Here is a 55,200-nt window from a genome sequence, read left to right as displayed (position 1 = left end):
GGGTCTGGTGCACGAGGACGCGCACACGCACTCGCGCGCCCTGGATCCGCACCGGCCGCTGCACCGCGTGCAACTGGACGACGAAGCGGGCACGCTGCTGTACATCTCCAGCCGCACCGGCGAAGTGGTGCGCGATGCGCCTCGCACCGAGCGCACCTGGAACTACGCGGGCGCGTGGATCCATTGGCTCTACCCATTCCGCGGCAATCTTTTCGATCGCCACTGGGCCGCCATCGTCGACGGCCTGTCCATCGCCGGCATCGCCGTCGCGCTGACCGGCACCGTCGTAGGGCTGCTGCGCTGGCGCTTCGCGCGCCCCTACCGCAGCGGCTCGCGCTCGCCGTACCGGGCCGGCATGATGCGCTGGCACCACCTGGCGGGACTGGCGTTCGCGCTGACCACGCTCACCTGGATCTTCAGCGGCCTGATGTCCATGAACCCATGGGGCGTATTCGGCAGCGGCCGCGGCGGGCCTGCCGTCGCCGCCGTGTACGGCCACACGGGCGCGATGCCCGCCGGCGCCGCCTCCGTGCAGATGCTGCTGGCCCGAGGCGGCGACATCCGCGAACTGCGCTGGGTCCATCGCCTGGGGCGCGAACTCGTCCTGGCCTATGGCCCGGCCGGCCGCCCCGCGCTGCTCGATGCCCGGACCGCGCGGGCCGTCGGCCTGGACCCCGGCGAGCTGCGCCACGCGGCGGCGGGACTCGTGGCCGCCCCCCTCGCCCGCATCCAGGTGCTCGACCGCTACGACCTGCACTACTACGACCGGGCGCCGCACACCATGACGGGTGGCGGCAACAAGCCGCTGCCGGTCTGGCGCATCGAGTTCGACGATCCCGCAGCGACCTGGGTACACCTGGATCCATATACCGGTTCCGTCCTGAACAGCACCGACCGCTCGCGCCGCGCCTCGCGCTGGCTGTTCGCCATGCTGCACAGCTGGGACTGGCTGCCGCTGCTGGAGCACAGGCCGCTGTGGGACGCGGTACTGATCCTGTTCAGCCTGGGCGGCCTCGCACTGAGCCTCACGGGACTCGTCATCGGCTGGCGCCGGCTGCGCCTGTCCAGGCGCAGCTTCCGGGCTTGACAAGTTAATGACCGCCGGTCATTATCCAATAACGATAACGATTCTCATTAATTTGAATCGTATCCACTCGTCAACGGATAAGAGGCTCGTCATGCAACATCACGATCTCGGGCATTGGCCGCTCGTCGTCAGCGTCTCCGCCGGCGCCCCCACACTGGCGGACACCCAGGATTTCTCCCGGGCGTGGGACGACTGGCTGGCGCGCGGGCAGGCATTCGCCTCCCTGCGCGTGTTCACCGACGCCTCGTCGCTGACCCATCCGCCCGGCGCCGCGCAACACGTCAAACAGTGGTTCGGCCGACAGGGCCAGGCCATACGCGAACAGGTGATGGGCATGGCCAGCGTGGTCCCGCCCGAGGAGTTCGAGCGGGTCTCCCGGATGAACGTCGAGAAGCTGTTCGGCGTCCCGGCCGCGATCTTCGCCGACCTGCCCTCGGCGCTGGCCTGGCTGCGCGACCGGGTATTCACGCCGCGCGGCCTGCCATTCGACGAAGCGGCGGTCGTGGCTGCCGTGCAAGGAAAAACGGATGCCCGCTGAACCCTCCGGCGCCACCTCCGCCGCGCCGCGTCCGCGTGTGCGCGCGCCGCAGAGCCGGCGCGCCGAACTGCTGGATGCGGCCGAACGCCTCTTCCTGCAAAAGGGCGTGGCCCAGACCAGCGTCGACGACATCACCACCGCCGCCCTGGTCTCCAAGGGCACGTTCTACCTGTACTTTTCCTCTCGGGAAGAACTGCTGGGCGCGCTCAGGGAACGCTTCGTCCTGGGCTTCTGCCAGCGCGTGGACGCCGCCGTGGGACGCCGCGCGGCTTCCGGCGAAAAAGGATGGAACGCCCGGCTGCGCGCCTGGTTCACCGCCATGCTGGACGGGCTGATGGACCAGGTCATGCTGCACGACATGCTCTTCCACGACCCGCATCCGGCCAGCCGCGAACTCATGAAGGACAACCCCATCATCGTGCAACTGGAAGCCCTGCTGGAAGCCGGTGCCGCCTCGGGCGCCTGGCGGGTGGCCGACAGCCATGCCATGGCCATCATGATGTTCCATTCCATGCATGGACTGGCCGACGATGCGATCGCACGCGGCGTCACGACCCAACGCGCGCGCATCGTGCGCCGCCTGGCCGATACCTTCGCCGCGGCGCTGCGCCCCTGTTGACACCACGCATCGCCGCCATGACTCCTATCCCCGCCCCCGCCGCGCCGGCCCCGCAAACCGGCCCGGCCTTCGACTTCCGCCCCCTGCTGGCGGCCTACATGACCTGCACCATGGCGATGATGGGCTTCGTCTCGGTCATCGGACCCGTCGCGCGGCTGCTGCACCTGGCGGCATGGCAGGCCGGCGCCGTCATCACCGTGGGCGGCGTGCTGTGGATGCTGCTTGCCCGGACGTGGGGCACCGCCAGCGACCGGCTGGGCCGGCGGCGCGTGCTGCTGGCGGGCGTGGGCGGCTTCGCCCTGAGCTACTGGGCGATGTGCGCCGTCGCCATCGCCTCGCTCTATTTCTTTCCCGCAGCCGGACTGGTCTTCGCGGGCCTGGTCCTGACCCGCGGCGCGGTGGGCGCGTTCTTCGCCGCGATCCCCTCGGTCAGCCAGGCGCTGGTGGCCGATCACCTGCCCGCCGAACACCGGGCCGCCGCCATGGCCTCGCTGGGCGCGGCCAATGCCATCGGCCTCGTGCTGGGGCCGGCCATCGTCGCGGCGCTCACGCCGCTGGGCCTGTCGCTGCCGCTTGCCCTGATCGCGGTGCTGCCCCTGCTCGGCCTTGGCCTGCTCTGGAAAGCGCTGCCCGACTCGCCCCCCGCCCATGTCGCCGCCACGGCGGCACTGCGTCTGGTCGACCCCAGGCTGCGCCGGCCGATGACGGTGGCCTTCGTCTGCATGTTCTGCGTTTCCATGGCGCAGATCACCGTCGGCTTCTTCGCCATCGACCAGTTGGGCCTGGCGCCGGAGGCGGCGGCGCGCACCGCCGGCCTTGCCCTGGCCATGGTGGGCGCAGCGCTCATCGTCGCGCAACTGGCGGTGCGCCGCCTGGGCTGGAGCACGCAGCGCCTGATCCGTGCCGGCGCGCTGGTCAGCGCCGCGGGCTTCGGCGCCGTTCCCCTGGCCAGCAACGGCACCATGCTGGAAGCCGCTTTCTTCGTTGCCGCGGCGGGCATGGGCTGGATGTTTCCCGCGTTCGCCGCGATGGCCTCGAACGCCGTGGCGGCCCACGAACAAGGCGCGGCAGCCGGATCGGTGGGCGCCGCGCAGGGACTGGGCATCGTCCTGGGCCCGCTGGCCGGCACCTTGCTGTACGAAACCGGTCCGGGCGTGCCCTATGCGCTGGCCGGCGTCCTGTTGGTGCTGGTGGCCGCCTGGCCCGCGCAAAACAGGGCCTGACGGCCCTGCCGTTCTTCTACAACCCGAACATCAGCGAACGGTGTGCCGCGGCCCCCGCCATCGCGCCATCGCCCACCGCCGCCGCCACCGAGCCGGCTGGCCGGCCCGTGTCGCCGCACGCGAACACGCCCGGTACGCTCGTGGCCTTGGTCGCATCGGTCTTGATCGTGCTGCCCCACGGCCCCTCTTCCATCACGCAGCCCAGTTGCTCGGCCAGTCCCGAGGAGCGGACCCGGGCCGCGATGAACAGGCCGTCCAGCGCGTGGACTTCGCCGTCGCCCATGACCACCGCCACGCCGTCACCGTCCAGCCGCGCCACCCGCCCCCGCACGATGGCCACGCCGCGCCCGGCCAGCAGTGCGAGCTGCTGGGCATCGGGCTCGAAGGCTTCGTTCAGGAACAGCGTCGTCGCGCCCCAGTCGGGCAGCATCATCGCCTGGTGCATGGACATCTCGGACAAGGCCAGCACGCCGATGCGGCCCTGCTGCAACTCGTAGCCGTGGCAATACGGACAATGGAACACATGGATGCCCCAGCGCTGCGCGAGTCCCGGCAGATCCGGCAACTCGTCCTTCACGCCCGTAGCCAGCACGAGGCGCCGCGCCGTCCGCACCTGCTCGCCCACCGACACCGCGAAGCCCTCGCCCGCCTGCGCCACGGCGTCCACGCGGGCATCCAGCCATTCCACGGTCTCGTATCTGAGCAACTGGTCACGGGCAATGGCGGCAATGTCGGCGCCGGATTCGCCGTCACGCGTCAGGAAGCCATGGGACAACGGCGCATACCGATTGCGGCGCTCGCCGGCATCGATCACGAGCACGCGGCGCCTGGCGCGGGCCAGTTGCATGCCCGCCGAAAGCCCGGCATAGCTTCCGCCGATGATGATCACGTCGTGGTCCATATCGCTCTCCTTGCTCTGTCGAATTCATGTACCTTTAAATGATACATAAAAATCCGCCGCAAGGTCCCGATACCCCTTCGGGGCTCGGGGCCATCGCCTAACGGGGCATGTTCAGGACTGCGGGTGGTCCGCCAGGCCCCACGCAGCCGTGTGGCAGATCTGGTCGAATTCCCTGGCCAGATCGGCCAGCGTCACCGCGCCCAGGCGCCTTACGAGCAAGGCTTGCGCCTCTTCCAGCGCGTCGGCCAGCGCGGCGTTGACCACGCGTTCGACGGCGCAGTCAGGGTGGGCGTGGTCGGCGCCGATCGCGAAGACCCTGGGCCCGCCCACCGCGCGATGGATGTCCAGCAACGTGACGGTGGCCAGGTCGCAGTCCAGCCGCCAGCCGCCGTGGTGGCCTTTCTCGGACTGCACGTAGCCCGCCTTGCGCAGGCCCGCCATGGTCCGGCGGACCACGGCGGCATTGGTGCCCAGCATCCGGGCGATCTGGGCGGACGTCACGGGCTGGTCGTTCCTGGCCATGTGCAGCAGCACGTGCAGCATCCGGGAAAGGCGGCTATCGGTTCTCACGCGGGGGCTTGTCGGGGACATGAATGGGATCCACCCCCGACGATAACGCATCCCGCGCCCGCGCGGCCTAGGCGCGCGCCTTAGCCGCGATGCCGTCCAGTTCAGTCATCGCATCGGCGGGCAGCGCCAGCGCAGCGGCCGCCAGATTCTCCCGCAGATGCGCCGTCGACGACGTCCCCGGTATCAGCAGCAGGTTGGGCGCGCGCGCCAGCAGCCACGCCAGCGCAGCCTGCATGGGCGTCGCCGCCAGCCGCTGCGCCACCCGGGTCAGGATGTCCGATTGCAGCGGCGAGAAACCGCCCAGCGGGAAGAACGGCACGTAGGCAATGCCCTGGCCGCCCAATTGATCGATCAGCGCATCGTCGGCGCGGTGCGCCAGGTTGTAGTGGTTCTGCACGCACACGATGGGGGCGATGCGCCGGGCCTGGGCCACCTGCGCGGCCGTGGCATTGCTCAGGCCCAGGTGGCGGATCAGCCCCTGCCGCTGCAATTGCGCCAATGCGGTGAACGGTTCCTCGATCGATCCTTCGGACGGCGCGTGCACGTCCCCCATGATGCGCAGGTTCACCACGTCCAGCACGTCCAGGCCGAGATTGCGCAGGTTGTCGTGCACGGCCTGCGTGAGCTGCTCGGGGCGCTGCGCCGCATTCCACGAGGCGTCGGACCCGCGCACGGCGCCGACCTTGGTCACGATGGTCAGGTCCCGGTAGGGATGCAGGGCCTCGCGGATCAATTGGTTGGTGACGTGGGGACCGTAGAAGTCGCTGGTGTCGATATGGTCGACGCCGGCGTCGACCGCGGCTCGCAGCACGGCCAGCGCCGCGACGCGGTCCCTGGGCGGACCGAACACCCCCGGCCCCGCCAGTTGCATCGCGCCGTAGCCCATGCGGCGCACGGTGCGGTCTCCCAGGGCAAAACTGCCCGCTGCTTGCAGATCGGTCATGGCATTTCTCCGGAAAGCGTGGATGGACCACACTATAGACACGTCCGCTTCGATCGATAATCTGGTGTAATCGGCACAGGCTGTACGGAATTTCGCACAATGCAAGCACCGCTCCAAGACCTGTTCGCCTTCCTGGCCGTGGTTCGCGCCGGGGGTTTTCGCGAAGGCGCACGCGCCGGCGGCACCTCGGCCTCCAGCCTGAGCGAGGCCGTGCGACGGCTGGAGGCCCGGCTGGGCGTCAGGCTGCTCCATCGCACCACGCGCAGCGTGACGCCGACCGAAGCCGGCACCCGCCTGGTCGAACGGCTGGTGCCGGCGCTGGGCGAAGTGGAAACCGCACTCGACGTGGTCAACGGCTTTCGCGACCGGCCCGCCGGGACCTTGCGCCTGAACGTCCCGCTCAGCGCCGCGCGGCTGGTGCTCGCCCCCCTCGTCACGCCCTTCCTGCAAGCCTATCCCGACATCAAGCTGGAAATCGTGGTCGAGGACGGTTTCGTCGACCTGCTGGCCGCCGGCTGCGACGCGGGCATCCGCTACGACGAACGGCTCGAACAGGACATGATCGCGATCCCCATCGGCCCCCGCTGGCAGCGCTTCGCCACCGCCGCCTCGCCCGCCTACCTGGCGGCGCGCGGCCGGCCCACGCACCCGCGCGATCTGCTCGGCCACCTGTGCCTGCGCGGCCAGTTCGCCAGCGGCGCCATGCCCGCCTGGGAATACGAACGCAAGGGCGAGGTCCTGCGGGTGGAGCCCGCCGGGCCGCTACTGGTCAGCCTGGGCAGCGGCGTCGAACTCGCCGTTCAGGCGGCGCGGGACGGACTGGGCATCATCCACCTGTTCGAGGGCTGGCTGCAGCCCGACCTGGACAGCGGCGCGCTGGAACCCGTGCTCAAGTCCTGGTGGCGCCCGTTCACCGGTCCCTTCCTTTATTATTCCGGCCGCCGGCACCTGCCGTCGCCCCTGCGGGCCTTCATCGACTTCGTCCGCGCGCAGGAAGACGCCGGCAAGCCCTCGCGAAAACCCTCTTCACGTTGACGACCATGCCCACCGATACGCCCCCGGCAAGCCACGACGACTCGCGCGACGGGGCATGGCGGGTATTCCTGGTCTTCCTGCGGATGGGACTGACTTCCTTCGGCGGGCCGATCGCCCACCTGGGGTACTTCCGTGCCGAATTCGTCGAACGCCGCCGCTGGCTGGACGATCGCAGCTACTCGGACCTCGTGGCCCTGTGCCAATTCCTGCCCGGCCCCGCCAGCAGCCAGGTCGGCATGGCATTGGGGCTGCGGCGCGCGGGCTGGCCCGGCCTCGTGGCCGCGTGGCTGGGCTTCACCCTCCCCTCGGCCCTGGTCCTGATCCTGTTCGCCTACGGCATGGCCGACTACCGCGGTCTGGCCGACTCCGGCTGGGTGCATGGCCTGAAGGTCGTGGCGGTGGCGGTGGTGGCGCAGGCGGTCTGGGGCATGGCCCGGTCACTGTGCCCGGATCGGACGCGGGCCGGACTGGCCGTGCTGGCCGCGCTGGCGACACTCGCGGTGCCCTCGGCGGCGGGACAGGTCGCCGCGATCGTCGCCTGCGGGTTGCTCGGCCGATGGCTGCTGGACCTGCCCGCGCCCGTCCCGGCACATCCCCATCCCTACCCCATCTCGCGCCGCGCCGGCGTCGCCGCCCTGGTGCTGTTCGCACTGCCGCTGGCGGCACTGCCGGTCTGGGCCGCCGCCAGCGGCTCCTCGCTCGTCGCGTTCCTCGATGGCGTGTATCGCGCCGGCGCGCTGGTCTTCGGCGGCGGGCACGTGGTGCTGCCGCTCCTGCAGGCCACGGTGGTGCCCACGGGCCTCGTCGACAACGCGGATTTCCTGGCGGGCTACGGCGCGGCGCAGGCCGTGCCCGGGCCGCTGTTCACCTTCGCCGCCTACCTGGGCGCGGTGGCCCGCGGTCCGCTGCACGGCTGGGCCGGCGGTCTGGCCGCGCTGGCCGTGATCTTCCTGCCCGCGCTGCTGGTGCTGGCGGCCGCCCTGCCCTTCTGGGAACAACTGCGCCAGCGCCACGGCATCCAGACCGCGCTGGCCGGCGTCAATGCCGGCGTGGTCGGCATCCTGCTGTCGGCGCTGTACGACCCGGTATGGACCAGCGCCATCCACGGCCGCGCCGACTTCGCGCTGGCGCTGGCCGCATTCGGACTGCTGGTCGTGGGCCGCGTGCCGCCCGTCCTGGTCGTGGCGCTGGCGGCGCTGGGAGGCTGGCTGCTGGCGGGTTGAAGGCCCGGGATCAGCTTGCCGCGGCCTGCCCGCCTTCCATGGCCACGCGCACCGGCGGCGCCTCGCCCTGCTTGTCCTGCCCGAAGTAGACCACCATGTGCGGGTAGGGCAGCTCGATGCCGGCGGCGTTGAAATGCTGCTTCACCAGGCGGTTGTAGGCGCGCTGCACCGCCCACTGCATGCCGGGCCGGGTCTTGATCAGGACCCGTATGGTCGCGCCCTTCTCGTTGACGGCGGTCACGCCCGGAATGCTGATGTCCTCCAGGATCTCCGGCGCCAGCGCCTCGTCGGTCATCAGTTCGGCGAAGGCATTGCGCAGGTGCTGCATGGCGTCGTCGATGCTTTCCCGGTGGGCGATCGTGTACTCGCCCAGATGGTAGGAGAAGTCCCGCATGTGGTTGGACACCACGTCCACCGAAGAGAACGGCACCAGGTGATAGCCACCGTCCAGGGTACGTATGCCCACCGAACGGATGGTCATCTTCTCGACCGTGCCGAACACGCCGGCCACCTGCACGACGTCGTTCTCGTTCATGCCGTTCTCGAGCTGGATGAAGACGCCGGTGATGATGTCCTGCACCAGCTTCTGCGCGCCGAAGCCCACGGCCAGACCGACCACGCCGGCGCCCGCGATCAGGGGCGCCACGTCTATGCCTATCTGCGACAGCACCACCATGACCGTCATGGTCACGATCACGATCAGCGCCGCATTGCGGAACAGCGACAGCAGGGTCTTCTCGCGCGCGGTGGGCATGCGCCCGCCTTCGCGCAGGTTCAGGCGATGTTCGATGATGCTGGCCACCACCGTCCACGCCAGCGCCGCCGCCAGCAGCACGATGGCCACGTTCACCGCCACGCCTATGGCCGCCGCGCCGGCGTCCGAGGCGATCCAGCGCGACAGATTGAAGGCGCGCCACGCATCCAGCACCAGCAACACCACGACGATGCGGACCGCCCATCCCACGAAACGGATGGTCGCGGGCACATAGGAATTGAGCCGGTTCTCCAGCATGGGCAGGCGCGCGCGCAATTCGTCGGAGACGCGTATGGGCTTGGCCAGCAGCGCGTTCAGCAACACGATGGCCAGGCTGCCCACGCCGGTCGCCAGCAGGGTCTGGAGCGTGGCGCCCACCATGAAGGGCAGCGCATTGGCCGGATCGATCTGGCTGACCACCAGCAGCACGGTGAAGTACCCGATGCCCAGCCAGTGCCAGACGCGCGCCAGCAGGCGCGGCGAGGTGCCCAGGAAGGTCGTCCTGCGCGAACCGCTGTGCTCGAGCTTCTCGCGCACCCGCTGGCGGTTGCGCCAGATCACGCCCACCGCGTACACATAGACGCCCAGCATGATCACCAGCGCGGCCAGCCGGCCCAGCGCGGGCGACAGCGCCGCGGCCAGCACCGGATCGACCAGCATGGTGCCGTAGCCCGCCGCCATGACCAGCACGATCAGCCACCGGTTCCAGTACCGTGCCATCTCATTGGACATGGGCAGCAGACGCAGGTGCGGATAGCGCGTCGAGAACACCGTGCGGACCAATACCTTGGTGATCTCGACCGCCAGGAAGGCCTTCAGGAACACGGTCACCAGCGGATCGACGGCGACGCCGTCCGGCCCGCCGCGGACCCCTGCCGCGTACGCCGCCGCGGCGGCCAGCAGGACCACCAGCGCATCGATGACCACCGCGCCGATGATCGCGCCCGCTCGCCGGTACAGAACCGGCATGCCGACCGGCGCACCGGCCCGCGACGGCGCCGTGGCATCCCATCCCAAGCCCGCCACCCAATCGTCTATCCGCCGGTAGATCCACAACGCGACCAGCCTGAGCAGCACGAAAGCGACGATGGCCGTCACGACCGACATGGCCAGCGGCTGCAACGCCCGCGCTTCGGCGCTATCCATGGAGGGGCCGTCGCCCTCGGTCATGGCCCGCAGATCGGCGGCGCCCTGCCCCAGGTCGGACACCAGGCCGGACAGGAAGCGCTGCGTGCCATCCGCCAGCCGCGCGCGCAGCGTCGGGGATGCCTGGGCAGGCTGCGTATCCGCGGCAGCGGTCCCCCCTTTCTTCGTCTCGGATCCGGGTTCGTGCGCCCGCAACTGGTCGATCAGCGCCTTGCGGCTGTCCGGATTCTCGAGCAGGTCGGCCAACGCGGCCGGCGTGGGTGTCGCCGGGGCTTGCCCGGCCAGCGCGACACGGTTCGACGTCAGTGTCGCCAACGACAGCAGGATCAGGAACGCGACCTGGGCCAGCCAGGGCTTGGACAGCCTGCGGCGACTCAGCGAGACGTCGCGGTGGGATTGCAGGGGAAGTGTGCATGCTGTCGTCGCGAGTCGAACCACTAGGGGGTCTCCTGGAGGAAAAGAAAGGTGAAAGGCGGAGCCTGCGCCCGCCTATGACGCAACAGGGTAAAACACACGCGGGCCGCAGACAAATCGTCGCCCCGGCTACACCGCGCAACCTCCAGACACCAACGATCTGCTGCCGTACGATCATCCTGGCGTACGAAGCCGGCGACTACAATTGCGCGGGACCATGCAGACATTCGATCTCTTCTCCGACCCCACGTCCGGCCAGCCCGAACCCATGGGACCGCGCGCCTTCCTGTTGCGCGGCTTCGCGCTGCCCCGCGTGGACGAGTTGCTGCCCGCCATCTCCCGCGTCACGGACGCCGCGCCATTGCGCCACATGGTCACGCCCGGCGGCTTCACCATGTCGGTCGCGCTGACGAACTGCGGCACGCTGGGCTGGACCACCGACCGCCACGGCTACCGGTACTCGCGCACCGACCCCGCCACCGGCCTGCCCTGGCCCGCCATGCCGGAGGTCCTCGCCGCGCTGGCGCGGGAAGCGGCCGACGTGGCGGGCTTTCCGCGCTTCGAACCCGATGCCTGCCTGATCAACCGCTACCTGCCCGGCGCGCGGATGTCGCTGCACCAGGACAAGAACGAACGCGACCTCGACGCCCCCATCGTCTCGGTATCCCTGGGCATGCCGGCGGTCTTCCTGTTCGGCGGCCATCGGCGGTCGGACAAGGCCGCGCGGCTCGAACTCCATCATGGCGACATCGCCGTATGGGGCGGCCCGGACCGCCTGCGCTACCACGGCATATTGCCGCTGGCCGACGTCCCGCATCCGGTCCTGGGCAGCCAGCGCATCAACTTCACGTTCAGGAAGGCGGGATGACGGCCGCCGGACTTCGCGTCCGCGATTCAGGCATACTTTCCCCACCCCCTGCCCATCACAGGACCCGCCCTTGCTTATCTTCAAGTCACTCGGTGGCGCCGGTTCGGTAACCGGCTCGAAGCACCTGCTGTCGCTCCACGGCCAGCACATGCTGGTCGATGCCGGCCTGTTCCAGGGCCTGAAGAACCTGCGGGAACTGAACTGGGCGCCGTTGCCCATCGCCGCTGCCGACATCGGCCATGTGGTCCTGACGCATGCTCACCTGGATCATTGCGGCTACCTGCCCAAGCTGGTGCGCGACGGCTTCCGCGGGCGCATCCACGCCACGCCCGCCACACGCGACGTGGCCGAACTGATCCTGAAGGACAGTGCCCATCTTCAGGAAAAGGATGCCGAGTTCCTGAACCGGCACGAATTGTCCAGGCACAAGCCGGCGCTGCCCCTGTACGGCGTCAAGGACGCGGAGCGTGCCCTGGAACGCTTTTCCAAGGTCGATTTCGACCAGCCCGTCGAACTGCCCAACGGCGCCCGGCTGCGCCTGCGCCACGCCGGCCACATCCTGGGCGCGGCCCATGCGCAGATCGACTGGGGCGGCAGGCGCATCGTCTTCTCCGGCGACGTCGGCCGCTACGGCGACCCCTTGATGCCCGACCCCGCGCCGGTCGAGGAAGCCGACTATGTGGTCATCGAATCGACCTATGGCAACCGCCTCCACGAAGGCGGCGATCCGGGAGACATGCTGGGGGACGTGGTCGAGCGCACGATCCGGCGTGGCGGCACGGTCGTCATCCCCGCGTTCGCAGTCGGGCGCGCCCAGGAAATCCTGTACTGGCTGTGGAAGCTGAAGCAGGCGGGACGCCTGGCTTCCGTACCGGTCTTTCTCGACAGCCCCATGGCCGTGGGCGCGACCGGCCTGATGGCCGCCCTCCTGCGCGACCACCGCCTGGACGCGAACACCTGCCGTGAAGTCTTCGCCATCGCGCGCTACGCCGAGGACGTCGCCGCGTCCAAGATGCTGTCGGCCAGCCCCTACCCCAAGGTCATCATTTCCGCCTCGGGCATGGCCACCGGCGGCCGCGTCCTGCACCACCTGAAGGCATTCGGCCCCGATGCCCGGAACACCATCCTGCTGTCGGGCTTCCAGGCCATGGGCACCCGCGGCCGGGCTTTGCAGGACGGCGCCAGGGAAATCAAGATCCACGGCGCCTGGGTCCGGATCGACGCCGAGGTCTCCCGGCTGGACCGGCTGTCCGCCCACGCCGACGCGGGCGAGTTGATGCGCTGGCTGTCCGGCTTTCGCAAGGCGCCCCGGCGCGTGTTCATCGTCCATGGCGAGCCGGATGCATCGGATGCCCTGCGGGTCAGGATAGACCGGGAACTGGGCTGGGACGCCGTCGTCCCGCGCCAGGACCAGGAATTCGCCTTGTAGCCGGCCGGCACACGGCACGGATTCGAGCGCAAGAAACGGAGCGCTTGCGCCCGGACTATTCTCTATCCTGATGCCATGACCACGAACCCCGGGACATCCGCCATGGATACGCGCCCCTCCTCCGACTATGCCACCGACGACGCCCGCTGGCGGGCCGTCCAGGCGCGCGACGCCAATGCAGACGGCCATTTCGTCTACGCCGTGCGCACGACCGGCGTGTACTGCCGCCCCAGCTCGCCCACACGGTTGCCCCGCCGCGCCAACGTCGAGTTCTTCGATTCGCCCCGGGATGCCGAGGCCGCCGGCTACCGCGCCAGCCAGCGGCAGCACGACGGACCCGAGGCCGCCCGCGAGCGCGCGGCGCTGATCGCCCGCGCCTGCCGCCTGATCGAAAACGCCGAGACACCGCCCGGTCTTGCGGAACTGGCCTCGCAGGCGGGCATGAGCCCCTTCCACTTCCACCGGGTGTTCAAGGCCGAGACCGGCCTGACGCCCAAGGCCTATGCCTCGGCCCGGCGCGCCCGCCGGCTGCGCGAGGAATTGGGGACACCCGACGCCTCGGTCACCGATGCCATCTACGAAGCGGGGTTCAACTCCAACAGCCGGTTCTACGAAGCCTCCGACCAGTTGCTGGGCATGCGCGCGCGCGACTACCGCGCGGGGGGCGCCGGCGCGGTCATCCGCTTCGCGGTGGGCCAATGCTCGCTGGGCGCCATCCTGGTCGCGCAAAGCCAGCGCGGCATCTGCGCCATCCTGCTGGGCGACGATCCCGACGCGCTGGTGCGCGAGCTGCAGGACCAGTTCCCCAAAGCCAGGCTGATCGGCGGCGACGCCGGCTTCGAACGGCTGGTGGCCCAGGTGGTGGGCTTCATCGAGGCGCCCTCCATCGGGCTGAACCTGCCGCTGGATGTGCGCGGCACCGCCTTCCAGGAACGCGTCTGGCAGGCCCTGCGCGAGATCCCGCCGGGCCGGACCGCCAGCTATGCCGAGATCGCGCAGCGCATAGGCGCGCCTCGCGCCGTGCGCGCCGTCGCCCAGGCCTGCGGCGCCAACCACATCGCCGTGGCCATTCCCTGCCACCGGGTCATCCGGCGCGACGGCGACCTGTCGGGCTACCGCTGGGGCGTGGAGCGCAAGCGTGCGCTGCTCGGGCGCGAAGCCGGCGACGACCCTAGCGCACCGGCAGGAAGGAAAACAGCATCAGGTTCTGCGCGTAGTTGATGCCCAGCCGGCGCGAGTTCTCGCCCAGCAGGTTGGCGATCAGGTCCAGGCGCCCGATGATGGCGCCGAATTCGCGTTCGAAACTCAGGTTGACCTGCGAGTCCGTCCATTCATTGGCCAGCAGCAGCGGCTCGCCGCGCGCATCGCGCCGGCTGCCCAGCAGCCAGGCCGCCGCCTCGACGTTGCGGGCGGCGTTGTAGACCCGGCCGCCGTCCAGCAGATCGAAGGCATAAAAACGCGTCTTGCCGTCGTGCGCCGCGACGATGGTGTCGGCCATGCCGTAGATGAAGGCGGCGACCCGGTCGCCGGGGTAGGCGGGATCGAGCGCCACTGCCAGGATCTCGACGTCGCGCAGGCCCTGGAGCCCCGCCGGCGGCGTACGGGCATCGATGGACCGCCGGACCGTCTCGGCGGCGGCCTCCATCGAAGGCTTGCCGGACTTGCGCCACTCGCGCGGGTTGCGCTTGTAGAGCTTGGTCATCAGCGACATCAGGCTGGACAGGTTGTCGCGCATGGCGATGGTCAGGGTCCGATTGAAATCGGTCTGCATCATCTGGTCCGAGGACATGTCCTCGGTCCCCCGCGACTCGTAGCCGGGGCGAGGCAGCGCGGTGTACTGGGCACAGCCGGCCAGCAGGGATAGAGCCACCGCCGCCGCGCCCACCGTCCTGAAGCTGGTCATGCGGGATCCATTCTTCGCGTTGCCGCGAGGATAACCCAATGCGCGGCGATTTCCGCGCCGTTGTGAAACAGGTTTTCACAACAATGGTGAACGGATCTTGCAGCCGGCTAAGTGGTGGCCACCAGGAGCTCCTCGGTATTGGACGGCGGACGCAAGCCGTCCGCGCGGCCGGAGAAGTATCGCCGGGCCAACTCGTCCGCCGAGACGTGCCGCGCCTCTTTGAATCCCTGCTCGCGGGCCAGTTGCAGGATCTGCGCCGGCAGGAAGAAACTCACGAACGGCGTCCCGCTCGCGCGCGCGCCCTTCTCCGCCATCTGCATGCCCGGCCGAACATCCGGATCCGCCATGTCCAGCGGCAACAGGAAGGACATCGCGAACGTGGACCCCGGCGCCAGCCTCGCCATCTGGTGCAGCGTGGCGGCGTTCGCCTCTTTGGTCAGGTACATGCTGACCCCGGTGGACACCACGACCGCCGGCTTGCCGCCATCGAATCCGGCCGCCAGCAGGCGATCCCACCAGGATTCGCCGGCCTCGAAGTCGACCGGCACGAAGCGCAGCCAGTCCGGCACGCCCCAGCCCAGTTCGACCAGGCGCCGCCGCTTCCACGCCTGCGGGCCGGGCCGGTCGATCTCGAACACACGCAGCCGCGACGCCAGCCCGGGCCGGCGCTGCGCGAAGCTGTCCAGCCCGGCGCCCAGGATGACGTATTGCTCCAGGCCACCGCCGGCCTGCTCCAGGACCAGGTCTTCGATGAACCGGGCCCGCCCCACGATGGACGCACGAAACGGCCGGGTGAAGCCCTGGTCCATGTCTCCACGATGTTGCCAGCCCGGTTCCGGGTCCAGCAGGCGCAGGCCGACCTCGTCCTCGAGCACGTGCGGCGGCGCATCGACCTCGACATGCAGGGCCCGCCACAAGGCTACCCGCGCCGCGGTGCTGTCGGGCGCCACGTCCTGTTCGTCATGCATGATCGTCGCTCACTTTCCGGCCCGGGCCGGGGCCTGCAAGCGCCAGACGCGACCATCGGGATCGCGCACGGTCATGTCCCGCGTACCCCAGTGCGTATCCTCGAACGGCGTGACCACCTCGACGATAGGCTCGGGTTGGAACGCATCCGCATCGGGCAGCTTCAGCACGATCTGCGACTCGGGCTTCTCGCCTTCCGGCACCTCGGCAATGAACAGATAAGGGCCGTCGCCATTGCGCAACTGGCCCGAATTGTGATCGGTCTCGAACTCCAGCCTGAACCCCAGGGCCTGGAAGAACTTGGCCGCCTTGCCCCAATTGTGGGTGGTCAGGAACACCGCTTCGATCCGTTCGGACTTCATGTCACTTCTCCTTTCTGGTTGTTCGGCGCCTGGGCTGGCGCGCGTCGAGATAGGCGCGCAGCGCCTCGGCCACCAGGGCCGAGAGCGAGGACTCCGATTCGATGGCGTGATGCTTGACCTGCCGGATCAGGCTGACCGGCAGATAGACGTTGAACTGCTTGACCTCTTCGTCGGCCATGGCGACCCTGATTGCTAGATTGCTAGCATTCTAGGAATTCCGGGTTGTCTCCGTCAAGTCTGCCCTCCACCGTCGCGCAGCCGGAGGGTGATCGCCGCGCCCAGCGCCGCCGCCAGCCCTCCCACCAGGAAGACCTGGGCGTGGCCGAAGTGGTCGGCGATCCACCCGGCCAGCGGCCCGGTCACGCCGTAGGCCAGATCCTGGAACGCCGCGAAGCCTCCTATCGCGGTGCCGCGCAAATGCGCCGGCACGCGCCGGACCGCCTCCAGCCCCATCGCCGGAAACACCATCGAGCATCCCATGCCCGTCAGCAGCGCACCCGCCATGGCCACCTCCGGTCCGGGAGCCAGCCAGAGCAGCGCCTGCCCCGCGGCCTCGACCAGCAGCGACGCCAGCGCCACCGGCACGCCGCCGATGCGATCGGGCAAGTAACCGAACAACACCCGCACCGCGACGAAGCCCAGGCCAAAGCACGTCAACCCATAACCGGCGCCTTCCCACCCCTGGGCCAGGAAATACAGCGGGAAGAACGCGCCCAGCGCGGCGAAGCCTATGCCTTGCAGGCCGACCACGACACCGGGCCGCCAGATGCGCCCGAGCACCTGCGCGAACGGCGGACGCCGGCCCGCCTGCGCCGGCACGGCGGACTCGAGCGGCCACAGCATCAGCGCGCCCAGCAGCGGCAGCGCGACGCAGATCGCCATCAGGCCGGCGAACCCCACGTCCTGCAACAGCCACAGGCCCAGCGGGCCGCCCGCCGCGAACGCGCCATACATGCCCATGCCGAACACGGCCATCACCAGGCCGGAACGCGCCGGTCCCATCATCGCCATGCTCCACGCCAGCATGCCGACCAGGGCCAGGCTCTCGCCCAGGCCCAGCAGCAGCCGGCCCGCCAGCAGGACCGCATAGGACACCATGCCGTGCCCCAGCATCGGCAGCGACGACGCCAGACACAGCAGCGAGGCCAGCGCATACAAGGCCAGGCCCCGGAACATGCCCGACTTGCCACCCCGCTCGTCGGCCAGCCGGCCGGCCCAGCCGCGGCTCAGGATGGTGGAAAGAAACGCGATGCCCACGGCCAGGCCGGAGGCGACATTGCCCATGCCCAGCGTGTGCGAGACGTGCACCGCCACGGCGGGCATCGCCATGGCCACCGCGAGATAGCTCAGGAACAGCGCCACGGTCATCCAGACCAGGCGGCGCAAGGGGGAATACTGCAGGACGTTCGACATCGACCGCCGCTCCTTGGGAGTCAGGGCGGCACGGCGCGGGAGGATGGAGGGGAACGATGGACCACGCGGCGCCAACGCACACCGCCAGCCGGCCACGGGTGCCGCTGGTGATGCGTTGGTTGACGTAAACGCTTACGGCCGCGTCCGAAGGAACACTGCGAAGAAATTCTAGCACCCGACGAAACGCACGCGTTTTATTGACTTCAATTCAAATGTATTTGGCTTATACCGCGCTTCATCCGCAAAGGTAAAGGCGGCAAAATGCCATCCATACCCCGCTATCCAGGAGACCTTCCATGAGCATTCCTTCCTTCGGCGTCGGCACCTTCCGCCTGACCGGCCAGACCGTCATCGACTCGGTGCGCAACGCCCTGGACGTGGGCTATCGCGCCGTCGACACCGCGCAGATCTACGGCAACGAGGCCGAGGTCGGCCAGGCCATCGCCCAGAGCGGCGTCCAGCGCGCCGACCTGTTCCTGACCACCAAGATCTGGACCGACAACTATGCCGGAAACAAGCTCGCACCCAGCCTGCGCGCCAGCCTGGAGAAGCTGCGCACCGACTACGTCGACCTGACTCTGATCCACTGGCCGGCGCCGGGCAACGGCGTCGAACTGGGCGAAACCATGGCGGCGCTGGCCGAGGCCAAGGCGCTGGGGCTGACCCGGCAGATCGGCATCTCCAACTTCAACATCGCGCTGACGAAAGAAGCCATCGCGATGGTCGGCAAGGGCGAGATCGCCACCAACCAGATCGAACTCAGCCCCTACCTGCAGAACCGCAAGCTGACCGCGTTCCTGAAGGAACAAGGCATTACCGTGACGTCTTACATGACGCTGGCCTACGGCAAGGTGCTGAAGGATCCGGTACTGGCCGCGATCGCCGCCAAGCACGATGCCACCGTCGCGCAAGTCGCGCTGGCCTGGGCGCTGCAGCTCGGCTATGCGGTGATTCCCTCTTCCACCAGGCGCGAGAACCTGGCCAGCAATCTTCTCGCCCGCGACCTCGCGCTCGATGCCGACGACATGGCGCGGATCGCCGCGCTGGAACGCAATGGCCGCGAAGTCGATCCCCAGGGGCTCGCGCCCGAATGGGACTGAGGAGAACGCCGCCTGTCCGGGCCGCCCGCTTGCACGATATGACGAAGGTTCACATATACAATTGAGGCCATTTTCTTTCCCAGCCTCATGCAGAACGTCGCCATCCCGTCATCTCGGCAACCGGGCACCCGGGACGTCCGCGTCCTGGCCCGCGGGCTCACGATACTCTCCGCTTTCGAGCCGGAGAACGGCTGGTTGACCAACTCCGAACTGGCCGCGCTCACCGACCTGCCCAAGCCCACCGTCTCGCGGCTGACCTCCAATCTGCTCGAGGCGGGCTATCTGGAGTATTCGGCCCAACGGGCCGCCTACCGCCTGGGCATGCCGGTGCTCGCGCTGGGTTTCGCCGCGGCCTCCCACAGCGATTTCGTCGTGCTGGCCCGGCCGCTCATGCAGCAGTTCGCCGACGAGCACCGTGTCTCGGTGGTCCTGGCCTCCCCCGACGCCAGCAGCATGGTGTGCAACGAGGTCGCCCATAGCCGCGAGATGCTGTTCACGCTGCGCGTGCGCGCGGGCTCGCGCCTGCGCATCGACCGCTCGGCATTGGGCAGGGCGCTGGTCGGCGCCATGGGCGATGCCGAGCGGCTGGCCTATCTCGAGAAGCTCAGCGTGGCCGATCCGTCCGCCTGGAAGGCCCTGAGCCAGGAAGTGCCCCATGCCGTGTCCCAGATGGCCGGCCAGGGCTATTGCGTGGCGGCGGGCACGCTGGAGGAAGGAACCAACGGCGTGGCGCTCGTGATCGACACCCCCGAGGGGCCGCACACCTATGCGCTGGGCTGCGCCGCGCCCTCGAACGCGCTGGCCATGGCGCGGCTGAAGCGGGAAGTCGCTCCCGGGCTGCTGGCGCTCAAGGCCAGGCTGGAGGCCGAGCTCAGCGCCGGCCAGGCGGAGTAGTCATGGTCAGGACCCGCCAACCGGCCCCCGACTCGTCACAGGCCGCCGACATCCAGGTCGATTCGCTGCGCCGGGGCCTGGAGATCCTCCGGCTGTTCGACGTGCGCCACCGCCGCCTGTCGCTGGACGACATCTCGAACAAGCTAGGCCTGACGCGAGCGACCACCGACAAGCTCGTCCGGACCCTGCTGAATCACCATTTCCTGCAATCGCTGGGCAACGACGTCTACCAGCCGCATGTCGCCTGCCTGGCGCTGGGACGCGCGGTCAAGCGCCGCCTGCCCACCGCCCAGGCGGCACGGCCGCTGATGCTCGAATTGTCCCAGCGCTATGGCGTCCACGTGACGCTGACCACGCGCGACCGGCTGCACATGCTGGTGGTCGAGCACTGCGTTCCCTCCGGCAAGGTCCGCCTGGGGCTAACCACCGGCTCGCGCTTCTCCATGGTCGCGTCCGCGTCCGGGCGCGCCTACCTGTGGGGGCAGCCCGAGGAACAGCGCCGCGTCCTGCTGGCCCAGCTCGAGGACGAGGCCGGCGCGGGCATGCAGCGACAGATCGCCGACACCCATGCGGCCTTCCTGGAACTGGACAGGCACGGCTGGTGCTATCTGGCCTCTCCGGTCGCCAACCAGACCGCCTCCATCGCCACGCCGGTGCACGCCGGAGCCGGCGTGGAGTTCGCCCTGGCGGCCATGGCCGTGGGCGCCAGCCTGACGGAAAAGAACCTGCGCCAGCAGGTGGCGCCCGAACTCTTCGCCGTGGCCCAGCGCATCGCCCTCGAGAAGGACGCCGGCCGCTAGGGCCCCGCCTGGCGCCCCTCGTCCAGCGAACCCAGCGCGTCGCGCACCGCCTGGAGGTGTTCCTCCGAGACATGGGCGATGGCCTGGAACGCCGCCACGACATCCAGGTGGGTCGCCAGGGTATGTTGCTCCGCATCGCGCAACAGGCGCTTGTGCATGCGCATGGCCTGCGCGGGATGCCGGGCGATGCGGCGGGCCAGGCCGTCGGCCCGCGCGCGCAATTCGTCGTCGGGCACGACATCCGACACCAGGCCGATGCGCAGGGCCTCGCCGGCATCGATGGGATCGGCCGTGAATGCCAGTTCCATGGCCTTGGACCGGCCGACCAGACGGGGAAGCATCCACGCACCGCCGTCTCCCGCGACGATGCCCAGCCGCGCGAAGCTGACCGAGAAACGCGCGCTGCGCGCCGCGATGCGTATGTCGCAGAAGCAGGCAAGATCGCATCCCGCGCCATAGGCCGGCCCGTTGATCGCGGCGATGACGGGGATCTCGGTCTCGCTCAGGGCCAGCGGCAACTGATGCACTGTGTCACGATAGCGCCCCTGCACCTGGGCCACGGAGCCGGCCGAGAACATTTCGCGCCGCGCCATCTGCCGCAGGTCGCCGCCCGCGCAGAACGCCCTGCCCTGGCCGGTGATGACGAGCACGCGCGCGTTGGGATCGGCATTGGCGCGGCGGATCTGGCCGGCCAGTTCCAGGAATTGCTCCGTGCTGGAAAAACGGTTCAGCGTGTCGGGATGGCAGAGCGTCAGAGTGACGATGCCGTCCCGGTCCTCGCGTTGGACGAACCCCTGGTCCGCGGCCATGGCTAGGCTCCGATCCAGCGCGGCGGGCGCTTTTCGGCGAAGGCACGCGGCCCCTCGATGGCATCCGCGCTGGCGTAGACGCGTTCGTGGAACTTGCAGGCCGCCTCGAAGCCGCGATCGCACCCCAGGTCCATCGCCGCGCCCACGCTCTTCTTGGCCGCCCATACGGTCAACGGCGCATTGTCCGCAATGGTCCGGGCGACCGCCTGTGCCCGCTCGCGCACGGCCGCGGGCGTCGCCTCCACGTAGTTGACGAACCCCAGTTGATGGAAACGCTCGATGGGATGCATGTCTCCCGTCATCATCATCTCCAGCAGGAAGGGCTGCGGCAGCATCCACAGCATGGGCACGCCCCACGGCGAACCCCTCCCCACCTTGGCCTCGGAGATGCCCCCGCGCGTTCCCTGCAGGCCGACCCGGATGTCGCTGTTGGCCGCCAGGACCATGCCGCCCGCGGTGAAGTGGCCGGTCATCGCGGCGATGATGGGCTTGGACACCCGCCGCATCCGCTGGTGGAACGGATCGCGCAGCAGCTCCAGCATGTCCTTGCCCGACTCCGCGCGCACCCTTGCCGCCTCTTTCAGGTCCATGCCGGCCGAGAACGTCCCGCAATCGGCCGAGGTCAGCACGACCGCGCGCACGGCCTCGTCGCGGTCGACCTCGTCCCAGAGATCGAGCAGCCGTTCGCAGACCGCGATCGACAGCGCATTGCGCTGGTCCGGCCGGTTGATCCGGATCGTGGCGATGCCGGATGCCAGCGCGTATTCCACGGGGGCTTCGGTGGGTGTCGTCATGTCAGGCCTCCAGGACACGGAAAATCAGCTCGAAATATTGCGCCACGCTTGCCGCTCACTCGGGCTTGATGTCGGCGGCGTTGGTAAGCCTGGCGTAGTGCCGGCTTTCCTCGGCGATGTACTTGCCGAATTCGGCCGGCGCCATCGGGGGCAGCAATTCGTAGCCCACGCCGTCCACCTGCTTGCGCAGCTCGGGTTGTTCGAGCACGGCGCGGACCTCGCGGTTCAGCCGGTCGATGATCTCGGGCGAGGTTCCCGTGGGCGCGAACAGGCCGTTCCAGTTGCCGATCTCGAAACCCTGCAGCACCTCCTTCATCGCGGGCACGCCGGGCAGCTTGGCCGAGCGGTCCGGCGTGATGGCCAGCGCCTTGAGCTTGCCCGTGGTCATGTAGGCAAGACCGGTCGAGAAATCGATGAACATCATCTGCGTCTGGCCGCCCAGCAGTTCGGCGATGGCCTGGCCGTAGGCCTTGTACGGAATGGCATTGATCTCGGTCTTCGTCATCACGCGGAAGGTACTGCCGGTGATCCGCGTGGTGCTGTTGGCGTAGGGAAAGGACAGCTTGCCGGGATTCGCCTTGGCATATGCGATCAGTTCGGCCACCGAATTGACCGGCACCGAGGGGTTGACCACCAGCGCATGCGGCACGCCGCCCACGATGGCCACCGGCGCGAAGTCCTTCAGGCCGTCGTAGGACACCTTCTTGAAGAAATATTGGTTCGCCACCTGGGTCGTGTTGGTGCCGAACAGCAGGGTGTAGCCGTCCGGTTGCGCGCGCGCGACGTACTCGCTGCCTATCATGCCCGTGGCGCCCGGCCGGTTCTGGACCACCATGGACTGGCCCAGGCGCTTGCCCAGCGCTTCCGCCACGACGCGCGCCACGGCATCGGTCGGGCTGCCCGCGGCGAACGGCACGACGATGGTGACCGGCTTGTCGGGATAGGCGGCGCGGGCCGCCGGCAGCCCCTGTGCGGCAAGCGCCAGGATGCACAGGCTCATCGATAGCAAGGGTTTCATTATTTGTCTCCTGCGGGGGTGGAATCGTTCGGACGGGTCTTGACCATGCGCAGCGGCGAGTAGGTCAGCACGGTCTCGCCGCGCTGGTTGACCACGCGGTTGGCGGTGCGCACCAGGCCCCGGTCGACCTTGCTCGTCGCCCTGGCCTCGACCACCTCGCATTCGACGTGGATGGTGTCGCCGGCATTGGTGGGCCTGTGCACCTTGATGTCCGCTTCCATGAACGCCATGCCCGTGCGCTGCATGGTGCTCTGCATCAGCAGGCCCTCGGCCATGCAGAAGACCAGCGAACCGGGCGCCGGGCGCGAACCGATGATGGACTGCGAGGCGATGTAGTCCAGGTTGGTGAACATTTCCTCCACCATGCCCACCGTCCCGATGAACAGGGTGATGTCCGCCTCGGTGATGGTCCGCCCCAGGGTGCGGAAGCGATAGCCGATCTCGACATCGTCCCAATAGAACCCCATTCCCAGGACCTCCAGCCCGTTGGCGTCGGTCGTGATTGCTCTGCGCATGCCCTTCTCCTCCTGGTTCTCTGACTGTTTTCCTGTTCAAAGCACGCCGGCTTCGCGCAGCGCCGCCAATTGTTCGGGCGTCACGCCCACCGACCGCAGGACCTCGTCGGTGTGCTCGCCCAGCAGCGGCGGCGCGCTTCCCGGCTCCAGCGGCGTGGCCGAAAAACGCATGGGATTGCGCACCGTCGGCACCCGACCGTAGCGCGGATGCCGCAACTCGGCGCGCATGCCTCGCGCGACGACGTGTTCGTCGGCGAAGACCTGATCCATGCGGTTGATGGGGCCGCCCGGCACCTGGGCGCGTTCGAGCAGCGAAGTCCAATCGGCCAGGCTGCGCGAACGCGTAACGGGTACCAGCCAGGCGTCCATCTCGGCCCGATTGCGCACCCGGGCGGCGATGGTCGCGAAACGCGGATCGGTGCCGACCTCGGCCTGGCCCACCGCCTCGCACAGGCGGCGGAACTGGGTGTCGTTTCCGACGGCAAGGACCAGATGGCCGTCCGCCGCCGGATAGACGGCGTACGGCGCGATGTTGGGATGGCCGCTGCCCATGCGCTGCGGCACCTGGCCGCTGACCAGGTAGTTCATCGATTGGTTCACCAGCGAGCCGACCATGCAGTCCAGCAGGCTGATGTCGATGTGCTGGCCGCCGTGGCCCCGGTCCCGATGCCGCAAAGCGGCCAGGATGGCGGTGGTGGCGTACATGCCGGCCAGCAGATCGGCCACCGCCACCCCCGCCCGCTGCGGTCCGCCGCCGGGCAGGTCGTCGCGCTCGCCCGTCACGCTCATCAGGCCGCCCATGCCCTGGATCAGATAGTCGTAGCCCGCGCGATCCTTGTAGGGGCCGGTCTGGCCGAAGCCGGTCACCGAGCAATAGACCAGTTGCGGATTGATCTCGCGCAGCGAGTCGTAATCGAGTCCGTATTTCCTCAGCGCCCCGACCTTGTAGTTCTCCACGAACACATCGGCGCCCCGCGCCAGGTCCCGGACGATGCGCTGACCTCGCGCATCGGAGAAATCGACGGCCACCGATTTCTTGCCGCGGTTGCAACTCATGAAATAAGCGGCATCGCCGTCTTCGCCCGTGCGCTCGTCGGCCAGGAACGGCGGCCCCATCTGCCGGGTGTCGTCGCCGACGCCGGGTTTTTCTATCTTGATGACCTCCGCCCCCAGATCGGCCAGGTTCTGCGTGGCCCAGGGGCCGGCCAGGATGCGGGAAAGGTCCACGACGCGAAGGTGGCTCAGCGGCTTGTTCATGGTGGTCTCGGTGCTGCCGGCGCGCGCCGGCTCGGAATGGAAGGTCATGGCGCGGCGTCGTAGTCGACCTCGACGATGAGATCGCCCTCGCGAACGCTCTCTCCGCGCGCATGGCGCAAGGCCCGCACGGTGCCGGCCTGGTGGGCGGTAATGGCATGCTCCATCTTCATCGCTTCGATGATGGCCAGCGTGTCGCCCGGCTGGATCCGGTCGCCCGGCCGCACCGGCACGGCAGCGACCACGCCCGACATCGGCGCCGTGGCCAGTCGGTCCGTGCTGCCGCCATCCGCCTCGCGGGTCCTGCGCGGACGCACGGCATGGTGATCGCCGTCCACCTGGACATGCCACCCGGACTCGGCGGGGCATGCTTCCCAGTTGCGGCCTTCGATCCGGCCCCGCAGCCCCGATGCGTCGCGCTCGACGCGCAGGGTATTGCCCACCGCCACGTCCACGCCGGGGCCGTCGGCCGCCGCGTAGCCCGCCGCGACCGGCTCCTGGTCCAGCTCGAAATGCACGCGCCCCAGCGGTGCGCCGGCATCCAGGCAATGCCTGTCCATTACGCCCAGCCCGGCCTCCCGCGTCCATGGCGAGCCCTGCTCCGCGATAGCTGGAAAATGCAGTGCGGCGCCCACCGCCACGGCGGCCTCGCGGCTGCGTGGCGCCTGCAGGTCTTTGCGCTCGTCCAGGTAGCGCGTATGGACATGCCCGGACCTGACCGCCGGATCGTCCAGCACGCGCGACAGGTAACCCACGTTGGCGGCCACGCCCAGCAACACGGTGTCGTCCAGCCCCGCCCTGAGCGCATCCAGCGCGGCCTGGCGGTCGCCGGCATGGGCGATGATCTTGGCCACCATGGGGTCGTAGAAAGGCGGCACCTCGCCCGAGGTGTCCAGCGCCGTGTCCACCCGCAGGCCAACGGGCCAATGCGCGCGGGCCACCGTGCCCGGCGACGGCCGGAAGTCCTGCGCCGGATCCTCGGCATAGACCCGCGCCTCGATGGCATGGCCAAGGCATGCGATGGCGGACTGCGCCAGCGGCAAGGGCTCGCCCGCCGCCACCCGCAATTGCCACTCCACCAGGTCCAGGCCCGTGACGGCCTCGGTCACCGGATGTTCGACCTGCAGGCGCGTGTTCACCTCCAGGAAGTAGCACTGGAGATCGGGGCCGACGATGAACTCGAAGGTTCCGGCGTTGCGATAGTTCAGGCTGCGCGCGCCTTGCAGCGCCGCCTCCAGCAGGCGCTGGCGGGCCTGGGCGGGCAGGTCCGGCGCGGGCGCCTCTTCCACCACTTTCTGATGGCGGCGCTGGAGCGAGCATTCGCGCTCGAATAGGTGTACCGCCCCGCCCCGGCCGTCGCCGAATATCTGCACCTCGATGTGGCGCGGCTGGTCGATGTAGCGCTCGACGATCATGCGGCCGTCGCCGAAGCTGCTGCGCGCCACCCGGATCGCGGACTCGATCGCCCCCGCCAGTCCTTCATGGCGGGTGATGACCTGCATGCCCTTGCCGCCGCCACCGGCCGACGGCTTGAGCAAGACCGGCAGGTCGATGGCGCGCACCTGCGCCTCGATCTGCCCGGGGTCGTCGCTGGCCTCGTCGGTGCCCGGCACCACGGGAACGCCCGCGGCGCGCATCAACGCCTTGGCCCGCGCCTTGTCTCCCAGCATGGCGATGGTCTCGGGCGCGGGCCCGATGAACACCAGCCCCGCGCGCTCGACGGCGGCGGCGAATTCGCCGTTCTCGGACAGGAAGCCGTAGCCGGGATGCACCGCTTCACAGTTCGTGCGCAGCGCCGCCTCGACCAGCCGGTCGCCGCGCAGATAGCTGTCGCCGGCCGGCCCCGGTCCCAGGCATACCGTTTCCACCGCGCCGCCCAGATGGGCCGCGGCGGAGTCGGCTTCGGAGTGGACCGCCACATACTCGATGCCCAGGCGTCTGCACGTGCGCGCGATGCGCCGGGCAATCTCGCCCCGGTTCGCGATCAGGATTCTCTTCCACATGTCCTACATCCTGAAAACGCCGAAGCGTGTCGATTCCCCGGGGCTGCCCGCCGCCAGCGCCAGGCCCAGCGTCAACCATGCGCGCGTATCGGCGGGCTCGATCACGCTGTCCACCCACAGGCGCGACGCCGCATGCAGGGCCGTGCTCTCGGCATCGTAGACGGCGCGCACCGGAGCCTTGAAGGCCTCGGCTTCCTCGGCGGAAAACGTCTTGCCCTGACGCGCCAGTTGCTCGGCGCGCACCAGGGCCAGCACCGTGGCGGCCTGCTCGCCCCCCATCACCGACGTCCTCGCGTTCGGCCACATCGCCATCAGGCGCGGCCCGAAGGCGCGCCCGCACATGGCATAGGCGCCCGCGCCGTAGCTGCCGCCCATGACCACGCTGAACTTGGGCACGCGCGCGGTGGCCACCGCGTTGACCATCTTGGCACCGTCCTTGGCGATCCCGCCCTGCTCGTACTGCACGCCGACCATGAAGCCGCTGATGTTGTGCAGGAACACCAGCGGGATATTCTCCTGGCAGCACAGCTCGATGAAGTTGGCCGCCTTCTGCGCGCTCTGGCCGAACAGCACCCCGTCGTTGGCCAGGATGCCGACCGGATACCCGCCTATCGCGCCCGTGCCGCAGATCAGGCTGGCGCCGTAGCGTTCCCGGTAGGCGACGAACTCGCTATCGTCCAGCAGCCGCGCCAGCACGTCGCGGATCGGGATGGCCTGCTTGGGATTGGCGGGAATCAGCCCCGGCAGTTCGGCCGGATCGTGGCGCGGCGCAACCGGGATACGCGGAGGCGCCGGCAAGGCGCCGGCCTTGCCGCGCGCCACGATGTCCCGGACCAGCGCCAGCGCATGCAGTTCATCGTGGGCGAAATGATCGGCGACGCCGGACAGGCGCGTGTGGATGTCGGCCCCGCCCAGCGCCTGCGCATCGACCAACTCGCCGGTGGCCGCCTGCACCAGTTGCGGCCCGCCCAGGTAGATGGTGCCGGCCTGGTCGACGATGACGGTCTCGTCGCACATCGCCGGAATGTAGGCGCCGCCCGCCGTGCATGCGCCCAGCACGGCCGCGACCTGCTTCAGGCCCAGGGCGGACATCTCGGCGATGTTGCGGAAGATCTTGCCGAAATGGTGTTCGTCCGGAAAGATGTCCCCCTGCAGCGGCAGGTAGGCACCGCCGGAATCCACCAGATAGACGCAAGGCAGGCCGTTCTCGCGGGCGACGGCCTGCGCGCGCAACTGCTTCTTGATGGTAAGCGGATAGTAGGTGCCGCCCTTGACCGTGGCGTCGTTGGCCATGACCACGCAGGCGCGGCCGGACACCATTCCGATGCCGGTGATCATGCCCGCGCCCGGCGACTGGCCGTCGTACAAGCCATCGGCCGCGAGTTGCCCGATCTCCAGGAACGGCGTTGCGGGATCCAGCAAGGTGTTGATCCGTTCGCGCGGCAGCAGCTTGCCGCGCGCCAGATGCGTCTGGCGCGCGCGTTCGCCGCCCCCCTCGATGGCACGCCGGCGCGCGGCATCCAGCGGCACGCGCAATTGGGCGTAGGCCGCGACGTTGGCGGCGAACTCCTTGCCGTCGGTGCGTGTACGGGAAGACAGGATGGCCATGGGGTCGGATAGTCAGGAAGGGTTCTCGGCGCCCCGCACCGGCAGACGCATCAAGGCATAGCCCAGCGACTTGCCGGTCTGGTCCAGCCGCAGGGTGCGCGTGGCGCCGCCCCCCAGGGCATGTCGCATCACCACAACCACCGCGCCGATGTTGTCCATGGGATGGCATTCCACCTCGCCCCGCACCCAGTCGCCGTAGATCCGCTTCACGTCGGCCGGCGTCACGCTGGCGCGCAGCCACGCATATTCCCGCGGCCCGCGGGCGACCAGTCCCACGGAACAGACGTCCCCCTTGTCCCCTGACCGCACATAGGCGATATCTTTCACTTGCAGTGTCATCGGCATGCTCTCCTCAAGCCACCAGGATCTCGGTCTTCTGTTCGACGGCGTCGCGCGGGACCAGGGTCGGCCACAGCGCGATGACGGGACGTGGCTTCATCGGCGTGCCGAACGAAGTGCCCCCAGGCCCCATGATCCACAGATTCGTCCCGGCGCGCCGTACCTTGTCGGCTTCCTCCTGGGTGCGCGTGCGCACCGCGCAGCGCAGCCCCACCTCGGGCAGTTCGTTGGCCCATTCCCGGCCGGCAAACGCCGCCGCGGGCCCATGCAGGGTGTTCAGGCCGACGAAATCGAAATGCACCTGGTCTGCCGCCAGCCCCATCCGCTCGAAACGCTCGAGCAGGGTCTCGCGCGCCTTCACGGCGCGGTCATAGGCGTTGGGCCATGGAAAAAAGGCCATCGTCTCCCCTATCCAGCCATCCTGGTAACCCACCACCATCTTCCACTGGTCGGGCGCGGGTTCCCCCCGCATGCCGCTGACACGGACGCGGTCCTGGCCTTCGTCATTCAGCTTGAGCGACGTGAAATCGGCCACCGCGTCGGGCATCAGATAGCGACGGGGATCGCCGATCTCGTAGACGAGGTGCTCCTTGACCGTCCACTGATCGACCCGGCCGCCGCTGCCGGGCAGCTTGGTGACGGTGGCGTCGCCCGTCTCGTCGACCTCCAGGATGGGGAAACCGACCCGGCCCATGTGAGGCATTTCCGCGAACCGCGACGACATGCCGCCCGAGCAGCCCGCCGCGCATTCGACGATATGCCCCAGCGTGACCGCCGCGGCATACCGGTCGACGTGCGCCGCGTCGCGGCGCCAGTCGAATTCGTGCGCCAGCGGACCGACGTACAGCGCATTGTCCGATACCCGTCCGGCGATGACGACGTCGGCCCCGCCGGCCAGCCCTTCGCTTATCCCCGAACTGTCGGTATAGACGTTCGCGCACACCACGCGATCGCGAATGGCCGAGAAATCCTCGTCCCCCGTATCGAGATTGCGCAGCGATACGCCCTGCGCGACCAGGTCATCCAGCTTGCCCAGCATATCGTCGCCCTCGACCAGGGCGATGCGGGCGCCGGACAGTCCCGCCTGTCGGGCCCCCTGGGCGATCCGGTCGGCCGCGGCGCGCGGATTGACGCCGCCGCCGTTGGAAATCAGGCGCGTGCCGGCGGCCTTGGCCTTCGGCAACAACGCGATCATGGCCTGCACCGCATCCGGCACGTAGCCGGCGTCGGGCCGCTTGAGCTTCTGCCGCTGCAACAGCGCCATGGTCAGTTCGGCCAGATAGTCGAAACACAGGTAGTCCAGGCCCGCCCGTTCCAGCAGTTCTTCCGCGGGGTCCAGCGCGTCGCCCCAGAAACCCGACCCGGCACCCATCCGCACGATGCGGCCCATATCTGCCTCCGTTTTCTAATTTCGTTTTATTTTGTCTAATTTCATTATATTTTTCATTCGACGAAAACGTCAAGCGCGAGGTCCAGGCTCGTCCTGTGTGGCATCGATGGGGGAATGCTCGATGAAGCCGCTTCAAGGCCCGTGGCCGGGTCTTGTCTGTATAGCCGGGGCGGCAACTATGCGCGGCCCTTCGTCATCGGCGTCTGCGCCATGGGACCGGCATTGATCATCGTCTTGCTCGTCGTCCGGTCGCCCGGGCCGCCTTGATCGAAAGCCAACACGGCCTCCGAGACCCGCCGGCGCAGCCTTTCGATCGCGGCCTCCACCCGGCGGACCGACAGCAGGTACTTCCATGAATGCTCGCGCATCCATCGGCCGGGCATCAGCGGCGGCGCGGTAACCGCCACGCCGGGTGCCCAGCCCGGCGCCCAGCGCACCGCGATCCGCGGCCGCATCGCCAGCGAGACGGCGGGCACGCCCACGTTCGAGGCCAGGTGGGCAAGGCCCGAATCGTTCCCCACGAAAAGCCGGGCCGTTGCCAGCCAGCGCGCCAGGTCGTCCAGCGATTCGTGCGAGACCAGGCGAAAGCCTTGAGCTTCGACCCATGCCCATTCCTCGTGCTCGCGCGGCGCCACGACGAAGCTCGGCTCGTAGCCCCGGCCGTGCAGCCGGCGCGCGAGCTTCAGGAAACGACCGGGCAGCCACTGCTTCTGGATGTCGCTTGCCGTGGGATGGATGATCACCCGATTGCCGACACCGGACACGCCGACGTCGGCTGGCACGACGAGGCCATTGTCGCGCGTCAGGGCATCGAGCCCGAAGCAATGGCGGCACAGGTCCAACTGGATATCCACCATGGGCTTGACCTGGCGATACGTGGGCCACTCGTCCATGCTCCACACGCGCGGGTGCCAATCGCGCACGTCGTGCGGCACGTCGGTTTGATAGGCGTGCAGCACGACGTCGAAACGCTCGAGCCGGCTTCGAGCCTGCGCCGCATGCGGGGCGGGCTCTATGCGAAAGCCGGGAAACCATGCGCGCAGGGCATGCAGATGGCGGCTGAAGATCGTGACATCGATCCCATGGCGGACGAGATTGTTGGCGACCACCATCGAGATCAGCGTGTCGCCGATGCGCGGCGACATCACGAAGGCAACAGACCAGCCTTGCTGGATCGGATGTCGGGGATGGTTGATGGCAGCCCCCTTGTGCAGTGGTCCAGGTCGATGTAATCGACTCTACGCTGCACCCCGGTACGACTTGTTTTTTATCGTAACCAAATCGTCACCGGATATTCGCAAGGGAACGATCAATCCGCCGGGCCGCCCAGGCCCAGGCGCGCCCAGAACGAGCGGTTGCGGGTGCGGTGGTTGCCGGCATAGGCGCGCTGCGTGGCCTTCATGAGATCGCCGAACGGCCGCGGAGCCCGATAGCTGTCGAGCGTGTAGCCCACGGACAGCGCTTCCTGGTAGCAGGCATCGAAAAGCGCCGCCAGGTCGTCCCTGGGATGCGGCAGCACCCGGCCGTCGAACCAGTGCGCGCGGCCTTCCCGCTCCAACCTGGGGAAAGCGTATTTGTGGCTGAACTGCGTCCCCATGTCCGAATAATGCAGGATGCGGATGGCATGCGGCGGCCTTCGTTCGCCATCGATGTTGTTGTAGTCGGAATGCATGGTCTCGATCAGCCCGGGGTGCCCGGCGAAATACCGCATCATGCGCTGGTGCGCATCGGGTTCGGCGCGCAGGCGTTCGATGGGCGGCAGATGGAGCCGCGCGGCGGCGCAATCCCACACCGTCACGCAGAATCGCCACGACGTCTTGCGCCCCTTGCCGCTCAGGACCTTGCCGGCGCCGAACGGCATGCGCCAAAGTTCGGCCAGGTCGCACAGCACCAGCATGTCGGTGTCCAGGTAGATGGCCCGCCCCTCGTAGCCGCAGAACGCCGGCACGCCCCAGCGGAAACCCGAGAACGGCGTGGCCCATGCCTGCGTGCGCCAGCCCAGCCCCTGCTCCGGATCGGCATGCCAGAAACTGGATGGATCCCTGGAGAGCCGCATCCACTCGATGTCGATGGGCAGCGAACAATGCTTGCGCGCGCTGTACTCCAGCACCATCATCTGTTCGAGATCGCAGTCGTTTGGATCGCATCCGACGAAAAGCCTGATCCGGTCTTCCATATTGTCCTCGGCATCAACCTTCGGCCAGCGTGCGCCAGTCCCGCTGGTGGAACATGTCGCCCGACAGCGCGCCGCCTGGCGACAAGTTGACGATCCGCACGCCCGATTCGCGCAGCAACGCCGCGGCCCGCATGAACGACGGCAGGATATGGCCGGGCAGGTATTGGTCGAGCGTGGTGGGAAGGCGATCGGCGGGAGACTCGTAGAAGCGGGCCGTGGTGGCGGCATTGCCCAGATCCACGCCATGCAGCACGATTTCCGAAAACCCCAGCCAGGCCATGATCTGCAGACCAGTGTAAGCCACCGTTCCGACGTCGAACACGCCCTTGCGGATGTCTCGGCTGAATCCCAACGCGCGGTCGGAATCGAAGACGGCCAGCTCGCTGTCCGGATGATCGCGCCGCACTTGCGCCATGGTCCGCGCCGGCAGCAGCGCGCGCCGCTGGGGGTTCTCGATCAGGAACAACCGGCAGCGCAGCGCCTCGGGCGGCATCCGCTGCAGCAGGTGCCACAGGCATAGCGGCGTAGTGAACAACAACAGGTCCTGCTCGACGATGCGGCGGACCAGCTCGGGGCGGGCTCGCACGAAACCCGTGTCGTTGAAACAGTAATAATCGAAGCGCACGACGTAACGGTCGAGCAGCGCAATGGCGCCGTTCACGCCCATCACGTTGGACAAGGACAGGCGGCCATAATCGATCTCGTTGATCGACGGACCGCAGGCGATGATGTGCCCCGTTCCGTACGAATCGCCCTGCCCCACGCTCGCATTGGCCAACGGCAGTTGCCGGCGCCGGTACGCATAGCCGGCCACATGGCCCTGGGCATCGCGTTCGACGGACACGTGCGGCCACAGGCGCTCGTTGTGGCGCTGGCCCGGACCGTGGGTATAGCGGTACAGCAGCTTCAGCGCGGTGTTGGCGATGCGGCGGGCGACGGGCATGTGGCCAATTGTTTGCCGATACCGCGGCAATGTCGAGGCGGCGCCTGTTTCTTATGAAACGTTGTGATACGCCCGCCGGGGCGGCTGCCCGGTACAACATGGGTTCCAGCAGAACTCGACCCGGCCGGCCATGATAGAAACCGCCCGCATCTACATAGGCTTCGACAGCAAGGAAGTCGTCGCCTACCACGTGCTGTGCCAGAGCATCCTGGAAAAAAGCTCCATGCCGGTTTCCATCACCCCGGTCGCCCTGCGCCATCTGGAAGGCGTCTTCGCCCGTACGCGCAATCCGCTGCAATCGACCGAGTTCTCGTTCTCGCGCTTCCTGGTGCCGTACCTGAGCGGTTTCCAGGGCTGGTCGCTGTTCATCGATTGCGACACGCTGATACGTACCGATATCGCGGAACTATGGGCGTTGAGGGACGAGCGCTTTGCCGCGATGTGCGTCAAGCACGACTATGTGCCCAAAAGCGAGACCAAGTTCCTGGGGCAGGTCCAGGCCAGATACACGAAGAAGAACTGGTCCAGCGTTCTTCTTTTCAATAACGCGAAATGCCGCCGGCTCGACCCCTACTACGTGAATACCGCGACCGGGCTGGACCTGCACCAGTTCAAGTGGCTCGAGTCCGACGACCTCATCGGAGAACTGCCCGCCGCGTGGAACTGGCTGGTCAACGAATATCCCTACCTGCCCGACGCTAGGCTGGTGCATTTCACCACCGGCGGCCCCTACTTCGATGAACGCAGGAACGACGACTATGCGGGAGAATGGTTCGCCACCCGCGATCGCCTTCTGCATGTCAGGCAGCGCGGCAGGTGACCCGTTCCGCGCATCTCTCATCCCACAGGGGAATCCCCGTTGCGCGGGCAACCTGCGGATCGGCGGTGAAAATGGGCCGCCCCGCATCGAGCAGGCGTTGCAGGATGATCAGATCCATGCGCACATGCAGCCGCGCCAGGCCCGCATCGTTATAGGCGTGTCCGGCCGAGCCCGGATCGATGCCGGAGATGATGACCGCCGGCGCGCCATGATGGAGGGCGTACAGCACCGCGTTGATGCCGTTCGAGCACTTCGACTCGGCGTCGATTTCCAGCGAATGCAGGCCCGCGACCTTGTCGAGCAACGCCATCCGCTCATAGCGGTCGACGATGTAGAGATGGTCGTAGCGGTAGTCGAACGAAGCCAGCCCGCGCTCCAGCCGCTCGCGCTCGTTCTTGCGCCACAGCAGCACGTAAAGCGCCCGGGTCCGCCGCCCGCCCAGGACCCGCCGGACCTCGCGCGCGTTGTGCGTGGTACCTTCGATCTGGTTGAACATCATCATCGTGATGTCGGGCACCTCGATGCCCCAGTGCGCGGCCACGGCCTGGGATCCGTTTACCGTAATGACGAAATAGCCCCTGTCGAGACCCTCTGGCCGGCTGGCCTGCGGCGCGGAACCGACCACCACCACCGGCCCCTTGATATCGAAAGGCAGCGGAGGCGGCGCGGGCCGGGTCAAGCGGTACTTCAGCCATCGATACAGGCGCTTCTTCGCATCCGTGAACCGTTGCCGCATCCTCGCTCCTTGCCGTTTTCAGGCCTTGGGCAGCGCGATCCCCGTGGCCAGCTCGAGCTCGCGCAGCAGCGCATCCTGGAAAGCCACGTCGCGCGCGGCGGGATGCGGGTCTAGCCGCTGCTGGTGATGCCAGTATCCGCCGGTGCCTTCGGCCCGCGGGTCCGGGCTGGCGGCCAGCCACTCCTGGGTCAGGTGTCCCAGGCGCAGGTCGTCGGGCGCATTCGTGCCGCCCATCTTCGTCGGCACCCATCCCGGATCGACCGCGTTGCTGAGGACATCGGGCCACAGCCGGGCAAGCGCCATCGCCAGCGCCGTCACGAACAGCTTGCTGTCCGAGTAAGAGGCCGATTCGCCACGCCCGGCCCAGTCCAGACCTTCCAGCACCGGGCGGCCGTCGAAGTGCATGCCGCTGCTCAGGTAAACCAGGCGATCCGGCCGGGTGACCAGGGCCGTCAGGACATAGGGCGCGATCACGTTGACCGGCAGTATCTGCCGCCCCGTATAGACGCCGGCGTTGTGGATGGCCGCATCCATGCGGCCGAGCCGGTTCACCTGGGCGGCGACGTCCTCGGCCTGTCCCTGGTCCGACAGGTCGCCGACCACCACCCGGGCGCCCCGGTCCAACAGATCCTGAACCGCGTCGAGCCGTTGACGGCCACGCACATGAAGCACGACCTCGTGGCCGTCGGCGAGCAGCGTCGCGGCTGCCGCCTTGCCCAGCCCGTCGGCCGAGCCCGTGATGAAGATTCGAGACATGCCTAGCTCCTGGTCGAATCCGCGTGTGCGGTGAGAGGCGGCGCCTGGCCGCCACTTGGCCCCAGACTCAGCTCCAGCCCGAGCGCGGCGCACCAGGCCAATAGCTGCTCCAGGCTCAGTTCATGGGCGTGCAGTTCCAGATGGGACACGCGCGACTGGCTCAGGCCGATGCGGCCGGCCAGGGCCGACTGGGCCATGCCCTGGGACTTGCGCGCGGCCTGCAGTACCGCGCCCAGCTGCGTGGCGGTCGCCAGGACTTGATGTGCCATGGCCATTGGAAAATACCTGGAATACGGGTAAATCCATAATATTTCAGTACGGATATATGTCAAATATCCGATATTCGAATACGTCCGCCGCGGACATCGCCAACGTCGAAGGCTGGCTGTTCCGCGTCGCGCACAACGCCAGCCTGGACTTCCTGCGCGCCCGGGCCCGGACCCAGGAGGTACCGTTGATCGAAGACATGGAACCCGGAATGGAAGGCCCCCAATCCGACATCGTCGCGATAGGGTTCCGGACCTTCCTGCAACTGGCGGTCCTCCAGCGCTGCGCGCGGTCGAAGGACGGCCTGCGATGCTGGTCTATGACGCCCGCGGCCCCATGGACCGCCCCGTACACTTCGTCCTGCTTACGTGGCGCGCGGAAGGCGTGACCCGGATCCAGGACTACCTGTTCGCGCCCTACGTCATGGAAACCGCCGACTGGGTACGGCTCGACTCCATTTCCTGAAGGACCCGCCATGCACAAGGCCACCATCGTCTCCACCGGCACCGACTACCAGCACCACATCCAGGCCGGCCCCTTCGGCCTGAACACCGACGAGCCCAAGTCCTTGGGCGGCCAGGGCGGCGCTCCCGCGCCCTTCGACTACTACCTGGCATCGCTGTCCGCCTGCACCGCGATCACGCTGCGCATGTACGCGCAGCGCAAGGGCTGGAACCTGGGCGAATTTCGCGCCGAACTGGCCCTGCGCTTCGACGAGCAGGGCACGGCGCACATCCATCGCAGGCTGTATTCGGACCAGCCGCTCACCGCCGAGCAATGGAAACGGCTGCTGGAGATCGTGGCCAATACGCCGGTCACCAAGGTCATGCGCAACGGCGCGGTGATCACCAGCGAAGCTCCCGCGGCGGGGGCGTAGATCCCATGTTCGCCCAGCCGCCTCCGTCCTAGTCGAACTGGCCCTGGGTCTCGGGCGCGACCTTGGCACCCACCAGATAGACCACCGCCAGCAAGGCCGAGGTGATGGCCAGGACATGGGGGATGTCCTGCGGCGAACCGCTCAGGAGCGAAACCACCGTGGGCATCATGCCGCCGACGGCGAAACCGATGTTCCAGGACAACCCCGTGCCGCTGGCGCGCATCTTGGCCGGGAAGCGTTCGTTCAGGAAGATCATGACGGGCGCGATGATGGCGCCGCCCAAGAGGGCGATGGCCGAGGCGATCATCGTGATCCGCGACAGGAATGCGGGCTTGGCGATGAGCAGGAACAGGTACGGCAGCAGCACCAGGCAGAAGACGCCCAGCGCGTAGAAGGTCTTCTTGCGGCCGATGATGTCGCTCAGGGCGCCGAAAGCCAGCGCGCCGACGATGGTGCCCACCGAGCTGATCATCAGGATCAGCGCCGAGCTTTCGTGGGGCACGTTCGCGACCAGTTTCAGCAGCGTCGGCAGATAGCCGGCGGTGATGTAATAGGTCGCGCCGCCACCGAAGGTGATCAGCAGGTTGACCAGCAGCACGTTGCGGTACTCGCCCGCGAACAGCGTCTTCAGCGGGGACGCCTGCCTGGCCGCCCCGTCCTTCTGCCGGGCGCGCTCTGCCTGGAGCTTCTTGAAGGAAGGCGTTTCATCCAGCAGCCGGTACATCACCAGGCCGAAGACCGTGCTGATCAGGCCCGAGAAGAACATGACGCGCCAGCCGATCTGGTCGAAGCGGTCGCCGGGGAATACGTAGGACAGCGCGAAGTACACGATGGAGGCCATCAGCGCACCCATGCCGGCTCCGCCGCTGCCCACCAGCCCCGACATCAGGCCGCGGTGGCGCGGCGCGATCGACTCCGTGCCTATGGTGTGCGTCGAGGCCACGATGCCGCCCACGAACAGGCCCTGCACGATGCGCAGCGCCAGGAAGATGACGGGCGCGATCACGCCGGCCTGGTGGATGGTCGGCAACAGGCCGAACGCCGCCGTGCTCAGCCCCACGCCCACCATCGAGATCATCAACGCCCGCTTTCGTCCGTGCTTGTCGGCATAGGCGCCGAACACGGCCGAGCCCAGGGGCCGCACCAGCAGCGCCACCGCGAACGAGGCGTAGACCGCCGCCAGTGACAGGGTCGGTTTGTCCGAGGGAAAGAACAACCGCCCGATGATGGGCGCCACGTACAGCAGGATGAACAGGTCGAACAGGTCCAGCGCCCACCCGAAGGTAGAGGCCAGGCCCGCCATGAAGGCCTTGCGCGACTGCGCGGGATCGGCGGCCGAGCCGCGCGGACCCGCAACGGTATCCGTAGTCGTATTCATGATGTCTCCGTTGTTGGAATGAGGCGTCGCGCTGGCTTAACGGCCTTGCCAGTGCGGCTTGCGCTTGGCGTGGAACGCCTCGACGCCTTCGCGGAAATCCTCGGAGGTTCGCAGGCGGCTGTAGCAATGGCCCTCGAGTTCGATGGCGATGGACACCGGCGAATCTTCCGAGTCGTTCAGCAGCTTCTTGACCGTGCGCTGCGCCAGCGGCGAGAAGCCGCGCAGTTCGTCCACCAGCTTGTCGGTGGCGGCCTCGAGCTGGTCGTCGGCCACGCACTCGACCACGAAGCCCCAGTCGTAGGCCTGCTGACCCGGTATGCGGCGCGAGCGCATCACGACGTCCTTGGTGCGGGCGATACCGATCATGCTTTGCAGGCGCGCCGAGCCGCCCGACCCGGGAATCTGCCCCAGCTTCTGCTCGGGCAGCGCGTATTGCGCCGTGACGCTGGCGATGCGGAAGTCGCAGGCAAGCGAAATCTCGAATCCCACGCCGAAGCAATAGCCGCGATTGGCGGCGATCACGGGCTTGGAACAGCGGGCCGGCGCCGCGATGTTCCAGGCCAGCTTGGAGACGTGCTCGGGCGACGCCTCCAGGAAGCCGCGGATGTCGCCGCCGCTGGAGAAATGCTCGCCTTCGGCGCGCAGCACGATCACGCGCACGCGCGGATCCTCGTCCAGCGCCTCGAACACCAGGCGCAGCTGCTCGCGCTCGGGCATGGTGATGATGTTGAACGGGGGGCGCTTCAGGACGATGTCGGCGCGCTCGCGCTCGGCATCGACGATCACGTCGAAGCCGTCGAGTTGTTCGAGCAGGGTTTGGGCCGGATGGTTGAGCTTGGGCATGGAGATATCCTTCAGTAGGTCATGCACGGGATGTCGGGATCAGGAGCGGTCCGGCTCGAACTCGCCGGCCGTCAGCTTGCGGCGCAGGATCTTCCCCACGGGGGACTTGGGAATCTCGCTGACGAAGACGTATTCCCGCGGACGCTTGAAATTGGCGAGATCGGTGCCGCGGCAATAGGCGTCCAGCGCCTCGCCGTCGACCGGCCCCTTGCGCTTGATGAACGCGACGACGCGCTGCCCCCAGCGCTCGTCGCGCAGGCCCGCCACGGCGACCTCGTCCACGCCCGGATGCAGGGACAGCACCGACTCGATGTCGACCGGCGAGATGTTCTCGCCACCGCTGATGATCATGTCGTCCACCCGGCCGGTCACGTGCAGTTCGCCGTCCTCGTCCAGGTAGCCGGTGTCGCCGGTGAAGTACCAGCCGCCGTGCAGCGACTTGGCGTTGGCGTCGGGCCGGTTCCAATAGCCCTCGAACGCCTCGTCCCCCGCCAGGTCGGCGACGATCTGCCCTTCCGTGCCACGCGGCGCCAGGTCGTCGGGATTCGTCGTCTCCAGCCGCACCAGGCGCAGGCGCGTATTGATGCCCGCGCGCCCCGCGCTGCCGGGCTTGCGGCGGGCGTCGGGGTTGACCGCCATGGTGTAGACCTCGGAGCTGCCGTAGTGATTGACGAACAGTTCCGGCTGAAACGCCTCGTCCAGGCGCAACAGCAGCGCGTCGTGCATGGGCGCCCCGGCGAAGCCCAGCTTGCGGACGCTGGAAATGTCGGTGCCCGCGAAGTCCGCGTGCGCCAGCAGGTCGTGATAGAGCGTCGGCACCAGGTACAGGTTGCTGACCCGTTCGCGCTGGATCAGGGCCAGCGCGGTCGCCGGCGAGAAGCGCGGCAGGCATACGAAGCACCCGTCCACCAACGCCATGGCCAGCAGCGACCGCACGCCCATGGTGTGATAGAGCGGCATCACGCCCAGCGTGCATTCGCCTATTCCGTACTGGTTCTGTGCCACGTGGCCCAGCGCGGCCGCCCGTTCCTGGCGATGGCGGCGCGGCACCCCCTTGGGCTTGCCGGTCGTTCCCGACGTGTAGAGCATCAGCGAAATGTCGTCCGCCGTGGCGCGCGGGCCGGCCGTCCAGCGCCGTGCGGCGAGCAGGCCGGCGTACGCATGGGTCGCCCCCTCGTCCGCGCCGACCACGACGCGCGGCACGTTGGAAGCCTCGGCCGACTGCGCCACCGCTTCGGCGCTGACCTCTTCATAGACGAGAGCCTTGGCCGACGCATCGATCAGGCAGTAGTCGATTTCCTCGGGCTTGGCGCGCCAGTTCAAGGGCGTGACGATCACCCCCAGGAACTGGCAGGCCCAGTGCAGCGTCGCCATCTCCAGGCGGTTCTGCAACACCACCAGCAGGTGGTCGCCGTGCCCGAGCCCCAGTTCGTTCAAACCTTGCGCCACGCGCAGGATCTGCTCCAGCCATGCGGCGTATGTCAGGCGGGTATCGCCGTCCACGACCGCGATCGCGTCCGGGTTGCGCTCCACGCTTTGCAGGAATGTACGTCCCAAATCCAGCATCAGATGCCTCCTATGTGTTCTTGTTGCGCGCAGCGGCCACGTCCAGGACGGCCTGCACGATGGGCGTGTAGCCGGTGCATCGGCACAGGTGGCCCGAAAGCATGTCCCGCACCTGCTGCTCGGTCGGATCCGGCACGCGCTCCAGGAAGTCGTCGCACGACATCAGGATGCCCGCGGTGCAGAAACCGCATTGCAGCGCGTGGTGCCGGCGGAAAGCCTGTTGCAGGTCGCTCAGCTCGCCGTCGCGCGCCAGGCCTTCGACCGTGTCCACCTCGCAGCCGTCCGCCTGGACGGCCAGCGTCAGGCACGAGCGGCCCGCCACGCCGTCGATGCGCACCGTGCAGGCGCCGCACACGCCGTGCTCGCACCCCACGTGGGTGCCGGTGGCGCCCAGTTCGTGCCGCAGGAAATCCGACAACAACATGCGGCTCTCGGCCGTGCCCTCGCGCTGCCGGCCGTTCAGCGTGCAGCGGATGCGATGGGTCTTTTCCATGCTCATGGCGTGTCTCCTTGCGCCCGCGACGCGGCGGTCGCGATGGCCCGGGCCGCCAGTTGCCGCACCAGCCTCCGGCGGTAGGCGGCGCTGGCGTGCGCATCGTCCTGCGCGCCCAGCGTCCAGGCGAAATCGTTGATGGCGGTTTCCAGCTCCGGCTTCGGCAGGCGCGGCCATTGCACGACGGTCGGACGGTCCGCCACACCGCCCACGCCCAGGCGGATGGCGTCCCTGCTGACGGCGGCCGCGCAGGCGGCGATGGCGAAATCGCCGTGGCGCAGCGAGAACTCCTCGAACGCGTAGCCCGTGCCCGCGACGCCCAGCGGATAGCGCACGCAGGCGATCAGTTCGTCGCCGGCGCGGGCCGTCGTGAGCATGCCCTGGAAGAAATCCCGGGCAGCCAGGGTCCGGCGGCCGCGCCTGGAGGACAGCACCACTTCCCCCCCCAGCAGCGCCAGGCACAGCGGCAGTTCCGCGCTGGGATCGGCGTGCGCGACCGAGCCGCACACGGTGCCCCGGTTGCGCACCTGGAAATGCGAGATATAGGGAAAGGCACAGGCCAGCAGCGGCACCTCGCCGGCCAGGTCCGGCCGCCATTCCACGCTGGCCTGGGTGGCCGCGGCCCCCACTTCCAGCATGCGATCCGTCACCTTCACGTAGTCCAGCGCCTTGCAGCGCGAGACGTCCAGCAGCACCGACGGCTGCGCCAGGCGCATGTTCAGCACCGTGATCAGCGATTGCCCGCCCGCCAGGATGCGGGCTTCGTCGCCATGCCGCGCCAGCAGGTCGCAGGCCTGCGCCTCGTCCTCCAGGCGCACGTAATCGAAAGCCGCCGGCTTCATGCCGCCCCCCTCCATCCGAACAGCGCCAGCAGCTTGCGCCACCAGCCGCGCGATCCGGCCCGGGCCGGCTGCCCGCTGGCCTGCCGGCCCAGTTGTTCAAACAATTGCGCCAGGACGATCTTGGCCGCTCCCTCCAGCATCCGGCTGCCCACGGCGGCCACCTTGCCGCTGACCTCGGCGCTGTAGTCGTAGACGAGGCGCGTGCCGCCTTCGTTGGGCTCGAGCCGCACCTTGCCGCTGCCGCGCGCCGCGCCCAGCGACGAGCTGCCCGAACCGGCCAGGCGCAGGGAATGCGGCGGATCGAGTTCCGACAGCGCGATCTCGGCCGCGTAGCGGGCCTTGATCATGCCCACGCCCACCGTCACGTCGGCGCGATAGCGGTTCTCGCCGATTGCCTCCAGCGAATGGCAGCCCGGCACTACCTTGGCCAGGGCCTGCGGATCGAGCAGCACGTTGAAGACGACCTCGGGCGTCGCGGCGATCTGCACGCTGCCGGTGGCGGACAGGGCCTTGCCCGAGCCGCTTCCCGGCGCGGCGGGACTCGCGGACGGCGCCGAGGCCGCGCGCGCGCCGCCGCTGGGCGGCGGATCGTCGAACCCGATCAGCTCCATGACCTTGAGCGGCGTCAGCGGCAGCCGGACGTCGCAGGCGCCCCGGATCGGCGCCAGGGCATCGGCGACGGCATTGGCCACGCACACCGGCGTGCTCATGTTGTTGCCCTCGCCCAGCCCCTTGGCCCCCAGCGGGGTGAACGGCGACGGCGTTTCCAGGTGCACGATGACGGGGTCCGGCACCTCGCAGGTGGTCGGCACCAGATAATCGGCGAAGGTACCGGACTGGAAGCTGCCGTCTCCGGCGTAACGGAACTCCTCCATCAGCGCGGCACCCAGCCCCTGGGCGAAGGCCCCACGGATCTGGCCGTCCGCCAGCGCGGGGTTGAGCAGCTTGCCCGCGTCGTGCGTGGTGACGTAGCGATCGATGCGCACGCGTCCGGTGTCGCGGTCGATCTCGACCGCGCAGATGTCGAAGGCGAATCCGTAGGCCGCGGAAGTATTGACACGGTCCTGCTCGTCCGGCGCGGTCAACTGGGGCGGCGTCCAGAACTCGGTCACCCGCAGCCCCGGCGATTCGCCCTCCGGCAACTGTCCCGGCGCCCAGTGCGCGCTGCTGGCCGCGCGCGCGAACGCCAGCATCTTGCCCGGCACGTCCGGCAGGCCCACCTTGCCACCGGCGAACACCACATCGGCCGGATCGCACGCCAGTTGATGAGCGACGATGCGCGCCACCTTGTCGCGCAGCCGGCTGGCCGCCAGATGCACCGTGCCCGCCACCGCGCCGGCGAAGCGGCTGGAGTAATTGCCCGCGGCGACCGACCAGGCATCCTTCTGCGTGTCGAAGTCCACGTTCACGGTCACCTGCTGCGGCACCAGGCCGAACACGTCCGCGACGACCTGCGCGCACACCGTCATGTGCCCCTGCCCCGCCGGCGAGGAAGCCACCACCACCGTCACCCCGCCCAGCGGGTCGATGCCGACGGTGGCGCTGGCGGTGGCGCCGTTCTTGGGGCCGGCCTTGGCGCGCTGCTCCGCCGTCATGACCGTGCTGATGTAGCCCATGTTGGAGATGGAAGGCTCCACGATCGCGGCATAGCCGATGCCGTACAACCTGCCCTCTGCCCTGGCGGCGTCGCGCCGTTGCAGCAGTTCGTCCAGCCCGCCTTCGCGCCCGGCCATCTCGATCGCCAGCGGATAGTTGCCGGAGTCCAGCAAGGCGCCGGCCGCCGCGCGGTAGGGAAACGCCCCGGGCTGCACGAAATTGCGCCGGTACACCACCAGCGGATCGATGCCCAGTTGCTGCGCGATGCGCTGCACCAGGCGTTCCAGCGCGAAATACACCTGAGGGCCGCCGAAGCCGCGCACCAGCCCGGCGGGCGTGCGATTGGTCAGCACCACGCGGTTGCGCACCTTCAGGTTGGGAATCGCATAGGCGCCCGTCAGGCAGCCGTGCATGCGATAGAACGTGGCCGGCTCGGGGGCTCGCAGGTAGCCGCCCACGTCATCGAACTGGTCGTAGGACAGCGCGCTGATCCGCCCCTCGCCGTCCACGGCCGCCTCGATCGTGCACAGGCGAGACGTCGCCGAGGTCGCGGCCACCAGGTGCTCCAGGCGGTCCTCCACCCACTTCACGGGCGCGCCCGCCTTGCGGGACGCCAGGCACATCAGCACCACGTACGGAAACACGCTCTGCTTCACGCCGAAGCTGCCGCCCGAGTCGCGCGGCAGCTTGTGGCGCAGACGCGTTCCGGGGATCTTCAGCGCCAGCGCCATGACCGAATGCAGCGAGAACGGCCCCATGAAATTGGAGCTGACCTCGTAGCCGTCGTCGCCCGCCAGATGTTCGGCGATCACCACCGCCCCTTCGATGGGCGTGCAGGAGTTGCGCGGGTAGTGGACGGTCAGTTCGACGCGGTGTTCGGCCGCGGCGAAGGCGGCGTCCGGTTCGCCATAACTGAAGCTGCGGTCGCTGACGACGTTGCTGCCCACCGCCGGATGCAGCACCGGCGCATCCTCGGCAATGGCCGCCTCGATTTCCACGGCTACCGGCAGCACCTCGTAGTCGACGCGGATCAGCTCCAGCGCGTCCTCGGCGACATAGCGGTCCTCGGCCACCACGACGGCGACCGGCTCGCCCACGTAGCGCACCCGGTCCTGGGCCAGCGACCAATGCTCCATGGGGGACTTCACGCCCACGACGAAAGGCTGCGACCAGCGCTTCACGTCCGTGCCCATCAGCACCGCCCTGACGCCCGGATGGGCCTCGGCGGCATCCGTATCGATGCGCAGCACCTGCGCGTGGGCATGGGGCGACCTCAGGATGGCGGCGTGCAGCGTGCCCGGCTTGACCGGCAGATCGTCGCCATAGGCGCCGCGCCCGGACAGCAGCGCCGTGTCCTCGACCCGCTCCTGCCGGCGCCCGACGAAGGGCGCATCGGCCGCGGGCAGAACGCTCGCGTCACTCATGCAAGCACTCCATGTCTCTTCCTCCTGTTTCCTGCATGCCGCCTACAGGCGATCTGCGCGGGGAGAAAGATAAGCGGCACCCTGCCCGCGGCCGTTACCGCCGCATCGGGTCACTTACCATAGAGTCTGATTTTTTCGGTTTTCCGACGGGAGAACGGCCCATGGGGCCGGCCGTCAGTGCCCGTTCTTGGCGGGCTCGAGCAGATCCACCACCCGGCGGTACTCGGTGGGCGTGGTGCCCAGATGTTCGCGGAAGAAGCGGGTGAAGTGGCCGGGCGCGGAAAAGCCCATGTCGTAGGCCAGGTCGGCCACCGGCGTCTCGCCCGCGGTCAGCGCGGCGATGGCCGCTTCCATGCGCAGCACGTTGGCGTACACGCGCGGCGTCAGCTTGGTCGTCTTGCGGAACAGCTCGAAGAAATGCGCCCGCGACAGGCCGCATTCGGCCGCCAGCACGTCCATGTCCACCGGCTGCCCGATGTTCTCGCGCATGCGGCTGATGGCCTTGCGGATGCGCACGTCGCCGTGATGCTGCCGCAGGGTGCCCAGCAGCGACTGATAGCTGCGCCATTCCGAATGATGCTCGATGGTGGCGATCATCAACTGGAAAAGACGCTCTTCCAGCTGGGTGGCCGGCAGCTCCGCCATCAGCAGCATGTCCCGGGCCAGCGCATCGGCCAGCTTGCGCGCCGCCGGCGACAGGGCGACGCAAGGCTGCTGGAAGAAATGGGGATGCGCGCTGACCGTCAGCGCCTGCTGGATGCCGGCCAACCAACCGGGTTCGATGTACAGCGCCAGGATCACCGTGCGCTGCACCTCGGCGCCGTTATGGCTGTACGAATGGGGCTCCCAGGCGTTGATCAGCACGGCGCTGTCGTCCGTCAGCGGCTGCGGCTGCCCGCGCACCGAGAAATACGTATCCGCGCCGAAGGCCTTGATCAGGACGTGGCAATGGTGATGCGCATGCGACACCAGAAGCATGTTCATGTCGAGCAGCGCGACGCGCCCGAACTTGCCCTGCAGGATCCTGATCGCGGCGGACATGGAGGCCCCCCCTACGCGCTGACGCGCGCCTCGCATGTTGAGCCCCCAGCCGCTCCGCGGCAGCCCCCCAGGGGGGCGTGGGCCCGCCTTGGGGCGGCCCGGCGCCGGGCCCACAGGGCGGCACTGGCGGACCGGCGGAGCCGGATCCGCTGTGCCCTGGGTAGGGCGCGGTGTTCTTCAGGGGAAGCTGACATGGGGGATGCTCCACTTGACCGGTATGCGACTAGAGCCTGGATGCTCCTTGTGTTGCCTGGAAGATGCCGCTCGCTGAAATATTCACGGCGCGAGGGCGCGCGGCAGGTCATGGGATTTTAATATATACCGCTGAAATCAAGGCTTGGCGCACCGCCTGGCATCCGGAACACAAACACATGCCCCAACTGAGTTTTCGCCCCGCTCTACCGGACGACGCTCCTTCCTGCATCAGGATCCGCGGGCAGACCCGGGAGAATGCGTTCTCCGAAGAGGAACTGCGCGCGCTGGGCATTACCGCCGCGACCTGGAGCGCGGGCATCCGGGACGGCAGTTGTCCCGGCTACGTGGCCTGCATGGACGGCCGGATGATCGGCTACTGCTTCGGCGACCGGGACACCGGCGAGATCGTCGTCCTGGCCCTGCTGCCCGGCCACGAGGGCCGGGGAATCGGCAAGACCCTGCTCGGGCTGGTCGTCCAGGACTTCAGGCGCCGGGGATTCGAACGCCTGTTCCTGGCGTGCGCCAGCGATCCGGGCGTTCGCTCCCACGGCTTCTACCGGCACCTGGGATGGGCGCCGACAGGGACGCAGGACGAAGCGGGGGACGACATACTCGAACTGGTGATCGCCGCATAGGCATGAAGCACCGTGCCTGGCCGCCATCGGCGCAAACATTTTGTAATGAATTCGTCCGGAGAGTGCAATCGACATCCCGTCCAGGCACCGCGGCCATCCTGGCGGATTGCTTATCATAGGGGCCGTTCCCGGCATCACAACGACAACAATCCATGGGCCAAGCCTTCCAGGAGCTCTCGGCATCGCAGGTCATGCTGGCAGGCCTGCTGTTCTTCGGTGGTATCTACCTGCTGTTCGGCGCCGCGACCTGGCTGCTTACCCGCCGCCTCTTGCCCGCACTGGGCCTGGGGCGCCCGCTGGACCCCCGCCCGCTCGCGCCGGGCCAGTTGCGCCGCGAGTTGCTGCAGTCGGGCATGTCCATCCTGCTGTTCGGCACGGGCATGATCTTTCCGTGGGGCCTGCTGCAACTCGGCTGGGCCCGACTGGATCCCGCCGCCAGCGGCGGGAAGATCGCCCTGGAAATCCTGGCCCTGGTAGCCTGGAACGACGTGCACTTCTGGATCAACCACCGCCTGCTGCACACGAAGCTGCTGCGCCGTTTCCACCTGCCCCACCACCGCTCCATCGTCACCACGCCGTTCTCGACCTACAGCTTCCATCCAGTCGAGGCGCTGATGCTGGGCAACGTGATCCTGCTGCCCATGGTGGTGCACGACTTCAGCTTCTGGTCGCTGGCCTCGGTGCCGTTGTTCAGCCTGTTCTTCAACTGCATCGGCCACGCCAACTACGACTTTTTCCCCCGGGTGTCCTACGCCCACTGGTTCGCCGCCAGCCGCCGGCACCATCTGCACCATGCCTGCTTCAACGGGAACTACGGGTTCCAGTTCACCTTCATGGACCGCCTGTTCCGCACCCGGCTGCAGGCCGACGCGGCGGCGCTCGTGTTGAAGGCCCATGAACGCAGGACCGCGGCCGGCCATGAATAGCGGACGCCCCCTGCTGCCCACCCTGCGCAACCGCCGCGACTGGCAGAGCCTGCTGTATCTGGCCGCCCTGCCGGCACTGGCCGCCTGGCAATGGCGCCACGGATTTTCGCTGCCGCTCTACGCGCTGATGCTGTTCCTGACCCTGGGCATAGGCGTCATCCACCACAACCACACCCACGTGCGGATGTGGCGTGGCCGCCGGGCCAACCGCGCCACCGATTTCTGGATCACGCTATTGCAGGGACACCCGACCTTCGTGTTCTACCCCGCGCACGTGGCCAACCATCATCGCCACCGGCATGGTCCGCAGGACATCGCGCGCACTTATCGCTTCGGCGGCGACACCAATCACCTGTGGGGCTATCTGGCACACCCTGTACAGGCGGTGTGGGTGCTCTACCCCGCTTTCCTCCGCTGGCTATGCCGACTGTACCGGCACCGGCCCGGCGCCTGGCGCTACTGCATGGCCCAGTACGCCGCCTGGCTGGGCCTGTGGGCCGGGCTCCTGGCGCTGAACCCGGTCAAGGCCCTGGTGTTCGTGATCGTGCCGCAATTGCATGGCCTGCACTGGCTGCTGGCGACCAACTACCTGCAACACGCGCATGCCGACGGCGGCCCCGCGCGTGGCCGCACGCTGGGCTATGCCCGCAATTTCGAAGGACTGGTCAACCCGCTGCTGTTCAACATCGGCCTGCACACCGCCCACCACGAACATTCGCGCGCCCACTGGTCCGAACTGACCCGCCTGCACCACCGGCGCTACCGGCACCGCGTACCGGCCACGCTGAACGAGCGCGGCCTCGCGCCCTACATGTTCCGCGTCTTCATCCTGGGCACCTTCAGCGCGCGCTTTCGCTCGCGGCCCCTGATGACGCGGACCACGCCACGCTAGGCCGCCGCGCCCTTCAGGAGAATCCCATGCCCATCGCCTTCGATCGCGTCTACCTGCAAAGCGCCGGCTACTTCATGCCCGGCCAGCCGGTGTCCAACGACGAACTGGACCGCTACATCGCGCCCTTGAACCGCATCTCCGGACGCATCAAGCAGCGCATCCTGGCCGAAAACGGCATCAAGCAGCGCTACTACGCCATCGACCGCGAAGGCGCCACCGTCTACAGCAACGCCAGGATGGCCGTCCATGCCATCCAGGACTGCCTGCGGCGCGCCGACGCCCGGCTGGCCGACGTGTCGCTGCTGGCCAGCGGCAGTTCGGGCGGCGATGCCCTGATGCCCGGCTTCGCCAACATGATCCAGGGCGAACTGGCCGCCCACCCCATGGAAACGCTGTCGGTGCACGGCATCTGCGCCGCCGGCGTCTCGGCCATCCAGGCCGCCGCCCAAGCCGTGCAAATGGGCGGCCACGACCGCGCCCTGGCCGTGGCCAGCGAACTGCCCTCGCGGCTGTTCAAGCGGTCGCGCTTCACCGCCCGCGGCTACGACGCCGACTTCGATTCCCACTTCCTGCGCTGGATGCTGTCGGACGGCGCCGGCGCGCTACTGCTGGGCAACGCGGGATCGGCGCTGCCCGGCGCCTCGCGCGGCGTGCGACTGAAACTGAAATGGGTGCACCAGCGCTCGTTCTCTGGCGACTATCCGGTATGCATGCAACTGGGCCTGTCGGCGGACCGCGGACGCGTGCACCTGGACTACCCCTCGTGGACCGAGGCGGAGGCCGACGGCGCGCTGGCGCTGCGCCAGGACATCCGCCTGCTGCCCCACCTGTTCGACATCGGCATCCACGAATACGCCCGGCTCGCGCAGGACGGCTGGGTCCGGTCCGATCGGATCGACCACTTCCTGTGCCACTACTCGTCCGAGAAATTCATCCCCGTGGTCAAGGACCTGCTGGAGAAAGCCGGCCTGGAGATCCCGCACGAGCGCTGGTACAGCAACCTGGCCTGGCGCGGCAATACCGGCGCCGCATCCATCCTGATCATGCTGGCCGAATTCCTGGAGACGCGCGCCGTCGAACCCGGCCAGCAGATCCTTTGCTACATCCCCGAGTCCGGACGTTTCACCACCGCCTACATGCTGTGGGAAGTAGAGGCCGCCGATGCCTCGCCCGCCGCGGCCGTCGCCCCGCCCATTGCGCGCGTGGCTGACACACCCGATGCCGACCCCATCGCCCCGCCCCACGACCCGGCCACTGCATCGCCGGAACTGGGGCCGCTGCTGACCGAACTGGCCTCGATCTGGCACGACTACCGCTCGCGCGTCTGGCGCACCCCCGTCGTGCACAAGCTGCGCACCCGCCGCTTCCAGGCCGCCGACTACCTGAACTGGATGGAGAACTGGATTCCCCAGGTCCGCGAAGGCAGCAAATGGATGCGCGAGGGCGTGGCCTCGCTGGGGCCGGACTACCAGCCCCTGGCGGCCCTGATCGAGACCCATGCGGGCGAAGAACAGAACGACTTCAGGATCCTGTTCCAGGACTACCGGAACGCCGGCGGAGCCATCGCCGACCTAGACGCCCTGCGCCGCAATCCCGGCGGAGAGGCCCTGAACGCCTACCTGCACGGCCTGGCCGCCACGCGCGACCCGATCGGCCTGCTGGGCGCCATCTACATCATCGAAGGCACCGGCCAGCGCATCATCCCCGCCCTGCTGCCGCTGCTCAAGGCCAGCCTGTCGCTGCCGCCGGACACCTACCGCTTCCTCGAATACCACGGCCACAACGACGAAAACCACCTGGCCCGCTGGCTGGCTGCCGTCGAACTGGCCCTGGACTGCGACCCCACCGGCCGCGCCGCCCAACGCATCGTCGACACCGCCCGCCACACCGCGGCCCTGTACCTGATGCAATTCCACCACGTCATGGAGGACGAGGCCCGATGAGAAAAAGAAAAACCCCCGACTTCCTGGCCCAGGCGCACGACCCCGCCGACCCCAATCCCTGGCTGGCCCTGTACCTGGACCGCAGCACGCCCCTGCCCGACGAGGTCAAGAAAAGCTGGCTGACCGATTCCAGCAGCAATTCGCGCCAGTACCTGCTGCCCCTGCTGCGCCCCATCGCGCGCGGCTTCATCATCCTGATCCAAGTGCTGAAGATATTCCTGCCGCGCAAGTGGTCGCATTCGCGGCTGCTACACCGCGTGCTGGCGTGGGGGCTGACGCGCTTCGTCTCGCCCGAGGCCAACTGGCTGATCCTGCGGCACTTTCATCTTGGGGCACAGATCCTGGCCTTCATCGCGGCCAACTCGCCGGTACCCATCACCACCACGCCGCTGGAGCCGCGCAACATCGACGACCTGAAGGACGACCTGTTCGTCAAGCACGACCTGAACCTGTTCAACTTCGTCATCCGCCTGAACCAGGCCCTGCGCGATGCCGGCGTCGAGATGCACCCGCCGGCCCGCGTGGACTTCTCCATGATCCGCGACCCGGGCCTGCGGCTGGAGGACATGCCGCATACGCGGCTGAACTTCCTGGACCTGCAAAGCGCGATCGAACTGTTCACGCCGCTGTACCAGCTCATGCTGACCGACAACGACTTCTGGCGTGCCGCCAACTCGCTGCAGCTGGACGAGACCATCGGCATCTACGCCGCCAGGCTGATGGGCGCGCCGGAGCATCTCATCCTGGTCAACAACAAGCATCCGCTGGTACCGATGTCGACCCTGCGGGCGGGGTATCGGCTGGTGCTGCATGGGTTGTCGACGGAGATGCTGCATAGCTTGTTGATGGACAGGAAGGCGGCGCAGGAGCAGCCGCCAGCGGAAATCTAGATCAGGGCGGCCAGGGCCTTGGATGCCGCGCGCGGCAATCGGCGGCCTTCCCTGGCCACGTTGATCTTCAATGCCACCCGGGCCACCTCCATCACATCGCCAGGCAACGAATAGCCGCCCCTGGCTTGCAGCCACGCCAGGACGTCCGCCAAGTGCCAGATCGATGTGCTGCCCTCGTGCACGGGAGCCGGGAAACTGCCCGGATGCGCCAGCATGAGCTTGCGCATATTCTGTCGCGACACCCCCGCGATGTTCGCCACGTCGGTCAGCCCGACCCAATCCGGGGCCACCTCGATCAACCTGGCCGACGGCGCGGCACGGCGCACATCGTCCAACGCGCTGTGCACGGCTGTCTCGGCGTCTGCTGCCTCGCGAGTGAACTCCAGCGCCAGGCGCCCTGGCTGCCCGATACCGACCAAGGCATCGTCACAGCCCGCTTCGCCCAGGCGCTCGACCAAGGCGCCTGGGTCACAGCTTTCGTCGGTAAGCTGGTACTTCAGGGTAAAGATGTAGTCCATGGTGCTATTCCTCGACGCCGCCGGATTCATGCTGCCTGCGATGCGATATACAGTTGTCCACTACTCGCCTCAAGGCGCGCGCATGATTTCCGGGACTCCTGGGTGTGCTCCACACAGTGGCTATGCAGAACTCACCACAGCGGCAAGTGACATCGTTGTAGGGACAATAAATCCTTCCCCAGGCATGGCTGCCACCTGCTTCCACACGCCAGCCCAGGCGTTCGGCATGCCTGAGCGATTCTTCGATATCCTTCTTGGGGTGAGTGGGTCGATTCATCAACGATGATCCAGTATGGCGACGAACCTAATGGTTGTCAATCGACAACCATTAGGTCAGCGCAGGGACGCAAGCGAGGCGACAGTATGCGACCCTCTCATTCCCTGAAAAACGTGGACAGGCCACGAAATGTCCACCTTGACATCGAGCCAGGAAGACCTGACTCATCCCCCGGCATGCATATCCCGGAACAATCGGGGAGACATTCCGAACCGGCGCTCGAACGCGTCGGCGAATCGCGCCGCCGGAAACAGCCCCACCTGCACCGCTACCGACTTCAACGACAGCCCCCGGGACAGCAGCATGCGGGCGGCATCCAGCCGCGCGGTCTCGACGTAGCGGGCCGGCGTCACGCCCGTCGCGGCGACGAACTTGCGATGGAAGGTGCGCTCGGCCAGCCCCGCGCGGGCGGCCAGCGCCGGCACGTCCAGCGGCTCCTGCAGATGGTCCTGTATCCAGGCGATCAGATCGCCGAAGGGACTGTCGGCCCTGGCCTGCGCCTGGAGCACGGGACTGAACTGGGATTGATATCCGGGGCGGCGCGCATACAGCACCAGCCGCTTCGCGACTTCGCCGGCGATCGTCGCGCCCAGGTCGCCCGCGATCATCGCCAGGCTCATGTCGATGCCGGTCGTCACGCCGGCCGACGTCCACAGGCTCCCGTCCACGACATACAGGGAATCGGCATCCACCTCCACCTTGGGAAAGGCCTTGGCCAAGGGCATGCAGGCATCCCAGTGCGTGGCGACGCGGCGGCCATCGACCAGGCCAAGCGCCGCCAGGATGAAGACGCCGGAGCAGATCGAGCCCCACCGCGCGGCCCCGCCGGCAAGCCGCGCGAGCCCCGGCCCCAACGCCGGATCGGCCATCGCCCGCAGCAGCGGTTCCCGCTCGGCCCCCACGACCAGCAAGGTGCCGACCGCCTGGGCAGGCAGCGCATCGATGCGCTGCGTGTCGACCACGATGCCGCTGCTGCTGGGCACCGGCCCGCCCCGTGCGGACGCCAGTTCGATTCCATAGAAGGGATCGGCGCCGCCCAAGGCGCGATTGGCGCCGCTGAAGACGGCGCCCGGCCCCGACACGTCAAGAATCTCGAAACCCGGATAGACGACGAACACGATGCGGTGCATTGGCAGAAATTAATACATTTTTGACATTTCCGCCATGACGCAAGGCGGGTAGATTGAGACCTGACAAACCATGCCTACGGCTCGGAGAATTCCGATCATGCTCAACCGTCATGTCATCCGGGGTGCACTGGCGCTCGTCCTGCTGGCGCTGGCGGGCCTGGGTGCCTGGTCGTACAGCCTGCCGCCGGCGTCTGCCCCGGCCGACATGCCGCCTCTCGCAACGGGGGAAATGGACGCCATGCTGGCCGCCTTGAAACCGCCCAGGCCCAGGCGTCCACTGGTGGCAATCGTGAGCATCAACGATGCCACCGAAACCACCGACTACCTGATGCCCACCGGCATCCTGCGGCGCGCCGGCGTGGCCGACGTCGTGATGCTTGCGACCGGGCCGGGGCCGGTCAAACTCTTCCCGGCGCTGACCGTCCAGGCCGACGCCACCCTCGCGCACTTCGACGCGCAACACCCGGAGGGCGCCGACTACGTCATCGTGCCCGCCATGAGCCGCGACGACGATCCGGCCGTGCTGGCCTGGCTGCGCGGCCAGTCCCGCAAGGGCGCGATCATCCTGGGCGTGTGCGCGGGCGCCAAGGTCGTCGCCGCGGCCGGCCTGCTGGACGGCAAGCGCGCGACCACGCATTGGTACTACCTGCAGGACATGCTGGACAAGCACCCGTCGATCGCCTACGTGGCCGACCGGCGCGTGGTGGCGGACCGGGGCGTTGCGACCAGCACCGGCATCTCCGCATCGATGCCCATGATGCTGATCCTGATCGAGGCCATGGCCGGACGGCAGAAGGCCGAAGCGGTGGCCCGCGACCTGGGCCTGCCCGCGTGGGACGCCCGCCACGCCAGCCATGCCTTCAAGCTGACAAGGCCGTTCGCGACGACCGTGCTCGGCAACGTCCTGGCGTTCTGGAACCGGGAACGGATAGGCGTGGAACTCCGGTCCGGCATGGACGAAGTCTCGCTGGCCCTGGTCGCCGACGCCTGGTCGCGCACCTACCGGTCACGGGCCGTCTCGTTCGCGGCTACATCGCAAGCCATCGAGACCCGCGACAAGGTTCGCGTCATTCCGGAGGCGGCGCCGGCCGACCTGTCTTCGGCCAGGCACATGGCCGCCTTCACCGACCAACGCCCGGCCCAGGCCCTGGATCGAACGCTGCAAGCCATCGCCGGACGCTACGGCGCCCGCACCGCCGACGTCGTCGCCCTGCAGCTCGAATATCCCTGGAGAGCCTCGCCATGACCCCCGCGCCCTGAACCGGGCGCGGCCCCGCAACCGGGACGGCGCGGCATACACTGTCGGTCAACCTCTCTTTTCGCGGGTCTTGCGACCCGCCCTACCGTGACCGACACGTCCTTCAAATCCCTGCCCCTCCTGCCCGCCTTGCTGGACAACCTGCAAAACCTGGGCTTCGAACGGATGACGCCCATCCAGGCCCAGGGCCTGCCGCTCATCCTGGAAGGCCGCGACCTGATCGCCCAGGCCAAGACCGGCAGCGGCAAGACCGCGGCCTTCGGCCTGGGCGTGCTGCAGAAGCTGGACGTCGACCGCCTGGTTCCCCAGGCGCTGGTGGTCTGCCCCACCCGCGAACTGGCCGACCAGGTCGCCCAGGAACTGCGCCGGCTGGTGCGCCTGATCCCCAACGTCAAGGTCCTGACCCTGTGCGGCGGCACCGCCGCCCGTCCCCAGGCCGAATCCCTGGCCCGAGGCACCCATCTGGTCGTGGGCACGCCCGGCCGCATTCAGGACCACCTGGAACGCGGCAGCCTGGATCTGTCGGCCCTGAACACCCTGGTGCTGGACGAGGCCGACCGCATGGTCGACATGGGCTTCTACGACGACATCGTCGCCATCGCCTCGCACTGCCCCGCCAAGCGCCAGACCCTGCTGTTCTCGGCCACCTACCCCGACAACATCCGCAAACTCAGCGCGCGCTTCCTGCGCAACCCGGCCGAAGTCAAGGTCGAGGCGCAGCACGACGCCAGCCGCATCGAACAGGTCTTCTACGAAATCGACGAAGACGAGCGGCTGGACGCCGTCGTCACCCTGCTGGCCCACTACCGTCCCGTCTCCACCCTGGCCTTCTGCAACACCAAGATCCGCAGCCACGAACT

56 protein-coding genes (2 of these 56 running past the window's edge) are annotated in these 55,200 nt (G+C 68.2%); 22 read left to right on the top strand and 34 right to left on the bottom strand.

The features are described from left to right. The 4 genes from EV675_RS17275 to EV675_RS17260 all read left to right on the top strand — a co-directional run. Positions 1-1,087, top strand: partial view of a PepSY domain-containing protein gene (locus EV675_RS17275; protein ID WP_130358462.1) — the 3' portion only. 419 nt of this gene lie to the left of the window's left edge; the window shows 1,087 of its 1,506 coding nt (coding positions 420-1,506); its start codon lies off the left edge, out of view; its stop codon occupies positions 1,085-1,087. 91 nt (positions 1,088-1,178) lie between these two features. Beyond that, the gene (locus EV675_RS17270; protein ID WP_130358461.1) at positions 1,179-1,625 is read left to right on the top strand and encodes a hypothetical protein; all 447 of its coding nucleotides are present in this window, start codon (positions 1,179-1,181) and stop codon (positions 1,623-1,625) included. Then, positions 1,615-2,244: a TetR/AcrR family transcriptional regulator gene (locus EV675_RS17265; RefSeq protein ID WP_130358460.1), complete on the top strand. Its 630-nt coding sequence runs from the start codon at positions 1,615-1,617 to the stop codon at positions 2,242-2,244. The genes EV675_RS17270 and EV675_RS17265 overlap by 11 nt, the downstream gene beginning before the upstream one ends. A gap of 17 nt (positions 2,245-2,261) precedes the next feature. Further along, on the top strand, positions 2,262-3,467 hold the full coding sequence (locus tag EV675_RS17260) for an MFS transporter (RefSeq protein ID WP_130358459.1): 1,206 nt from the start codon (positions 2,262-2,264) through the stop codon (positions 3,465-3,467). Between the two features lie 16 nt (positions 3,468-3,483). Here EV675_RS17260 and EV675_RS17255 read toward each other — a convergent pair whose 3' ends face one another. From EV675_RS17255 to EV675_RS17245, 3 genes are all read right to left on the bottom strand, one after another. Next, the gene (locus tag EV675_RS17255; RefSeq protein ID WP_130358458.1) at positions 3,484-4,368 is read right to left on the bottom strand and encodes an NAD(P)/FAD-dependent oxidoreductase; all 885 of its coding nucleotides are present in this window, start codon (positions 4,366-4,368) and stop codon (positions 3,484-3,486) included. Between the two features lie 111 nt (positions 4,369-4,479). Beyond that, the gene (locus EV675_RS17250; RefSeq protein ID WP_165404635.1) at positions 4,480-4,959 is read right to left on the bottom strand and encodes an Rrf2 family transcriptional regulator; all 480 of its coding nucleotides are present in this window, start codon (positions 4,957-4,959) and stop codon (positions 4,480-4,482) included. Positions 4,960-5,005: 46 nt separating this feature from the next. Beyond that, a complete protein-coding gene (locus EV675_RS17245) occupies positions 5,006-5,881 on the bottom strand; it encodes an oxidoreductase (protein ID WP_130358456.1) in 876 nt (291 codons plus the stop codon). Between the two features lie 99 nt (positions 5,882-5,980). Between EV675_RS17245 and EV675_RS17240 the strand changes: the two genes are divergently transcribed. Together EV675_RS17240 and chrA are read left to right on the top strand one after the other, a co-directional pair. After that, positions 5,981-6,916: a LysR family transcriptional regulator gene (locus EV675_RS17240; RefSeq protein ID WP_130358455.1), complete on the top strand. Its 936-nt coding sequence runs from the start codon at positions 5,981-5,983 to the stop codon at positions 6,914-6,916. Between the two features lie 5 nt (positions 6,917-6,921). Next, a complete protein-coding gene (chrA, locus tag EV675_RS17235) occupies positions 6,922-8,139 on the top strand; it encodes a chromate efflux transporter (RefSeq protein ID WP_130358454.1) in 1,218 nt (405 codons plus the stop codon). Between the two features lie 10 nt (positions 8,140-8,149). Here the strand turns inward: chrA and EV675_RS17230 are convergent, their stop codons facing one another. Next, positions 8,150-10,477 carry a mechanosensitive ion channel domain-containing protein gene (locus EV675_RS17230; RefSeq protein WP_242621474.1) on the bottom strand — a complete coding sequence of 776 codons (2,328 nt, stop codon included), beginning with the start codon at positions 10,475-10,477 and terminating at the stop codon, positions 8,150-8,152. A 193-nt stretch (positions 10,478-10,670) separates the two neighbouring features. Between EV675_RS17230 and alkB the strand changes: the two genes are divergently transcribed. The 3 genes from alkB (at position 10,671) to ada (ending at position 13,971) form a co-directional block, all read left to right on the top strand. Next, positions 10,671-11,321: a DNA oxidative demethylase AlkB gene (gene alkB, locus EV675_RS17225; RefSeq protein WP_130358453.1), complete on the top strand. Its 651-nt coding sequence runs from the start codon at positions 10,671-10,673 to the stop codon at positions 11,319-11,321. A gap of 70 nt (positions 11,322-11,391) precedes the next feature. After that, on the top strand, positions 11,392-12,750 hold the full coding sequence (locus EV675_RS17220; RefSeq protein WP_130358452.1) for an MBL fold metallo-hydrolase RNA specificity domain-containing protein: 1,359 nt from the start codon (positions 11,392-11,394) through the stop codon (positions 12,748-12,750). A 102-nt stretch (positions 12,751-12,852) separates the two neighbouring features. Next, positions 12,853-13,971 (top strand): bifunctional DNA-binding transcriptional regulator/O6-methylguanine-DNA methyltransferase Ada, encoded by a 1,119-nt coding sequence (gene ada / locus EV675_RS17215; protein WP_130358451.1) that lies wholly within the window; start codon positions 12,853-12,855, stop codon positions 13,969-13,971. On the opposite strand, the gene EV675_RS17210 is transcribed toward ada, so the two are convergent. The 5 genes from EV675_RS17210 to EV675_RS17190 all read right to left on the bottom strand — a co-directional run bounded on the left by EV675_RS17210 (position 13,922) and on the right by EV675_RS17190 (position 17,394). Continuing rightward, on the bottom strand, positions 13,922-14,653 hold the full coding sequence (locus EV675_RS17210) for a hypothetical protein (RefSeq protein ID WP_130358450.1): 732 nt from the start codon (positions 14,651-14,653) through the stop codon (positions 13,922-13,924). The two genes, ada and EV675_RS17210, sit on opposite strands and share 50 nt — an antisense overlap. Positions 14,654-14,760: 107 nt before the next feature. Beyond that, positions 14,761-15,621, bottom strand: a complete 861-nt coding sequence (locus EV675_RS17205) for a class I SAM-dependent methyltransferase (RefSeq protein WP_130358449.1) — start codon at positions 15,619-15,621, stop codon at positions 14,761-14,763. Positions 15,622-15,630: 9 nt separating this feature from the next. Then, positions 15,631-15,981: a VOC family protein gene (locus tag EV675_RS17200; protein WP_130358448.1), complete on the bottom strand. Its 351-nt coding sequence runs from the start codon at positions 15,979-15,981 to the stop codon at positions 15,631-15,633. 1 nt (position 15,982) lies between these two features. Then, positions 15,983-16,159: a ribbon-helix-helix protein, CopG family gene (locus EV675_RS17195; RefSeq protein WP_130358447.1), complete on the bottom strand. Its 177-nt coding sequence runs from the start codon at positions 16,157-16,159 to the stop codon at positions 15,983-15,985. Positions 16,160-16,212: 53 nt separating this feature from the next. Beyond that, entirely contained in the window at positions 16,213-17,394 is a 1,182-nt protein-coding gene (locus EV675_RS17190; protein WP_130358446.1) for an arabinose transporter, read from the bottom strand. 296 nt (positions 17,395-17,690) lie between these two features. Between EV675_RS17190 and dkgB the strand changes: the two genes are divergently transcribed. The 3 genes from dkgB (at position 17,691) to EV675_RS17175 (ending at position 20,188) form a co-directional block, all read left to right on the top strand. Next, positions 17,691-18,494: a 2,5-didehydrogluconate reductase DkgB gene (gene dkgB, locus EV675_RS17185; RefSeq protein ID WP_130358445.1), complete on the top strand. Its 804-nt coding sequence runs from the start codon at positions 17,691-17,693 to the stop codon at positions 18,492-18,494. A gap of 195 nt (positions 18,495-18,689) precedes the next feature. Continuing rightward, on the top strand, positions 18,690-19,388 hold the full coding sequence (locus EV675_RS17180) for an IclR family transcriptional regulator (RefSeq protein ID WP_242621473.1): 699 nt from the start codon (positions 18,690-18,692) through the stop codon (positions 19,386-19,388). Positions 19,389-19,390: 2 nt separating this feature from the next. Next, positions 19,391-20,188 (top strand): IclR family transcriptional regulator, encoded by a 798-nt coding sequence (locus EV675_RS17175; RefSeq protein WP_130358443.1) that lies wholly within the window; start codon positions 19,391-19,393, stop codon positions 20,186-20,188. On the opposite strand, the gene EV675_RS17170 is transcribed toward EV675_RS17175, so the two are convergent. The 12 genes from EV675_RS17170 to EV675_RS17115 form a co-directional block, all read right to left on the bottom strand. Then, positions 20,185-20,997, bottom strand: coding sequence for an enoyl-CoA hydratase-related protein (locus EV675_RS17170; RefSeq protein WP_130358442.1), 813 nt, complete (start codon positions 20,995-20,997; stop codon positions 20,185-20,187). The two genes, EV675_RS17175 and EV675_RS17170, sit on opposite strands and share 4 nt — an antisense overlap. A 2-nt stretch (positions 20,998-20,999) precedes the next feature. Continuing rightward, positions 21,000-21,791, bottom strand: coding sequence for an enoyl-CoA hydratase/isomerase family protein (locus EV675_RS17165; protein ID WP_130358441.1), 792 nt, complete (start codon positions 21,789-21,791; stop codon positions 21,000-21,002). Positions 21,792-21,846: 55 nt separating this feature from the next. Then, positions 21,847-22,809 carry a Bug family tripartite tricarboxylate transporter substrate binding protein gene (locus EV675_RS17160; protein ID WP_130358440.1) on the bottom strand — a complete coding sequence of 321 codons (963 nt, stop codon included), beginning with the start codon at positions 22,807-22,809 and terminating at the stop codon, positions 21,847-21,849. Beyond that, positions 22,809-23,324, bottom strand: coding sequence for an FAS1-like dehydratase domain-containing protein (locus tag EV675_RS17155; RefSeq protein WP_130358439.1), 516 nt, complete (start codon positions 23,322-23,324; stop codon positions 22,809-22,811). Before EV675_RS17155 ends, EV675_RS17160 begins: the two co-directional genes overlap by 1 nt. A 36-nt stretch (positions 23,325-23,360) precedes the next feature. Continuing rightward, a complete protein-coding gene (locus tag EV675_RS17150; protein WP_242621472.1) occupies positions 23,361-24,629 on the bottom strand; it encodes a CaiB/BaiF CoA transferase family protein in 1,269 nt (422 codons plus the stop codon). Beyond that, on the bottom strand, positions 24,626-26,581 hold the full coding sequence (locus EV675_RS17145) for an ATP-binding protein (protein WP_130358438.1): 1,956 nt from the start codon (positions 26,579-26,581) through the stop codon (positions 24,626-24,628). Before EV675_RS17145 ends, EV675_RS17150 begins: the two co-directional genes overlap by 4 nt. A 3-nt stretch (positions 26,582-26,584) precedes the next feature. Beyond that, positions 26,585-28,189, bottom strand: a complete 1,605-nt coding sequence (locus tag EV675_RS17140) for a carboxyl transferase domain-containing protein (protein ID WP_130358437.1) — start codon at positions 28,187-28,189, stop codon at positions 26,585-26,587. Between the two features lie 12 nt (positions 28,190-28,201). Continuing rightward, complete coding sequence (locus EV675_RS17135; RefSeq protein ID WP_130358436.1) at positions 28,202-28,528, bottom strand: AtuA-related protein; 327 nt, start codon at positions 28,526-28,528, stop codon at positions 28,202-28,204. Positions 28,529-28,541: 13 nt separating this feature from the next. Continuing rightward, positions 28,542-29,918, bottom strand: a complete 1,377-nt coding sequence (locus EV675_RS17130) for an acyclic terpene utilization AtuA family protein (RefSeq protein WP_130358435.1) — start codon at positions 29,916-29,918, stop codon at positions 28,542-28,544. A gap of 176 nt (positions 29,919-30,094) precedes the next feature. Continuing rightward, a complete protein-coding gene (locus EV675_RS17125) occupies positions 30,095-31,063 on the bottom strand; it encodes a glycosyltransferase family 9 protein (RefSeq protein ID WP_130358434.1) in 969 nt (322 codons plus the stop codon). A gap of 164 nt (positions 31,064-31,227) precedes the next feature. Then, complete coding sequence (locus EV675_RS17120) at positions 31,228-32,094, bottom strand: glycosyl transferase (RefSeq protein ID WP_130358433.1); 867 nt, start codon at positions 32,092-32,094, stop codon at positions 31,228-31,230. Positions 32,095-32,107: 13 nt separating this feature from the next. After that, positions 32,108-33,037, bottom strand: a complete 930-nt coding sequence (locus EV675_RS17115) for a hypothetical protein (protein WP_130358432.1) — start codon at positions 33,035-33,037, stop codon at positions 32,108-32,110. Positions 33,038-33,167: 130 nt separating this feature from the next. Here EV675_RS17115 and EV675_RS17110 point away from each other — a divergent pair, with 130 nt between their 5' ends. Continuing rightward, entirely contained in the window at positions 33,168-33,857 is a 690-nt protein-coding gene (locus EV675_RS17110; protein ID WP_130358431.1) for a glycosyltransferase family protein, read from the top strand. On the opposite strand, the gene EV675_RS17105 is transcribed toward EV675_RS17110, so the two are convergent. Genes EV675_RS17105 through EV675_RS17095 form a run of 3 tightly spaced genes read right to left on the bottom strand, consistent with a single transcriptional unit; the run spans position 33,838 to position 35,624 of the window. Continuing rightward, the gene (locus tag EV675_RS17105; RefSeq protein WP_130358430.1) at positions 33,838-34,593 is read right to left on the bottom strand and encodes a membrane-anchored protein; all 756 of its coding nucleotides are present in this window, start codon (positions 34,591-34,593) and stop codon (positions 33,838-33,840) included. The two genes, EV675_RS17110 and EV675_RS17105, sit on opposite strands and share 20 nt — an antisense overlap. Positions 34,594-34,611: 18 nt before the next feature. Next, positions 34,612-35,349, bottom strand: coding sequence for an SDR family NAD(P)-dependent oxidoreductase (locus tag EV675_RS17100; protein WP_130358429.1), 738 nt, complete (start codon positions 35,347-35,349; stop codon positions 34,612-34,614). 2 nt (positions 35,350-35,351) lie between these two features. Further along, positions 35,352-35,624 carry a helix-turn-helix domain-containing protein gene (locus EV675_RS17095; RefSeq protein ID WP_130358428.1) on the bottom strand — a complete coding sequence of 91 codons (273 nt, stop codon included), beginning with the start codon at positions 35,622-35,624 and terminating at the stop codon, positions 35,352-35,354. 301 nt (positions 35,625-35,925) lie between these two features. Between EV675_RS17095 and EV675_RS29735 the strand changes: the two genes are divergently transcribed. Together EV675_RS29735 and EV675_RS17085 are read left to right on the top strand one after the other, a co-directional pair. Next, entirely contained in the window at positions 35,926-36,081 is a 156-nt protein-coding gene (locus tag EV675_RS29735) for a hypothetical protein (protein WP_165404634.1), read from the top strand. A gap of 10 nt (positions 36,082-36,091) precedes the next feature. Then, the gene (locus EV675_RS17085) at positions 36,092-36,493 is read left to right on the top strand and encodes an OsmC family protein (RefSeq protein WP_130358426.1); all 402 of its coding nucleotides are present in this window, start codon (positions 36,092-36,094) and stop codon (positions 36,491-36,493) included. 28 nt (positions 36,494-36,521) lie between these two features. Here the strand turns inward: EV675_RS17085 and EV675_RS17080 are convergent, their stop codons facing one another. The 7 genes from EV675_RS17080 to EV675_RS17050 all read right to left on the bottom strand — a co-directional run bounded on the left by EV675_RS17080 (position 36,522) and on the right by EV675_RS17050 (position 45,676). After that, positions 36,522-37,871 (bottom strand): MFS transporter, encoded by a 1,350-nt coding sequence (locus tag EV675_RS17080; RefSeq protein WP_130358425.1) that lies wholly within the window; start codon positions 37,869-37,871, stop codon positions 36,522-36,524. A 36-nt stretch (positions 37,872-37,907) separates the two neighbouring features. After that, on the bottom strand, positions 37,908-38,714 hold the full coding sequence (locus EV675_RS17075) for an enoyl-CoA hydratase/isomerase family protein (protein ID WP_130358424.1): 807 nt from the start codon (positions 38,712-38,714) through the stop codon (positions 37,908-37,910). A 39-nt stretch (positions 38,715-38,753) separates the two neighbouring features. After that, positions 38,754-40,280 (bottom strand): AMP-binding protein, encoded by a 1,527-nt coding sequence (locus tag EV675_RS17070; RefSeq protein ID WP_130358423.1) that lies wholly within the window; start codon positions 40,278-40,280, stop codon positions 38,754-38,756. Positions 40,281-40,290: 10 nt separating this feature from the next. Next, on the bottom strand, positions 40,291-40,779 hold the full coding sequence (locus EV675_RS17065) for a (2Fe-2S)-binding protein (protein WP_130358422.1): 489 nt from the start codon (positions 40,777-40,779) through the stop codon (positions 40,291-40,293). Next, entirely contained in the window at positions 40,776-41,615 is an 840-nt protein-coding gene (locus tag EV675_RS17060; RefSeq protein ID WP_130358421.1) for an FAD binding domain-containing protein, read from the bottom strand. Before EV675_RS17060 ends, EV675_RS17065 begins: the two co-directional genes overlap by 4 nt. After that, positions 41,612-44,635, bottom strand: coding sequence for a xanthine dehydrogenase family protein molybdopterin-binding subunit (locus tag EV675_RS17055; protein WP_130358420.1), 3,024 nt, complete (start codon positions 44,633-44,635; stop codon positions 41,612-41,614). The genes EV675_RS17060 and EV675_RS17055 overlap by 4 nt, the downstream gene beginning before the upstream one ends. A gap of 174 nt (positions 44,636-44,809) precedes the next feature. Continuing rightward, positions 44,810-45,676, bottom strand: coding sequence for an AraC family transcriptional regulator (locus EV675_RS17050; RefSeq protein WP_130358419.1), 867 nt, complete (start codon positions 45,674-45,676; stop codon positions 44,810-44,812). 371 nt (positions 45,677-46,047) lie between these two features. On the opposite strand from EV675_RS17050, the gene EV675_RS17045 reads away from it, so the two are divergent. From EV675_RS17045 to EV675_RS17025, 5 genes are all read left to right on the top strand, one after another. Then, complete coding sequence (locus EV675_RS17045) at positions 46,048-46,506, top strand: GNAT family N-acetyltransferase (protein ID WP_130358418.1); 459 nt, start codon at positions 46,048-46,050, stop codon at positions 46,504-46,506. A 152-nt stretch (positions 46,507-46,658) separates the two neighbouring features. Beyond that, complete coding sequence (locus EV675_RS17040) at positions 46,659-47,432, top strand: sterol desaturase family protein (RefSeq protein WP_130358417.1); 774 nt, start codon at positions 46,659-46,661, stop codon at positions 47,430-47,432. Next, on the top strand, positions 47,425-48,324 hold the full coding sequence (locus EV675_RS17035; protein ID WP_130358416.1) for a fatty acid desaturase: 900 nt from the start codon (positions 47,425-47,427) through the stop codon (positions 48,322-48,324). The genes EV675_RS17040 and EV675_RS17035 overlap by 8 nt, the downstream gene beginning before the upstream one ends. Before the next feature lie 26 nt (positions 48,325-48,350). After that, positions 48,351-50,267, top strand: a complete 1,917-nt coding sequence (locus EV675_RS17030; RefSeq protein ID WP_130358415.1) for an iron-containing redox enzyme family protein — start codon at positions 48,351-48,353, stop codon at positions 50,265-50,267. Next, entirely contained in the window at positions 50,264-51,157 is an 894-nt protein-coding gene (locus EV675_RS17025) for a DUF6999 family protein (RefSeq protein ID WP_130358414.1), read from the top strand. The genes EV675_RS17030 and EV675_RS17025 overlap by 4 nt, the downstream gene beginning before the upstream one ends. On the opposite strand, the gene EV675_RS17020 is transcribed toward EV675_RS17025, so the two are convergent. From EV675_RS17020 to EV675_RS17010, 3 genes are all read right to left on the bottom strand, one after another. Continuing rightward, entirely contained in the window at positions 51,154-51,675 is a 522-nt protein-coding gene (locus EV675_RS17020) for a helix-turn-helix transcriptional regulator (RefSeq protein WP_130358413.1), read from the bottom strand. The genes EV675_RS17025 and EV675_RS17020 overlap by 4 nt on opposite strands. A 4-nt stretch (positions 51,676-51,679) precedes the next feature. Further along, positions 51,680-51,952, bottom strand: coding sequence for a hypothetical protein (locus EV675_RS30045; RefSeq protein ID WP_130358412.1), 273 nt, complete (start codon positions 51,950-51,952; stop codon positions 51,680-51,682). Positions 51,953-52,116: 164 nt separating this feature from the next. After that, positions 52,117-53,082, bottom strand: coding sequence for a GlxA family transcriptional regulator (locus EV675_RS17010; RefSeq protein ID WP_130358411.1), 966 nt, complete (start codon positions 53,080-53,082; stop codon positions 52,117-52,119). Between the two features lie 97 nt (positions 53,083-53,179). Between EV675_RS17010 and EV675_RS17005 the strand changes: the two genes are divergently transcribed. Together EV675_RS17005 and dbpA are read left to right on the top strand one after the other, a co-directional pair. Then, on the top strand, positions 53,180-54,328 hold the full coding sequence (locus EV675_RS17005) for a DJ-1/PfpI family protein (protein ID WP_130358410.1): 1,149 nt from the start codon (positions 53,180-53,182) through the stop codon (positions 54,326-54,328). A 99-nt stretch (positions 54,329-54,427) separates the two neighbouring features. Beyond that, positions 54,428-55,200, top strand: partial view of an ATP-dependent RNA helicase DbpA gene (dbpA, locus tag EV675_RS17000; RefSeq protein ID WP_130358409.1) — the 5' portion only. 616 nt of this gene lie beyond the right edge of the window; only the first 773 of its 1,389 coding nucleotides appear in the window; the start codon lies at positions 54,428-54,430; its stop codon lies off the right edge, out of view.

This window comes from Pigmentiphaga kullae (assembly GCF_004216695.1).
GTDB classification, from domain to species: domain Bacteria; phylum Pseudomonadota; class Gammaproteobacteria; order Burkholderiales; family Burkholderiaceae_B; genus Pigmentiphaga; species Pigmentiphaga kullae.
This window is presented reverse-complemented; position numbering and strand designations above follow the sequence as displayed.

What these genes read in the sequence shown, in the direction of transcription:
- EV675_RS17270 (WP_130358461.1), top strand. Translation starts at nt 1,179, where the DNA reads ATGCAACATCACGATCTCGGGCATTGGCCGCTCGTCGTCAGCGTCTCC.
- EV675_RS17265 (WP_130358460.1), top strand. Translation starts at nt 1,615, where the DNA reads ATGCCCGCTGAACCCTCCGGCGCCACCTCCGCCGCGCCGCGTCCGCGT.
- EV675_RS17260 (WP_130358459.1), top strand. Translation starts at nt 2,262, where the DNA reads ATGACTCCTATCCCCGCCCCCGCCGCGCCGGCCCCGCAAACCGGCCCG.
- EV675_RS17255 (WP_130358458.1), bottom strand. Translation starts at nt 4,368, where the DNA reads ATGGACCACGACGTGATCATCATCGGCGGAAGCTATGCCGGGCTTTCG.
- EV675_RS17250 (WP_165404635.1), bottom strand. Translation starts at nt 4,959, where the DNA reads ATGTCCCCGACAAGCCCCCGCGTGAGAACCGATAGCCGCCTTTCCCGG.
- EV675_RS17245 (WP_130358456.1), bottom strand. Translation starts at nt 5,881, where the DNA reads ATGACCGATCTGCAAGCAGCGGGCAGTTTTGCCCTGGGAGACCGCACC.
- EV675_RS17240 (WP_130358455.1), top strand. Translation starts at nt 5,981, where the DNA reads ATGCAAGCACCGCTCCAAGACCTGTTCGCCTTCCTGGCCGTGGTTCGC.
- chrA (WP_130358454.1), top strand. Translation starts at nt 6,922, where the DNA reads ATGCCCACCGATACGCCCCCGGCAAGCCACGACGACTCGCGCGACGGG.
- alkB (WP_130358453.1), top strand. Translation starts at nt 10,671, where the DNA reads ATGCAGACATTCGATCTCTTCTCCGACCCCACGTCCGGCCAGCCCGAA.
- ada (WP_130358451.1), top strand. Translation starts at nt 12,853, where the DNA reads ATGGATACGCGCCCCTCCTCCGACTATGCCACCGACGACGCCCGCTGG.
- EV675_RS17210 (WP_130358450.1), bottom strand. Translation starts at nt 14,653, where the DNA reads ATGACCAGCTTCAGGACGGTGGGCGCGGCGGCGGTGGCTCTATCCCTG.
- EV675_RS17205 (WP_130358449.1), bottom strand. Translation starts at nt 15,621, where the DNA reads ATGCATGACGAACAGGACGTGGCGCCCGACAGCACCGCGGCGCGGGTA.
- EV675_RS17200 (WP_130358448.1), bottom strand. Translation starts at nt 15,981, where the DNA reads ATGAAGTCCGAACGGATCGAAGCGGTGTTCCTGACCACCCACAATTGG.
- EV675_RS17195 (WP_130358447.1), bottom strand. Translation starts at nt 16,159, where the DNA reads ATGGCCGACGAAGAGGTCAAGCAGTTCAACGTCTATCTGCCGGTCAGC.
- EV675_RS17190 (WP_130358446.1), bottom strand. Translation starts at nt 17,394, where the DNA reads ATGTCGAACGTCCTGCAGTATTCCCCCTTGCGCCGCCTGGTCTGGATG.
- dkgB (WP_130358445.1), top strand. Translation starts at nt 17,691, where the DNA reads ATGAGCATTCCTTCCTTCGGCGTCGGCACCTTCCGCCTGACCGGCCAG.
- EV675_RS17175 (WP_130358443.1), top strand. Translation starts at nt 19,391, where the DNA reads ATGGTCAGGACCCGCCAACCGGCCCCCGACTCGTCACAGGCCGCCGAC.
- EV675_RS17170 (WP_130358442.1), bottom strand. Translation starts at nt 20,997, where the DNA reads ATGGCCGCGGACCAGGGGTTCGTCCAACGCGAGGACCGGGACGGCATC.
- EV675_RS17165 (WP_130358441.1), bottom strand. Translation starts at nt 21,791, where the DNA reads ATGACGACACCCACCGAAGCCCCCGTGGAATACGCGCTGGCATCCGGC.
- EV675_RS17160 (WP_130358440.1), bottom strand. Translation starts at nt 22,809, where the DNA reads ATGAAACCCTTGCTATCGATGAGCCTGTGCATCCTGGCGCTTGCCGCA.
- EV675_RS17155 (WP_130358439.1), bottom strand. Translation starts at nt 23,324, where the DNA reads ATGCGCAGAGCAATCACGACCGACGCCAACGGGCTGGAGGTCCTGGGA.
- EV675_RS17150 (WP_242621472.1), bottom strand. Translation starts at nt 24,629, where the DNA reads ATGACCTTCCATTCCGAGCCGGCGCGCGCCGGCAGCACCGAGACCACC.
- EV675_RS17145 (WP_130358438.1), bottom strand. Translation starts at nt 26,581, where the DNA reads ATGTGGAAGAGAATCCTGATCGCGAACCGGGGCGAGATTGCCCGGCGC.
- EV675_RS17140 (WP_130358437.1), bottom strand. Translation starts at nt 28,189, where the DNA reads ATGGCCATCCTGTCTTCCCGTACACGCACCGACGGCAAGGAGTTCGCC.
- EV675_RS17135 (WP_130358436.1), bottom strand. Translation starts at nt 28,528, where the DNA reads ATGACACTGCAAGTGAAAGATATCGCCTATGTGCGGTCAGGGGACAAG.
- EV675_RS17130 (WP_130358435.1), bottom strand. Translation starts at nt 29,918, where the DNA reads ATGGGCCGCATCGTGCGGATGGGTGCCGGGTCGGGTTTCTGGGGCGAC.
- EV675_RS17125 (WP_130358434.1), bottom strand. Translation starts at nt 31,063, where the DNA reads ATGTCGCCGCGCATCGGCGACACGCTGATCTCGATGGTGGTCGCCAAC.
- EV675_RS17120 (WP_130358433.1), bottom strand. Translation starts at nt 32,094, where the DNA reads ATGGAAGACCGGATCAGGCTTTTCGTCGGATGCGATCCAAACGACTGC.
- EV675_RS17115 (WP_130358432.1), bottom strand. Translation starts at nt 33,037, where the DNA reads ATGCCCGTCGCCCGCCGCATCGCCAACACCGCGCTGAAGCTGCTGTAC.
- EV675_RS17110 (WP_130358431.1), top strand. Translation starts at nt 33,168, where the DNA reads ATGATAGAAACCGCCCGCATCTACATAGGCTTCGACAGCAAGGAAGTC.
- EV675_RS17105 (WP_130358430.1), bottom strand. Translation starts at nt 34,593, where the DNA reads ATGCGGCAACGGTTCACGGATGCGAAGAAGCGCCTGTATCGATGGCTG.
- EV675_RS17100 (WP_130358429.1), bottom strand. Translation starts at nt 35,349, where the DNA reads ATGTCTCGAATCTTCATCACGGGCTCGGCCGACGGGCTGGGCAAGGCG.
- EV675_RS17095 (WP_130358428.1), bottom strand. Translation starts at nt 35,624, where the DNA reads ATGGCCATGGCACATCAAGTCCTGGCGACCGCCACGCAGCTGGGCGCG.
- EV675_RS29735 (WP_165404634.1), top strand. Translation starts at nt 35,926, where the DNA reads ATGCTGGTCTATGACGCCCGCGGCCCCATGGACCGCCCCGTACACTTC.
- EV675_RS17085 (WP_130358426.1), top strand. Translation starts at nt 36,092, where the DNA reads ATGCACAAGGCCACCATCGTCTCCACCGGCACCGACTACCAGCACCAC.
- EV675_RS17080 (WP_130358425.1), bottom strand. Translation starts at nt 37,871, where the DNA reads ATGAATACGACTACGGATACCGTTGCGGGTCCGCGCGGCTCGGCCGCC.
- EV675_RS17075 (WP_130358424.1), bottom strand. Translation starts at nt 38,714, where the DNA reads ATGCCCAAGCTCAACCATCCGGCCCAAACCCTGCTCGAACAACTCGAC.
- EV675_RS17070 (WP_130358423.1), bottom strand. Translation starts at nt 40,280, where the DNA reads ATGCTGGATTTGGGACGTACATTCCTGCAAAGCGTGGAGCGCAACCCG.
- EV675_RS17065 (WP_130358422.1), bottom strand. Translation starts at nt 40,779, where the DNA reads ATGAGCATGGAAAAGACCCATCGCATCCGCTGCACGCTGAACGGCCGG.
- EV675_RS17060 (WP_130358421.1), bottom strand. Translation starts at nt 41,615, where the DNA reads ATGAAGCCGGCGGCTTTCGATTACGTGCGCCTGGAGGACGAGGCGCAG.
- EV675_RS17055 (WP_130358420.1), bottom strand. Translation starts at nt 44,635, where the DNA reads ATGAGTGACGCGAGCGTTCTGCCCGCGGCCGATGCGCCCTTCGTCGGG.
- EV675_RS17050 (WP_130358419.1), bottom strand. Translation starts at nt 45,676, where the DNA reads ATGTCCGCCGCGATCAGGATCCTGCAGGGCAAGTTCGGGCGCGTCGCG.
- EV675_RS17045 (WP_130358418.1), top strand. Translation starts at nt 46,048, where the DNA reads ATGCCCCAACTGAGTTTTCGCCCCGCTCTACCGGACGACGCTCCTTCC.
- EV675_RS17040 (WP_130358417.1), top strand. Translation starts at nt 46,659, where the DNA reads ATGGGCCAAGCCTTCCAGGAGCTCTCGGCATCGCAGGTCATGCTGGCA.
- EV675_RS17035 (WP_130358416.1), top strand. Translation starts at nt 47,425, where the DNA reads ATGAATAGCGGACGCCCCCTGCTGCCCACCCTGCGCAACCGCCGCGAC.
- EV675_RS17030 (WP_130358415.1), top strand. Translation starts at nt 48,351, where the DNA reads ATGCCCATCGCCTTCGATCGCGTCTACCTGCAAAGCGCCGGCTACTTC.
- EV675_RS17025 (WP_130358414.1), top strand. Translation starts at nt 50,264, where the DNA reads ATGAGAAAAAGAAAAACCCCCGACTTCCTGGCCCAGGCGCACGACCCC.
- EV675_RS17020 (WP_130358413.1), bottom strand. Translation starts at nt 51,675, where the DNA reads ATGGACTACATCTTTACCCTGAAGTACCAGCTTACCGACGAAAGCTGT.
- EV675_RS30045 (WP_130358412.1), bottom strand. Translation starts at nt 51,952, where the DNA reads ATGAATCGACCCACTCACCCCAAGAAGGATATCGAAGAATCGCTCAGG.
- EV675_RS17010 (WP_130358411.1), bottom strand. Translation starts at nt 53,082, where the DNA reads ATGCACCGCATCGTGTTCGTCGTCTATCCGGGTTTCGAGATTCTTGAC.
- EV675_RS17005 (WP_130358410.1), top strand. Translation starts at nt 53,180, where the DNA reads ATGCTCAACCGTCATGTCATCCGGGGTGCACTGGCGCTCGTCCTGCTG.